At 71.3% G+C, this 56,011-nt stretch carries 53 protein-coding genes, 3 tRNA genes and 1 pseudogene; 36 read left to right on the forward strand and 21 right to left on the reverse strand.

What is annotated here, in order from left to right:
* The 4 genes from ACIA77_RS17000 to ACIA77_RS17015 all read left to right on the forward strand — a co-directional run.
* The coding region (locus tag ACIA77_RS17000) for a DUF1996 domain-containing protein (protein WP_395886816.1) at positions 1-778 on the forward strand (778 nt) is incomplete at its 5' end.
* A gap of 115 nt (positions 779-893) precedes the next feature.
* Positions 894-1,439 carry a sigma-70 family RNA polymerase sigma factor gene (locus ACIA77_RS17005; RefSeq protein ID WP_395886817.1) on the forward strand — a complete coding sequence of 182 codons (546 nt, stop codon included), beginning with the start codon at positions 894-896 and terminating at the stop codon, positions 1,437-1,439.
* Complete coding sequence (locus tag ACIA77_RS17010; protein WP_395886818.1) at positions 1,439-2,149, forward strand: anti-sigma factor family protein; 711 nt, start codon at positions 1,439-1,441, stop codon at positions 2,147-2,149. Before ACIA77_RS17005 ends, ACIA77_RS17010 begins: the two co-directional genes overlap by 1 nt.
* Before the next feature lie 279 nt (positions 2,150-2,428).
* Positions 2,429-3,832 (forward strand): hypothetical protein, encoded by a 1,404-nt coding sequence (locus ACIA77_RS17015; RefSeq protein WP_395886819.1) that lies wholly within the window; start codon positions 2,429-2,431, stop codon positions 3,830-3,832.
* A gap of 64 nt (positions 3,833-3,896) precedes the next feature.
* Here ACIA77_RS17015 and ACIA77_RS17020 read toward each other — a convergent pair whose 3' ends face one another.
* The 3 genes from ACIA77_RS17020 to ACIA77_RS17030 form a co-directional block, all read right to left on the reverse strand.
* The gene (locus ACIA77_RS17020; protein ID WP_395886820.1) at positions 3,897-5,246 is read right to left on the reverse strand and encodes a class I adenylate-forming enzyme family protein; all 1,350 of its coding nucleotides are present in this window, start codon (positions 5,244-5,246) and stop codon (positions 3,897-3,899) included.
* A gap of 703 nt (positions 5,247-5,949) precedes the next feature.
* On the reverse strand, positions 5,950-6,306 hold the full coding sequence (locus ACIA77_RS17025) for a transposase family protein (RefSeq protein WP_395886821.1): 357 nt from the start codon (positions 6,304-6,306) through the stop codon (positions 5,950-5,952).
* A 447-nt stretch (positions 6,307-6,753) separates the two neighbouring features.
* The gene (locus ACIA77_RS17030) at positions 6,754-7,338 is read right to left on the reverse strand and encodes a TIGR03086 family metal-binding protein (protein ID WP_395886822.1); all 585 of its coding nucleotides are present in this window, start codon (positions 7,336-7,338) and stop codon (positions 6,754-6,756) included.
* Positions 7,339-7,465: 127 nt separating this feature from the next.
* On the opposite strand from ACIA77_RS17030, the gene ACIA77_RS17035 reads away from it, so the two are divergent.
* On the forward strand, positions 7,466-8,551 hold the full coding sequence (locus ACIA77_RS17035; protein ID WP_395886823.1) for a glycoside hydrolase family 3 N-terminal domain-containing protein: 1,086 nt from the start codon (positions 7,466-7,468) through the stop codon (positions 8,549-8,551).
* On the opposite strand, the gene ACIA77_RS17040 is transcribed toward ACIA77_RS17035, so the two are convergent.
* The 3 genes and pseudogenes from ACIA77_RS17040 to ACIA77_RS17050 all read right to left on the reverse strand — a co-directional run bounded on the left by ACIA77_RS17040 (position 8,502) and on the right by ACIA77_RS17050 (position 10,250).
* Complete coding sequence (locus tag ACIA77_RS17040; protein ID WP_395886824.1) at positions 8,502-9,497, reverse strand: MFS transporter; 996 nt, start codon at positions 9,495-9,497, stop codon at positions 8,502-8,504. The genes ACIA77_RS17035 and ACIA77_RS17040 overlap by 50 nt on opposite strands.
* Before the next feature lie 70 nt (positions 9,498-9,567).
* A pseudogene (locus ACIA77_RS17045) lies at positions 9,568-9,759 on the reverse strand (MFS transporter); the annotation flags it as partial.
* Complete coding sequence (locus tag ACIA77_RS17050) at positions 9,756-10,250, reverse strand: MarR family winged helix-turn-helix transcriptional regulator (protein WP_395886825.1); 495 nt, start codon at positions 10,248-10,250, stop codon at positions 9,756-9,758. The gene ACIA77_RS17050 and the pseudogene ACIA77_RS17045, both read right to left, overlap by 4 nt.
* A 213-nt stretch (positions 10,251-10,463) precedes the next feature.
* Between ACIA77_RS17050 and ACIA77_RS17055 the strand changes: the two genes are divergently transcribed.
* Positions 10,464-11,402 carry a hypothetical protein gene (locus tag ACIA77_RS17055; protein WP_395886826.1) on the forward strand — a complete coding sequence of 313 codons (939 nt, stop codon included), beginning with the start codon at positions 10,464-10,466 and terminating at the stop codon, positions 11,400-11,402.
* A 98-nt stretch (positions 11,403-11,500) separates the two neighbouring features.
* Entirely contained in the window at positions 11,501-11,989 is a 489-nt protein-coding gene (locus ACIA77_RS17060; protein ID WP_395886827.1) for a hypothetical protein, read from the forward strand.
* A 147-nt stretch (positions 11,990-12,136) separates the two neighbouring features.
* Here the strand turns inward: ACIA77_RS17060 and ACIA77_RS17065 are convergent, their stop codons facing one another.
* Positions 12,137-13,612, reverse strand: a complete 1,476-nt coding sequence (locus ACIA77_RS17065) for an alpha/beta fold hydrolase (protein ID WP_395886828.1) — start codon at positions 13,610-13,612, stop codon at positions 12,137-12,139.
* Positions 13,613-13,777: 165 nt separating this feature from the next.
* Here ACIA77_RS17065 and ACIA77_RS17070 point away from each other — a divergent pair, with 165 nt between their 5' ends.
* The 6 genes from ACIA77_RS17070 to ACIA77_RS17095 all read left to right on the forward strand — a co-directional run bounded on the left by ACIA77_RS17070 (position 13,778) and on the right by ACIA77_RS17095 (position 20,174).
* Positions 13,778-14,932, forward strand: coding sequence for a CaiB/BaiF CoA transferase family protein (locus ACIA77_RS17070; protein ID WP_395886829.1), 1,155 nt, complete (start codon positions 13,778-13,780; stop codon positions 14,930-14,932).
* 45 nt (positions 14,933-14,977) lie between these two features.
* On the forward strand, positions 14,978-15,487 hold the full coding sequence (locus ACIA77_RS17075; RefSeq protein ID WP_395886830.1) for an isochorismatase family protein: 510 nt from the start codon (positions 14,978-14,980) through the stop codon (positions 15,485-15,487).
* A 170-nt stretch (positions 15,488-15,657) separates the two neighbouring features.
* Positions 15,658-17,172, forward strand: a complete 1,515-nt coding sequence (locus ACIA77_RS17080; protein ID WP_395886831.1) for an MFS transporter — start codon at positions 15,658-15,660, stop codon at positions 17,170-17,172.
* Positions 17,169-17,723, forward strand: coding sequence for a TetR/AcrR family transcriptional regulator (locus ACIA77_RS17085; RefSeq protein WP_395886832.1), 555 nt, complete (start codon positions 17,169-17,171; stop codon positions 17,721-17,723). The genes ACIA77_RS17080 and ACIA77_RS17085 overlap by 4 nt, the downstream gene beginning before the upstream one ends.
* Before the next feature lie 111 nt (positions 17,724-17,834).
* On the forward strand, positions 17,835-18,482 hold the full coding sequence (locus tag ACIA77_RS17090; protein ID WP_395886833.1) for a DUF4232 domain-containing protein: 648 nt from the start codon (positions 17,835-17,837) through the stop codon (positions 18,480-18,482).
* 273 nt (positions 18,483-18,755) lie between these two features.
* Positions 18,756-20,174 carry an FAD-binding oxidoreductase gene (locus ACIA77_RS17095; protein WP_395886834.1) on the forward strand — a complete coding sequence of 473 codons (1,419 nt, stop codon included), beginning with the start codon at positions 18,756-18,758 and terminating at the stop codon, positions 20,172-20,174.
* Positions 20,175-20,246: 72 nt separating this feature from the next.
* On the opposite strand, the gene ACIA77_RS17100 is transcribed toward ACIA77_RS17095, so the two are convergent.
* Positions 20,247-20,321 (reverse strand) — tRNA-Val (locus ACIA77_RS17100).
* Positions 20,322-20,347: 26 nt separating this feature from the next.
* Positions 20,348-20,419 (reverse strand) — tRNA-Val (locus ACIA77_RS17105).
* A gap of 197 nt (positions 20,420-20,616) precedes the next feature.
* On the opposite strand from ACIA77_RS17105, the gene ACIA77_RS17110 reads away from it, so the two are divergent.
* Both ACIA77_RS17110 and ACIA77_RS17115 read left to right on the forward strand, forming a co-directional pair.
* Positions 20,617-21,054, forward strand: coding sequence for a RidA family protein (locus tag ACIA77_RS17110; RefSeq protein WP_395886835.1), 438 nt, complete (start codon positions 20,617-20,619; stop codon positions 21,052-21,054).
* A gap of 4 nt (positions 21,055-21,058) precedes the next feature.
* Positions 21,059-22,303, forward strand: a complete 1,245-nt coding sequence (locus ACIA77_RS17115) for an MFS transporter (RefSeq protein ID WP_395886836.1) — start codon at positions 21,059-21,061, stop codon at positions 22,301-22,303.
* Between the two features lie 25 nt (positions 22,304-22,328).
* On the opposite strand, the gene ACIA77_RS17120 is transcribed toward ACIA77_RS17115, so the two are convergent.
* Positions 22,329-22,892, reverse strand: coding sequence for an NADPH-dependent FMN reductase (locus ACIA77_RS17120; RefSeq protein ID WP_395886837.1), 564 nt, complete (start codon positions 22,890-22,892; stop codon positions 22,329-22,331).
* 141 nt (positions 22,893-23,033) lie between these two features.
* Here ACIA77_RS17120 and ACIA77_RS17125 point away from each other — a divergent pair, with 141 nt between their 5' ends.
* Positions 23,034-23,498 (forward strand): MarR family winged helix-turn-helix transcriptional regulator, encoded by a 465-nt coding sequence (locus ACIA77_RS17125; protein ID WP_395886838.1) that lies wholly within the window; start codon positions 23,034-23,036, stop codon positions 23,496-23,498.
* Here ACIA77_RS17125 and ACIA77_RS17130 read toward each other — a convergent pair.
* Complete coding sequence (locus ACIA77_RS17130) at positions 23,490-24,245, reverse strand: helix-turn-helix domain-containing protein (protein WP_395886839.1); 756 nt, start codon at positions 24,243-24,245, stop codon at positions 23,490-23,492. The genes ACIA77_RS17125 and ACIA77_RS17130 overlap by 9 nt on opposite strands.
* A gap of 100 nt (positions 24,246-24,345) precedes the next feature.
* On the opposite strand from ACIA77_RS17130, the gene ACIA77_RS17135 reads away from it, so the two are divergent.
* From ACIA77_RS17135 to ACIA77_RS17145, 3 genes are read left to right on the forward strand one after another with little or no spacing between them, the layout of a single operon-like run.
* Positions 24,346-25,401 carry an LLM class flavin-dependent oxidoreductase gene (locus ACIA77_RS17135; protein WP_395886840.1) on the forward strand — a complete coding sequence of 352 codons (1,056 nt, stop codon included), beginning with the start codon at positions 24,346-24,348 and terminating at the stop codon, positions 25,399-25,401.
* Positions 25,394-26,431: an LLM class flavin-dependent oxidoreductase gene (locus ACIA77_RS17140; RefSeq protein ID WP_395886841.1), complete on the forward strand. Its 1,038-nt coding sequence runs from the start codon at positions 25,394-25,396 to the stop codon at positions 26,429-26,431. Before ACIA77_RS17135 ends, ACIA77_RS17140 begins: the two co-directional genes overlap by 8 nt.
* Positions 26,428-27,090: an NADPH-dependent F420 reductase gene (locus tag ACIA77_RS17145; protein WP_395886842.1), complete on the forward strand. Its 663-nt coding sequence runs from the start codon at positions 26,428-26,430 to the stop codon at positions 27,088-27,090. The genes ACIA77_RS17140 and ACIA77_RS17145 overlap by 4 nt, the downstream gene beginning before the upstream one ends.
* 3 nt (positions 27,091-27,093) lie before the next feature.
* On the opposite strand, the gene ACIA77_RS17150 is transcribed toward ACIA77_RS17145, so the two are convergent.
* Entirely contained in the window at positions 27,094-27,873 is a 780-nt protein-coding gene (locus ACIA77_RS17150; RefSeq protein ID WP_395886843.1) for a nuclear transport factor 2 family protein, read from the reverse strand.
* 64 nt (positions 27,874-27,937) lie between these two features.
* Here ACIA77_RS17150 and ACIA77_RS17155 point away from each other — a divergent pair, with 64 nt between their 5' ends.
* Both ACIA77_RS17155 and ACIA77_RS17160 read left to right on the forward strand, forming a co-directional pair.
* Complete coding sequence (locus ACIA77_RS17155) at positions 27,938-28,918, forward strand: helix-turn-helix transcriptional regulator (protein ID WP_395886844.1); 981 nt, start codon at positions 27,938-27,940, stop codon at positions 28,916-28,918.
* A 315-nt stretch (positions 28,919-29,233) separates the two neighbouring features.
* The gene (locus tag ACIA77_RS17160; RefSeq protein ID WP_395886845.1) at positions 29,234-29,830 is read left to right on the forward strand and encodes a TetR/AcrR family transcriptional regulator; all 597 of its coding nucleotides are present in this window, start codon (positions 29,234-29,236) and stop codon (positions 29,828-29,830) included.
* A gap of 317 nt (positions 29,831-30,147) precedes the next feature.
* Here ACIA77_RS17160 and ACIA77_RS17165 read toward each other — a convergent pair.
* A tRNA-Arg gene (locus ACIA77_RS17165) sits at positions 30,148-30,220 on the reverse strand.
* Positions 30,221-30,335: 115 nt separating this feature from the next.
* Between ACIA77_RS17165 and ACIA77_RS17170 the strand changes: the two genes are divergently transcribed.
* Together ACIA77_RS17170 and ACIA77_RS17175 are read left to right on the forward strand one after the other, a co-directional pair.
* Positions 30,336-31,457 carry an epoxide hydrolase family protein gene (locus ACIA77_RS17170; protein ID WP_395886846.1) on the forward strand — a complete coding sequence of 374 codons (1,122 nt, stop codon included), beginning with the start codon at positions 30,336-30,338 and terminating at the stop codon, positions 31,455-31,457.
* A gap of 159 nt (positions 31,458-31,616) precedes the next feature.
* On the forward strand, positions 31,617-32,537 hold the full coding sequence (locus ACIA77_RS17175) for a cation diffusion facilitator family transporter (RefSeq protein WP_395886847.1): 921 nt from the start codon (positions 31,617-31,619) through the stop codon (positions 32,535-32,537).
* Between the two features lies 1 nt (position 32,538).
* Here the strand turns inward: ACIA77_RS17175 and ACIA77_RS17180 are convergent, their stop codons facing one another.
* The gene (locus ACIA77_RS17180; protein WP_395886848.1) at positions 32,539-33,132 is read right to left on the reverse strand and encodes a GDSL-type esterase/lipase family protein; all 594 of its coding nucleotides are present in this window, start codon (positions 33,130-33,132) and stop codon (positions 32,539-32,541) included.
* Positions 33,129-34,337 (reverse strand): DUF6236 family protein, encoded by a 1,209-nt coding sequence (locus ACIA77_RS17185; protein ID WP_395886849.1) that lies wholly within the window; start codon positions 34,335-34,337, stop codon positions 33,129-33,131. Before ACIA77_RS17185 ends, ACIA77_RS17180 begins: the two co-directional genes overlap by 4 nt.
* Positions 34,338-34,393: 56 nt before the next feature.
* Between ACIA77_RS17185 and ACIA77_RS17190 the strand changes: the two genes are divergently transcribed.
* Positions 34,394-34,999: a flavin reductase family protein gene (locus ACIA77_RS17190; protein WP_395886850.1), complete on the forward strand. Its 606-nt coding sequence runs from the start codon at positions 34,394-34,396 to the stop codon at positions 34,997-34,999.
* A 45-nt stretch (positions 35,000-35,044) separates the two neighbouring features.
* Here ACIA77_RS17190 and ACIA77_RS17195 read toward each other — a convergent pair whose 3' ends face one another.
* Together ACIA77_RS17195 and ACIA77_RS17200 are read right to left on the reverse strand one after the other, a co-directional pair.
* A complete protein-coding gene (locus tag ACIA77_RS17195) occupies positions 35,045-35,764 on the reverse strand; it encodes a DUF305 domain-containing protein (RefSeq protein ID WP_395886851.1) in 720 nt (239 codons plus the stop codon).
* Between the two features lie 7 nt (positions 35,765-35,771).
* Positions 35,772-36,587, reverse strand: coding sequence for a DUF3105 domain-containing protein (locus ACIA77_RS17200; RefSeq protein ID WP_395887039.1), 816 nt, complete (start codon positions 36,585-36,587; stop codon positions 35,772-35,774).
* A 229-nt stretch (positions 36,588-36,816) separates the two neighbouring features.
* Between ACIA77_RS17200 and argS the strand changes: the two genes are divergently transcribed.
* The 8 genes from argS (at position 36,817) to prfA (ending at position 47,242) form a co-directional block, all read left to right on the forward strand.
* Entirely contained in the window at positions 36,817-38,478 is a 1,662-nt protein-coding gene (gene argS / locus ACIA77_RS17205) for an arginine--tRNA ligase (RefSeq protein ID WP_395886852.1), read from the forward strand.
* Between the two features lie 3 nt (positions 38,479-38,481).
* Positions 38,482-39,912, forward strand: coding sequence for a diaminopimelate decarboxylase (gene lysA, locus ACIA77_RS17210; protein ID WP_395886853.1), 1,431 nt, complete (start codon positions 38,482-38,484; stop codon positions 39,910-39,912).
* Between the two features lie 12 nt (positions 39,913-39,924).
* Positions 39,925-41,235 (forward strand): homoserine dehydrogenase, encoded by a 1,311-nt coding sequence (locus tag ACIA77_RS17215; protein ID WP_395887040.1) that lies wholly within the window; start codon positions 39,925-39,927, stop codon positions 41,233-41,235.
* A complete protein-coding gene (gene thrC, locus ACIA77_RS17220) occupies positions 41,232-42,287 on the forward strand; it encodes a threonine synthase (protein ID WP_395886854.1) in 1,056 nt (351 codons plus the stop codon). Before ACIA77_RS17215 ends, thrC begins: the two co-directional genes overlap by 4 nt.
* Positions 42,284-43,192 (forward strand): homoserine kinase, encoded by a 909-nt coding sequence (gene thrB / locus ACIA77_RS17225; RefSeq protein ID WP_395886855.1) that lies wholly within the window; start codon positions 42,284-42,286, stop codon positions 43,190-43,192. Before thrC ends, thrB begins: the two co-directional genes overlap by 4 nt.
* 412 nt (positions 43,193-43,604) lie before the next feature.
* Complete coding sequence (gene rho, locus ACIA77_RS17230; protein WP_395886856.1) at positions 43,605-45,584, forward strand: transcription termination factor Rho; 1,980 nt, start codon at positions 43,605-43,607, stop codon at positions 45,582-45,584.
* Positions 45,585-45,860: 276 nt separating this feature from the next.
* Positions 45,861-46,085, forward strand: a complete 225-nt coding sequence (gene rpmE, locus ACIA77_RS17235; protein ID WP_204093742.1) for a 50S ribosomal protein L31 — start codon at positions 45,861-45,863, stop codon at positions 46,083-46,085.
* An 86-nt stretch (positions 46,086-46,171) separates the two neighbouring features.
* Entirely contained in the window at positions 46,172-47,242 is a 1,071-nt protein-coding gene (gene prfA, locus ACIA77_RS17240; RefSeq protein WP_395886857.1) for a peptide chain release factor 1, read from the forward strand.
* Position 47,243: 1 nt separating this feature from the next.
* Here the strand turns inward: prfA and ACIA77_RS17245 are convergent, their stop codons facing one another.
* The 4 genes from ACIA77_RS17245 to ACIA77_RS17260 form a co-directional block, all read right to left on the reverse strand.
* Positions 47,244-48,689, reverse strand: coding sequence for a hypothetical protein (locus ACIA77_RS17245; protein WP_395886858.1), 1,446 nt, complete (start codon positions 48,687-48,689; stop codon positions 47,244-47,246).
* A gap of 91 nt (positions 48,690-48,780) precedes the next feature.
* On the reverse strand, positions 48,781-50,046 hold the full coding sequence (locus ACIA77_RS17250; protein WP_395886859.1) for a mannosyltransferase family protein: 1,266 nt from the start codon (positions 50,044-50,046) through the stop codon (positions 48,781-48,783).
* Positions 50,039-50,473: a GtrA family protein gene (locus tag ACIA77_RS17255; protein ID WP_395886860.1), complete on the reverse strand. Its 435-nt coding sequence runs from the start codon at positions 50,471-50,473 to the stop codon at positions 50,039-50,041. The genes ACIA77_RS17250 and ACIA77_RS17255 overlap by 8 nt, the downstream gene beginning before the upstream one ends.
* Positions 50,470-51,492 carry a glycosyltransferase family 2 protein gene (locus tag ACIA77_RS17260; protein ID WP_395886861.1) on the reverse strand — a complete coding sequence of 341 codons (1,023 nt, stop codon included), beginning with the start codon at positions 51,490-51,492 and terminating at the stop codon, positions 50,470-50,472. The genes ACIA77_RS17255 and ACIA77_RS17260 overlap by 4 nt, the downstream gene beginning before the upstream one ends.
* Positions 51,493-51,687: 195 nt before the next feature.
* Between ACIA77_RS17260 and prmC the strand changes: the two genes are divergently transcribed.
* The 4 genes from prmC (at position 51,688) to ACIA77_RS17280 (ending at position 56,003) form a co-directional block, all read left to right on the forward strand.
* Entirely contained in the window at positions 51,688-52,554 is an 867-nt protein-coding gene (gene prmC, locus ACIA77_RS17265; RefSeq protein WP_395886862.1) for a peptide chain release factor N(5)-glutamine methyltransferase, read from the forward strand.
* Positions 52,555-52,614: 60 nt separating this feature from the next.
* A complete protein-coding gene (locus tag ACIA77_RS17270; RefSeq protein WP_395886863.1) occupies positions 52,615-53,025 on the forward strand; it encodes a VOC family protein in 411 nt (136 codons plus the stop codon).
* 271 nt (positions 53,026-53,296) lie between these two features.
* Positions 53,297-55,288, forward strand: a complete 1,992-nt coding sequence (locus ACIA77_RS17275; protein ID WP_395886864.1) for a M6 family metalloprotease domain-containing protein — start codon at positions 53,297-53,299, stop codon at positions 55,286-55,288.
* A 64-nt stretch (positions 55,289-55,352) separates the two neighbouring features.
* The gene (locus ACIA77_RS17280; protein ID WP_395886865.1) at positions 55,353-56,003 is read left to right on the forward strand and encodes an L-threonylcarbamoyladenylate synthase; all 651 of its coding nucleotides are present in this window, start codon (positions 55,353-55,355) and stop codon (positions 56,001-56,003) included.
* The last annotated feature ends 8 nt before the right edge of the window (positions 56,004-56,011 follow it).

The raw sequence follows: 56,011 nt of genomic DNA on the forward strand, positions 1-56,011 counted from the left end.
GGCGCCCCCCGGGCGGGGGGGCCGGGGCGGGGGCCCGACGGCCGGGGCGCCCCCCCCCCCCCCCCGGGGGGGGCCCCCCCCCGGCGGGGGCCGGCCCCCCCCCCCCCCCCACGACTACGTCGGCAACGTCTCCACCACCGCGTTCTCCACCGACGACAGCCTCGCCGCGGCCGCCACGACGTGCCAGGCCGGCGACAAGTCGACCTACTACTGGCCCGTGCTGCGCCTCCCGCGCGGCGACGCGCACCAGACCGTGTTCGGCCGGATCCTCGTGCCGGACTCGGTCCTCATCGAGTACCAGGGCAGCCCGGTCACCAACGTCGTGCCGATGCCCCGCTTCCTGCGCGCCAACACGGGCAACCCGCACGGTTACACCCAGGGCGGCGTCGCCACCGACCACGTGCAGTGGACGTGCTCCGGCTCGCGCGACCACGTCGGGCGCCAGTACCCGCGCTGCCCCGCCGGCCAGCAGGTCGTGCGGCTGTTCGACTTCCCGAGCTGCTGGAACGGGCGCACCACCGACAGCGCCAACCACAAGTCGCACCTGCTCTTCCCGGCGCCGAACGGCGCGTGCCAGGCCGGCACGTTCGCCGTGCCGCGGCTGCACCTGGAGATCTCGTACACGGTCCCGGCGGGCGCGGAGTACGCGATCGACTCGTTCCCCGAAGAGCTCAACAACCCCGTGTCCGACCACGCCGACTTCATCGACGTCATGCCCGACTCGTTGATGGAGCAGGTCGTCGACTGCGTGAACGGCGGGAAGCGCTGCACCGCCTGACTGTGGCGTCGGTCACGGTTCGGTATCCGCTGAACTGACTCCCGCTCGCCATCCGTGTGCCCCTCGTGGAGGTGAGGAGTTCCCGCGCCCGCGGGACTCGGGAGGGTGGTAGCGGATGGCCGGGTTGAGGACCCGTCATCGCCAGCAGGTCGCCGACGAGGCGCTCGTGCGCTCGCTGTTCGAGGAGCACGGCAAGGCGATGCTGGCGTACGCCACGAGGCTGCTCGGTGATCGGGCAGCGGCGGAGGACGTCGTGCAGGAGGCGCTGGTGCGAGCGTGGCGGCACCCCGACAGCCTGGTCAACGGCAAGGGCTCGGTGCGCGGCTGGTTGCTGACCGTCGTGCGCAACCTCGTCACGGACAAGGTCCGGGCGCGGGCCGCGCGGCCGACGGAAGTGGCCGAGTCGCCGACGACGGTGCCGGTGTCGAGGGACCACTCGGACCAGGTCGTGGACTCGATGGTTGTGCTGGCCGCGCTCGACGACCTGTCCGCGGAGCACCGCGAGGTGCTGGAACACGTGTACCTGCACGGCAGAACGGTCGGGGAGACCGCGGAAAGACTGGGGATTCCCCCGGGCACGGTGAAGTCGCGCTCGTACTACGGGCTGCGGGCTTTGCGTGAACAGTTCCGGGCGCAGCGACTCGGAGTGGGGGCAGCTTGATGAGCACTTCGCACAGCCACCGGTTCGACCTCGAGGCCTACGTGGCCGGTGAGGCGGGCCCAGCCGACCAGCGGGACGTCGAGCAGCACCTGACGACCTGCGCGGAGTGCCGGGAGGAGGTGGAGTCATTGCGTGAGATGCAGGAGTTCCTCGGGGCGTTGCCGCCCGAAGCGCTGCTCGACGGGCCGCCGGACGACGCGGACCTGCTGCTGCAGCGCACCCTGCGGCAGGTCCGGACGGAATCGGCGGGGGCGCGCGGGCGGGGCCGGATCCTCGCCGCGTCGGCGGCCGTCGTGGTCGCCGCGGCGGCGCTGGGTGCGGGCGTGCTCGTCGGGAAGTCCGGCGGTGGTGAGTCCGGCCCGGCCGTCGCCGCGCCGCCGGTGTCCGCGCCGGCCACCGTGGCACCCGGGACCCGCTTCGTGACGGGGGAGTCCGCTTCGGGGGCGCGCCTCACCGTGGGCGTCACGCCCGCGGTCGGCTGGATCCGGCTGAACGCGTCGGTCACCGGCGTGCCGTCGGGCGAGAAGTGCCGGCTCGTGGTCGTCGGCAAGGACGGCAGCCGCGAGATCGCCGGCAACTGGCTGGTGTCGGACAAGGCCGCGGCCGACGGCGTGAACCTCGACGGTTCGGCGCTGGTCGATCCGGGCAACGTGGCGTCGGTGGTCGTGGAGAACACCGACGGGCACCAGTTCGTGTCGGCCTCGCTGTAGTTCCTTGTTCCTCGGGCGCTGCCCGTTCGTCCAGTGTGGACCGGACGAACGGGCAGCGCCTTTTTTGCGTGCGGCTCGCCGGCCGATCGTCCAAGGTGGACCGGCCGATCGGGCGCTGCTTCGGTGTGCTCAGCAAGCATTTCCTGGTTGTGACCGGCGTCACTGATCTTCGGTGAACCCTCACGGGGACCACACCCGTGTACCGGTCGTCAAAGGCTCGCCGCTCCGGCAGCCGGCTTTCACAGGGAGAAACCCGAAATGATGCGTACTCGAGTTGCGATGCTCGCTGCCCTCGTGGCAACGGGTGTGGCGGCCTTGACCGCGTGCGGAGGCGGCAGCACCGCCGGCACGCCGAGCGCCGCTCCGGCCGGAGGCGCCGACTCGGCTTCTTCGATCAACTTCCTGACCGGCACTGCCCAGCAGAACGGCGCGCCGCAGAACACCGGCGACTTCGCCGACCCGGCCGACACCGACGCCGCCGAGCAGTGGGTGGAGCTTGACGCCGGCTCGGCGGGTGACCTGAACCCGGTGGTGCTGAACGGAAAGGGCTTCCTGCTCTACCGCTTCGACAAGGACAGCCCGAAGCCGCCGACGTCCAACTGCAACGGTGACTGCGCCAAGAAGTGGCCGCCGGTCACGGTGAAGCCGGGCGGCAAGGTTTTCCTGAACGGCGTCGACCAGAAGGACGTCGGTTTCCTCAAGCGCCAGGACGGTTCGCTGCAGGTGACCATCGGCAACTGGGCCGTCTACCGCTTCAGCGGCGACGCCCAGCCGGGCGACACCAAGGGTCAGGGCGTGCAGGGCACCTGGTTCGGCGTGACGCCGGAGGGTGGCAAGGCGCAGGCGTCCACGGAGGGCACGGACCCGACGACCGGCGTCCAGTACAAGACCGGTACCGCCAAGGAGAACGGCGCCGACCTGACCCAGGGCGACGACTACAAGGGCCCGCGCACCGACGACGCCGCGATGAAGTGGATCCAGCTCACCCGCGGTTCGGCCGGCGGCCTCAACCCGATCGTCCACGACGGGGCCGGCATGACGATCTACCGCTTCGACAACGACAAGCCGAAGCCGCCGACGTCCAACTGCAACGGTGACTGCGCGGTGAAGTGGCCGCCGCTGCTCGTGAAGCCGGGCACGCGCATCTTCGTCAACGGTGTGCCCGCCGCCAAGATCGGCATCGTCACCCGCGCCGACGGCTCCCGCCAGGTGACCCTGAACGGCTGGCCGCTCTACCGCTTCAGCGGCGACAAGAACCCGGGCGACATCAACGGTGAAGGCGTCGGCGGCACCTGGTTCGCCGTCTCCCCGACCGGTGGCAAGGTCCTGCCGAAGGGTGGCACGCCCGCTCCGTCGAGCACCCCGCCGGCTTCCTCGACCACCACCCCGCCGTCGTCGACCACCCCGCCCGGCGGCGTGACCCTGGGCAACGGCAGCGCGATCCTCGACAGCGGCGTCAACTTCGCCGAGCCGAAGGGCTCGTTCGGGGTGGCCGGTCCCGGCTGCGTCGCGAACCCGCAGCCTTCGCTGGTCTCTTCCATCCAGCTCAGCGGCGGCCCGGTGAAGCTCTGGAAGGGCCCGAACTGCACCGGCCAGTCGATGGTCATCACCGCGAGCGTGCCGGACCTGAGCAAGATCGGTTTCGACAAGCAGGTCACCTCCATCCGCTTCGGCGACAAGTGAGGTAACCACCAGGCGAAGAGCCGGCGTGTGCACCGACGGGGGGTGCACACACCGGCTCTTCTTTTTATGCGATGCGGTTCGCGGCGAGGGCTCGTTTGTCCACTTTGCCCACCGGGGTGAGGGGGAGGCGGCCGGTGAAGTCCACTGAGGACGGCACGAAGTGCTCACCGCCCAGTTCGCCGCGGACGTGGTCCTTGAGGTCTTCCGCCGTCGTGGGTGCGGCCGTGGTGACCACCGCGTGCACCAGCTCGCCCTCGCCGCCCGGGCCGGGCACGGCGAACACGGCGGCCGCGGTGACTTCGGGGTGGGTGAGCAGCGCGTGCTCGACCGTGGTGGACGCGACCTTGGTGCCGTGTTCGCCGGTGATGATCACGTCGTCTTTGCGGTCGTGCAGGTAGAGGTAGCCGTCTTCGTCGAAGTGCCCGAGGTCGCCGGTGCGCAGCCAGCCGTCGCGGATCGGTGCTTCGCCGAGGTAACCGTCCATCATGGACAGACCGCGCACCAGGACCTCGTCGTCCTCGATCTTGGCCTCCATGCCGGGAACGATCCGGCCCACGGACCCGAGCCGCTCGGGCCGTCCTTCGAGCTCCCGCGCGGAAATGCTGGCGATCATCGGCGCTTCCGTGAGCCCGTACCCCTGCCCGACGACGGGCCCGAACACCTCCAACGCCTGCGCCAACCTCCGCGGCGGCAGCGGCGCGGCTCCGAGGGAGAGGCTCCGGACGCTGGACACGTCGGTGGTGTCGAGCCGCGAGCTGTCCAGCACCGCCGCGAGCCGCGGCGGCGTCAGGGAGAGCGCCGTGACCCGGTGGGTCTGGATGTCGTCGAGCAGCCCCTCGGCGTCGAACTGCCTGCGCAGCACCACGGTGTTCCCGCACAGCAGCGCCCCGAGCACCGCCGCGTTCCCCGTCATGTGCGTGAGCGGCGCGGTGACGAGCACGGTCTGCGTGCCGTCGAGCCGGAAGATGTGCGCCATGCCGTCGTAAATGCCGCTGTGGCGGATCAGCTTGGGCTCCCCGGTGGTCCCGCCGGTGGGGAAGATCGCGGTGACCCCTTCGGGTCGTTCGTCTACTGTGGACGGTGGCTGCCGCGCCAGCTCGTCGAGTTTCCCGTCCGTGATCAGCTTCGCCCCGGTCCTCGCCAGTGCCGCCTCCCGCGCCGGCCTGCTGGCGGACGCCGCCACCAGCAACACCGGGAGGTTCCTGGCCTGCGCGGCCAGCTGGGCGAGCACCACCTCGGGCCGGTTGGGCGCGTCGATCGCGATGGTCCCCGTGCCGCCGCCGAGCCCGGTGTGGATGCGCTTGAGCGTCTCGGCCGCCTCGGCGTAGGTGGTGGTGCGCCCGTCGTGGTGGAAGAGGACGGTGTCGCCGCCGTTGTCGAGCGCGGCCAGGATGCGGTCGAGGAAGAAGCTCACTTGCGCACGGTAGCTCGCGGGAGTCCGCGGTGCTTTGCGCCGGCCTCGCCTTCGGTCGGTGCGTCCCTCTGGCCGGGACCGTCTCACCGCTCCACCCCACCGCGGCGGTTCGGCCTGAGCCTCTCGTGGTGCCCGTCCTGTGAGGTGCCACCAGTTGTCGGCCCTCGCGTTCGCCTGGCTGGCGGGGAGCCCGCCCTGCGAATAACTCCGCTCCGCCTGCCTCGCTCAAAATGCCTTGTCGCTCGCCGGGAGCAGAGCCCCGCGCTCCATCCGGGGAAAGTTCCCCGGCCCTCGACCGGGAGACAGGCCCCCGCCCTCCCTTGGCAGGGTTCCGGGTTCTCCTTCACGGTGAACACGTAGTAGGCGCCGCGAGTGTGCAGGGAGCGGGCGTGTGCGGCGCTGGTGTGGAGCGGTGGTGTGCAGGGCGTCGGCGGTGACCACCCGCCCGGCCAGATCGATCGTGTCCAGACGCCGAGGAAACCCGCTGGTCTCGCTGCTGCCGGCCGGAACCTGGCGTTGCCCGGCCACGATGGCGTCGTCGTGGGTGAGCGCGGCGGGTACATGCGCTCCGGCGCCGCCGGTGCGGGCGAACGTGCCCCGCAGGGACTTCCTGTCCACCGCGATCGCTTGCGGCACAGTGCCAGGGCCGCGTTCGGCGGGATCCTGCCCAGCCGGCCAGCGACTGATCGCGTCGTCGAGAGCGTCACCGTTGATCCGCCCGCCCACCCGGCGCACGGTCGCCTCGCCCGGTGCCGCACACCGGCCCCGCCGCGGATCGAACCGGGTTCCCCGGCAGCGCCAGCACCTGCGGCAAGGCATCCGCGGCCCACTCCCCGATCGCGGCGAAGGACCGTGCTCCGGCCGCCACCGCCACCGCGGCCAACGCCAGGATCGGCCCGACCCGGTGTCGCACACCACGCCGATGCCGCGGATCAGGGACCCGATCCAGAAACTCACGCAGGCCAGCAACCCCGCCCGAATCCCCCTCAACACCGATGAGCGGGGCCAGACGATCAAACACGGCAGGGATCACGCAACGATGAGACAGCGGGCACGGCACTCACACGATCATGGGACTTCGACAATCACATGATCAACACAGACCACGCCCGCCCTGCAACCAGCCCCACCAGACATGCCCCCGCCCTCCCGAGGGGGCGTCCCCAAGTCCATCCTACCGGCGCCCACCGACAAAACCTTGGTGAAGCCAATTTCGACGCCGAGTTGTCCACAACTTGGGCTCGCTGTGGACAACGTCTGCTGAGGTGGCCGGAACGGACAACGGCCACAGCTTGGCGACGGAATCTTGGCGCAGAACAACGCCTCTCGCAGCCGATCTCACCAGTTCGGTCTCGCCTCATCCGGTGTAACAGCTGGCCTTGCGGGCTAGACAGTGAGATCCGCCGCAGTGCGGCGTAGAAGCGGTGCATCGTCTCCGCGGAGACGGGGGATTTCCGGCAGCCCGGTTGATTGGAGCCGAGGCTGTCGCCAACCCCGCGAGCTCAGCTCACCCGCTCGCTTCCCGTCCCATCCGGTGCAACAACCGACCCTGCGCCCCCGACAGCGACATCCCCCGCGGTTCCGCGAAAAAGCGATGCGTCGTTTCCACAGAACCCGGCGTTTCCGGCAACCCAGCGTAAATGGCGTCAAGATTGTCGCCAATCCAACCCACCAGCTCGGCGTCCAGCACCTCATCCCCGCCCACCGCCCGAGCCAGATCCCACGTGTGGATCACGACGTCCGCAGTCCGCACCGCCAGAGCCTGCGCCCCGCGGATGCGCCCCAACGGATAGTCGACAACGCGATCCAAAGCGCCCGGCGACTCGAAAGCCGCCATTGCGGAGCGGACCGAAGCAGCGAAAGCGGAAACCGCATCGCAGCCGAGCGCATCGGCATCCCGCAGCCGGACGAAGTCCGCCGCCGAGCCGCCGTGCAGGAGGGCGGCGTAGTTGAAATTGCCGCGCACCACGTGGTTCACCAAGGCGCGAACGGTCCACTCGCTGCACGGCGTGGGCGCGGTCCACTGGTCCGGACGAACCGCCCGCAACCGGCGGTCGAAATCGGCGCAAGAGCGGTGGAAGTAGGCGAGCACAGGAACGGAGTCAACCCCACAACAGGGGCTACCACTGGCGGATTCCGGACAACCACCCTCGCGTCGGCCGGAAAGTGCCCGCCCGTGGGTCGAGGCGTTACCGTGGAGGCCACTGGAGGGAGCCCCGATGAAACGTGTGAGGCGGACCGCCCTGGTGCTGGCCACGGTGGTCGCGGCAGCCACCGCCACGGCGGCGGTGCCCGGCACGGCCGGCGCGAAACAGCTCACGCCCAGGCAGCTGGCCGGTCAGCGGGTGATCTACTCGTATCCCGGCCTGACGCCACCCGACGCGTTGCTGCAGCGCATCCGCGCGGGCGAGGCCGGGGGCGTGATCTTCTTCGGGGAGAACATCTCGTCGAGCAGTCAGATCGCGGGCGTCGTGAACCAGCTGCGAGCCGCGGCGGACCAGAGTCCCGTGCGTGAGCCGCTGCTGCTGATGACGGACCAGGAAGGCGGCAAGGTCCGCCGGCTGCCGGGTGAGCCGACGCTGTCGGAAAAGCAGGTCGGGCTCGCGGCGGATCCGGAGGCCGCGGCGAAGGCGGCCGGCACGGGCGCGGGGAACAACCTCGCGGGGGTTGGCATGAACGTCAACCTCGCGCCGGTGCTCGACGTCTACCGCGAGGCCGGCAACTTCATCGACGAGTACGGCCGCTCGTACTCCGATGACCCCGCGAAGGTGGCCACGCTGGGCCGCGACGCCATCGCCGCGCAGCAGGCCACGGGCGTCGCGGCGACGGCGAAGCACTTTCCCGGTCTCGGGGCGGTGCCGGCGGGGAGCAACACGGACCTCGCACCCGTCACGCTGAACCTTTCGCGCGACGAACTCCGCGCCACGGACGAAGCGCCGTACGCGAAGACGGCCGCCAAGCTCGTGATGCTGTCCTGGGCCACGTACCCGGCGCTCGACCCGAAGAACCCCGCCGGCCTCTCGCCCGCGGTCGTGCAGCAGGAGCTGCGGGGACGCGACGGCTTCCGCGGTGTCACGATCACCGACGCGCTCGAGGCCGGCGCCCTGCAGAACTTCGGCGACACCGGCAACCGCGCGGTGCTCGCGGCGAAAGCGGGTGTCGACCTGATCCTCGCGTCGGGCCGGGACGTCAGCCAGGGTGACGCGGCCGCCGACGCCCTCACCGCCGCGCTCGGCAAGGGGCAGCTGCCGGACTTCACGGCGTCGGTTCAGCGGATTTCGGTTCTGCGGAAGGGGTTGAGCTGAACCGGCGCAGGCTCGGCGTCGTCACCGCGACGGCGGCCACCGCGGCCACGCACAGCAGGCCGCCGCTGACCAGTGACACCAGCGCGGACGTCGGCGCCGCCACCAGGCCCGCGCGCAGGTTGCCGAGGTCGGGCCCGGCCTGACCGACGATCTGCTCCGCAGCGGACACCCGCCCGAGCATCGCGTTCGGCGTGTGCAGCTGGATCACCGTGCTGCGCGAGACCACCGACAGGGTGTCGGCCGCGCCCGCCACCACCAGAAAACCCAGGCCCAGCCACGGGTTCGGCATCAGCCCGAACAGCGCCAGCGCGACGCCCCACGTGGCCGAGCCCACCAGCATCACCACCCCGGGCCGCGGCAGGCGCGTGAACGCGCCGGAGAACACGGACGCGGCGACCCCACCCACGGCGATCGCGGTGAGGAACAACCCGAGCGTGCGCGGGCTGCCGTCGAAGCGTTCGGCGTTGACGAGCGGGAAGAGGCTGATCGGCATGGACAGGACCATCGCGGCGAGGTCGGTCAGCAGCGCGCCGCGCACGGCGGCGTTGCGGACGAGGAACCCGAGCCCGTCGGCGATCCCGCGCAGGCCAGGGCGCGCGCCCTCGCCGTCGGGCAGCATCGCCGGCAGGCCGAACGCGCCGTAGAACGCGCAGGCGAACGTCACCGCGTCGATCGCGTAGCAGCCGGTGACGCCGAGCCAGCCGATCACGAGTCCGCCGAGCGCGGGACCGGCCAGCATGCAGGCCTGGAACGAGATCCGGTTCAGCGCGAGCCCGGCCGCGAGCTGTTCGCGCGGCAGCAGGCGCGGGATGAACGTCCGCGACGCCGGTGCGCTGCCCGCCACGAAACACGACTGCACGGCGAGGATCGCCAGCACCGCGCCCACGGGGAACCCCGCCACCGCGCTCTGCACCACCAACAGCCCCGAGCACCCGGCCTGCCCCACGACCGTGATGAAGGTAGAACCGCCGCCGGTCCGTCCGGTCGACCAGCGAACCCGCGAACAGGCCGAACACCACGATCGGCAGCGCCTGCGCCAGCCCGACGGCGCCGGTCCAGATCGTGCTGCCCGTGCGCTCCCACACCTGGTAGAGCACCGCGACGAGCGTCAGCTGCCCACCGAGGCCGGAAAAGCTGCGCCCGATCCAGAACCGCCGGAACTGCGGCGACTCGCGCAGCGGCGAGACGTCGAGCAGGTGCGCCCTCATCGCCACGAGGGGTCGTCGGCGAGCTTCTCCGCGATCCGGTCGTGGAAGCTCTTGCGCGCCAAGGCTTCCTCGATGTCGACGACCGCCTGGCTCAGCGCGTACGGGATCTCCGCTTCCAGGTCCGCCAGCGCCGCTTCGGTCGCGCGCCACTCGGCCGCGAGCTGCTCGACGATCTCCTCGGCCTTGGGCGTGAGCACCACCTTCTTGCTGCGCGCGTCGTCGCCGGTGGTGGTCGTGACGAGCCCGGCCTTCCGCATCGCGGCCACCTTCTGGCTCAACGCCGAGTGCGTGCGCTCGACCGACTGGGCCAGTTCGGTGATCGTCATGGGCCCGCGCGCGTGCAGGCGCAGGAGCTCCATGACGAAGGTCGGCTTGAGGCCCTCGATGCCGCGTTCGGTGTAGAGGCGGCCGATGTCGTCGTCCATCGCGTTCTGCAGGAGGCGCAGCGGCCGCCACCGGCTCTGCTCGGTCGGGTCGGTGAACTCAGGCATGCGAGCAAGTGTAACAGGACTTATATAAGTACTGTCACGATTGGGCTGTTCGCGTGAAAGTGTTCCGGTGAACGGTGATCGTCGCCGGGCCGCGACGAAATCGTTGCGAGCCAACGGGAAATTCGGTTCGTGAACCAGGTTCGGATTTTGCTCATGCGGGTACTTTCCCCGCGCTGGTAACGATTTCTCGTCGCCGACGGCCGAGGAGGCTGCATGCCCCACGAGCTCGGGTTCACTCGCCGGGCGGTGTTCGCGGCGGCGTTCGCGGGACTGGTCGCCACCGCGTGCGGGGCCCAGCCGCGGCGGGTACCCGTCGCTGCCCCGCCCCCGCCGCCGCCCCCGGTGACCCCGACGCCGACGTCCCCACCGCCTCCGCCGCCGAACGCGCTGGCCACGAGCTTGCTCGTCGGCTTCTGCGGGGCGCCGCACGCGAAAGCGCTCGGTGCGATGACCGGGGATCTCGCGGCGGCGGGGCGTGAGCTCGTGCGACAGGCCGCGACGTTCCCGAAGGACCGGCCGGTGACGCCCGTCGTCGAGCTGATCGCGACGGCCGCCCACCGCACACCCGGTCCCGACGGTCTGTACCGCACGCGAGCCACCGACGCGACGATCGAGCAGTACCTCGCCGAGGCGCGGGCGCTGAAAGGCGTGCTGCTGCTCAACATCCAGCCCGGTCGCGCCGACTTCCTGCCCGAGGTCCAGGCGTACGAGCGGTGGCTGGGGGAGCCCGACGTCGGCGTCGCGCTCGACCCGGAGTGGGCCGTCGAACCCGGCGTGGTGCCGGGGGAGAAGTTCGGCCGCACCACCGGCGGCGAACTCGACGGCGTCGCCGCGTACCTCGCCGGGCTCGCGAACGAGCAGCGGCTGCCGGACAAGATCATGGTGTACCACCAGGTCGCGGCGTCGATCGTCCGCGACGAGGCCGACCTGCGCGCGCACCCGGGCGTGTCGGTGGTGAAGGTCGTCGACGGCATCGGCAGCGCGGGTGCGAAGAAGGCGACCTGGCGCACGCTCGTGGCCGGCAAACCGGCGCACGTCCTGGCGGGCTTCAAGCTGTTCTTCGACGAAGACACCCGCCACGGCGCCACGCTGATGACCCCGGACGAGGTCCTGACGCTGACGCCGAAACCCGCTTACGTCGTGTACGAGTGAGCTCGCCCGATCCGGGTGACACCCACGAGTGTGGTGATCCGGTCGGGGCCGGGCGAACCGGGCACTCTTGCCTGCGACCCTCCACGACGGGAGCTCGCATGCACGCCTGGTGGCCCCTCGCCACGGGCGCCGCGGTGTTCGCGGTGCTCGCTCTGCTGCACCTGCGCCGCTCGGCGCTTTCCCAGGCCGTCGCCGAGCGCGAGGAGCCCGGCACCGTCGCACCGGTGAAGCGCCGCGCCCGCCACCGCGCCGACGAAGCCGATCCGCTCGCGCGTTACCCCGTCGCGCGGCAGCGACCGGTGCCGAACGCGCTGATCACCGCTGCCGGCGACGAGACGCCCACGCAACCGTTTGCCCTGCCCCAGCCCCGCCCGCGCGAGCCGGTGCGCGAGGCGTGGCCCACCGCCGCGCCACCACGGCCGACCCCGGCGCGCCGCGGGCGCAAGCGCACCGGCAAGATCATCACCGACCCGGTCTGGCCGGGTCCTCCGGCTTCCCGCTCCCGTCCGGCGGTTCCCGATCCGTCCGGACGGGGCCGGAAGCGCCGAAGGCAAGACTCCGGTAATGAAGAACACTCCGACGATTGACGACGGCCGCGCCCGGGTAAGTAACCGGGTGAGCCCGTCGTTGTGGTCCCCTCCCCCCACCTCTACGGCGGCGGGCACGGGCCGGGCCCCGCGGGCGACCGCGCGGCCCGGCCCTGCTTCACCCGGAAACGTCCGATTCGGTCCGATTCAGTCCGTTGTGGACGGAACGGCCGGTTCGCCGGGGCAGCTGCCCGTGGCGGTCCGGCCGGTGCTGAAGAACTCCACCGCCTTCGCGCCGCAGGCCACGAGGTCGAGCGAGCCGTGCGCGCCGTTGTCGACGGTCAGGAGGTCCCCGCCGATGCGGCGGTGCATCTCCTGGGCCCAGAACAGCGGTGTGGTCAGTTCGGTGCGGTGGCCCACCAGTTGCAACGCGCTCGTGCCGCGGGTGAGGTGCCACGGCTGCTTCGGCAGCGGCCAGCCCGCGCACCAGTGGGCGTAGCCGGCCTGACCGTTGAACAGGGGCGACGCCGCCTTGCGCTCCTGATCCGCACGCCACATCCGCGCCTCGCCCGGGTCGGCGCCCTGGTCGTTGCACAGCACGGAGACCTGCATCAGCAAACCGGCGTACGGGGTGCCGCGCAGGCCGAAGGAGCTGTACTCCGGCTCGTCGCCGAGCAGCGGCGGCGGGTTGCCGTCACGGGCCGCGGTGAGCGTGTCGGCCATCGCGGGCCAGTGGGCCTGCTGGTAGGTCAGCACGGTGCGCAAGTTGGCGCCCGCAAAGGTCGCGGGCTTGCCGTCGGGCGTCGTGATCTGCAGCGGGTGCGCGTCCAGGCGGGCGGCCAGCGCGGTAGCCGCCGCGCGGACCTGCGCGGCGGAGGTGCCGAGGTGGTACTGGCCGTCGCGGGCGGCCAGCCAGCCCGCGAACCGGTCGAAGTTCGCTTCCGCGGCCCGGATCGGGCCGTCGTTCATCGTGCGGAGGCTGAAGTCCGGCGGCATCACGGAGTCGAGCAGCATCCGGTCGACGTGCGAGTCGTAGCGGCTGCGGTAGACGGCGCCGAGCGCGGTGCCCCACGAAACGCCGTAGTAGCTGATCTTCGGCTCGCCCAGCGCGATGCGGATCTGGTCGAGGTCCCGCGCGACGACGTCGGTGGAGAGGTTCGCGACGAACTCGGGGTCGTAGGAGGTGCAGCGCGCGTTCTGCTTCGCCGTCTGCTCGTAGCCCTGCCGGTACTGCTCCGCGGGCGACGCGTGCGGGTCCGGATCCGGCCCGTCCTCCGGCGCGCGATCGCACTCCACGCCACCGCTGAAACCGACGCCGCGCGGGTCGAAGCCCACGACGTCGTGGTCGGCGTTCATCCCCGCCACGGTGGTCTGGCTCAGCGTCAGTGGCAGGGACAGCCCGGAGTTGCCCGGACCGCCGGGGTTCACCACGATCGTGCCTTGACGCTTCTCGGGCGAGGTCGCCTTGATCCGGCTGACCATGAGGTCGAGGTGCCGGCCGTCGGGGTGGGCGTAGTCGACCGGGACGGACACCCGGGTGCACTCGCTGCGCGTGTCGTGCTGGTCCCACTCCTGGGAAAGCGTGCGGCAGGGGAACCAGGACAGCGCGGCGGGCGCGGGAGTGGCCGCGACGAGCGCGGGCAACGCGACGGCGACCGCGAGCAGCGGGGCGAGCTTCTTCATGGCGCTCATCGTTTCGGCTGCCGCGCCCCGCTCGCCTCGGACGATCGGGTCGTCGGGTCGGCCGATCGGCTGATCTTCGTGCCGGGGGCGCTCCGGCGGCCGGGGTAGCCTGGGCTCCGGTTCGCGCGGAACCGAGCGGGAACCGTTGCCGGCGAAAGGGAATCGATGCTGCCGCTGTCCGGAATCACCGTGGTGTCCCTCGAACAGGCGGTGGCGGCGCCGTTCGCGACGCGGCAGCTCGCCGACCTCGGCGCACGGGTGATCAAGGTCGAGCGGCCGGGTTCCGGGGACTTCGCGCGGTCGTACGACACCACCGTGCGCGGGCTGTCGAGCCACTTCGTGTGGCTCAACCGCAACAAGGAGTCGTTCGCGCTGGACCTGAAGCAGCCGGCGCAGCGGCGGGTGCTGGGGGAGCTGCTGGCGCGCGCGGACGTGTTCGTGCAGAACCTGGCACCGGGCGCCGCGGAACGGCTCGGGCTCGGGCCGGACGAGCTGCTCGCGCAGCACCCGCGGCTGATCGTGTGCGGGATCTCCGGCTACGGCACCGACGGGCCGTACCGCGACAAGAAGGCCTACGACCTGTTGGTGCAGTGCGAAACCGGCGTGCCCGCGCTCACCGGCACGCCCGACGAGCCGGCCAAGACGGGCATCCCCGTCGCCGACCTCGCCGGCGGGATGTACGCCTACAGCGGGGTGCTCTCGGCCCTGTTCGAGCGCGAACGCACCGGCCGGGGCCAGGCGTTCGAGGTGTCGCTGTTCGACGCGCTCACCGAATGGGTCGGCTTTCCGCTGTACTACACCGTCTACGGCGGCACGCAACCCGCGCGAACGGGACTTTCGCACGCCGCCATCGCGCCCTACGGGCCGTACGCGTGCGGCGACGGCGAGACGATCTTCCTCGCGGTGCAGAACGACCGCGAATGGCGGCGGTTGTGCGCGGACGTCCTCGGCCGTCCGGAGGTGGCGACGCACGAGTCGTTCGCCACCAACGACGCGCGTTCGGCCAACCGGGACGAACTGCGCGTGGTGATCGAGGAGGCCTTCGCGCCGTTGGATTCCGCGACGGTGCTGGCGCGGCTGGACGCCGCTTCGATCGCCAACGCCCGGCTGCGCGGCATCGCCCAGCTGGCCGAGCACCCGCAGCTGGCCGAACGCGGGCGGTGGGGCGAGGTCGGCTCGCCGGCGGGCCCGTTGCGGGCGCTGGTCCCGCCCGTCACGGTCGCCGGGCGCACCCCGCGGTTCGACCCGATTCCCGACGTGGGCGAGCACAACACGGCGCTGCTCGCCGAACTCGGGTACGAAGAACTGCCCACGGACTGAGTTCGCCGGCCCGTTTCTGTCGGTGGCGGCTGCGATGCTGCCGGCATGTCTCCGGTACTGCTGCTGATCGACGTCCAGCACAACATGCTCCGCCCGCCCGAACCCGTGCCCGCGGCCGAACCCGTGTCGGCCGCGATCGCCGCCGTCCTGGCCCGGGCGCGCGACGCCGGTGCCCAGGTCGTGCACGTCCGCAACAACGGTTCCGCCGACGATCCGGACGCCCCGGGCACCCCGGGCTGGGCGTTGATCCACGAGGTGCTGCCGGGTGAGCAGGTGGTGGACAAGACCGCGCCGGACTCCTTCGCCGGCACGCCCTTGGCGACCGTGCTGCCCGCCGGCGCACCGCTCGTGGTGGCGGGTCTGCAGAGCGATTTCTGCGTCCGGGCGACGACGCTGGCGGCACTGAAGCGCGGGCACCCGGTGACGTTGGTGACCGACGCGCACGCCACCTACGACGGCGAGGTCCCGGCCGCCGAGGAATCGGCGCGGGTTTCGGCGGAACTCGCCGAAGCGGGCGCGAGCCTGGAGCCGAGCGAGGTGGTGCGCTTCGCGTGACGGAAAACGGGTGATCGACGTCGGCGGCTGGTCGGGTAAAACGGGCCCGGCGCACCCTCCGCTGCTTGCCGCCGGAACCGGCTGAGGGCGAGCCGGCCACCCGATCCACCTCACACCGCCACCCGCCGCGGCGGCGCGTAGCATAAGTCATCAGACGATGACATCGACTGATGACCGGGGTGTGCCTGATGTCCGTGCTGTCCGGAACCCGAACCAGGCCGAGCCGGGTTCGCGGGCTCGTGCCGACGCTCGTGTTCCTGGGCTTGGTCGTCGCGGTGGTCAGCAGCCTCGGCGCGCCGCTGATCCCGGCCGTGGCCGAGGTGCACCACGTGGCGCTGGTGGACGCGCAGTGGTCGTTGACCGTCACGCTCGTGGTCGGGGCCATGGTCACGCCCGTGATGGGACGGCTGGGTGACGGCTCGGCGCGGCGCACCGTGATCCTGGCCGGGCTGGCGCTCGTCGTCCTCGGATGCGTGCTGGCAGCCCTGCCGCTCGGCTTCGCGGCGCTGCTCGCGGGGCGTGCGGTGCAAGGGGCCGGCTTGGGGCTGACGCCGCTGACGATCGCGACAGCGCGCGACGCGCTGGAACCCGCGAAGGCGCGCCCGACGATGGCGATGCTCTCGATCACGACCGTGGCGGGCGTGGGGCTGGGCTACCCGGTCACGGGGCTGGTGGCGGAGTTCGGCGGGCTGCCCGCGGCGTATTGGTTCGGGGCCGCCGTGGCCGCGGTGGCGCTCGTCGCGGCGATCCGGGTGGTGCCACACGCTCGGCACCTGAAGCGGGCGCGGCTCGACGTGCCGGGCGCCGTGCTCCTCGGCGCGGGGCTGGGCGCGTTGCTGCTGGTCATCAGCAAGGGTGAGGAGTGGGGCTGGTTCTCGGGCGCCGCGCTCGCCACGGTCGTGATCGCCGTTGCGGCGCTCGTGACCTGGGTGTGGCACGAGCGGCGCAGCAGTCACCCGCTCGTCGACTTGCGGCTGCTGCGGTTCCCGGGTGTGCTGGCGGCCGACGTCGCGGCGCTGCTGTCGGGCACGGGGATGTACCTGCTGGTCTCGCTGATCGTCCAGTTCGTGCAGACGCCGCCGGCGGCGGGCGGGCTCGGTGGGTCCGTGGTCGTCGCGGGGCTGGTGCTGCTGCCGTTCTCGATCGGCAGCCTGCTGGCCGGCCGCATCGCGCCGCTGTTCATCCGGCGCGGCCGGACGGGTGTCCTGATCCCCGGGGCGGCCGTCCTCGCGCTGGTGAGCGTCGGCGTGTTCGGGTTCGTGCGGCACGACTACGCGGTGCTCGCGGTGGTGATGACGGTGACGGGTCTGTCCGTCGGCACGGTCTTCGCCGTGATGCCCGGCATGATCACCCGCGCGACACCGCCGCACGAGACCGGCAGCGCGATGAGCTTCAACCAGGTCCTGCGCTACGTCGGCTACGCCACCGGCAGCGCGTTGAGCGCCGCGATCCTGGCCGCGCACACGCCCGCCGGGCAGCGCTACCCCGAAACTTCCGGGTACGCGATCGCGGCGTTCGCCGGAGTGGCGGTGTGGCTTCTCACCGGCGTTTTCGGCATCCTGCTCCCCGGCCGGACAACGCCGCCGCAGCAGGCCGAGCCGACGGGCGCGGCGGAGCAGGTGCTCGTGGACGAAAGCGTCGCGGACGGGCTCCCCGGCGACGAAGACGAAGGAGCGCGTGGATGACGGACACACCGCGCCGCCGCGACGCCGGGCGCACCCGGGCCGCCCTGCTGAAGGCCGCGGCCGAACTGTTCGCCGAACGCGGCTTCGCGCAGGCCACGATCCGCGACATCGGCGAACGCGCGGGCGTCGATTCCGCGATGATCGCGCGCTACTTCGGCGGCAAAGCGCAGCTGTACGTCGCGGTGCTGCACGAGGAGCAGGGTCCCGACGACCCACCCGACCTGCTCGACACCGACCGGCTGCGCGACCTCGTGGGACGCGCCGTCCGCCAGGGCCCCGGCCCGCTGTACCACTCGGCGCTGCACGCGCACGACGATCCGCAGGCCGACGAGTACTCCCGCACCGAACTGCACCGCCGCATCGTCACGCCGCTGGCCGGGCGCCTGACGGCCGAAGGCGTCGACCGGCCGCAGGCGCGCGCCGAACTGCTCACCGCCGCGGTCGTCGGTGTCCTCATCGGCCGGTCGTCGGGGGCGCTCCCGGCGCTGACGGCCCTCGACGCCGACACGCTGACCACGCTGCTCACGCAGGTCCTGTCCTCTATGGAGTGATCAGGGAACCCGAAGTGCCCGTGCGCACCCGAACCCGTTTCGGGGGTGAGCCGTCCTGGGTAGTGAGGAGGCGGCGAAGAGGTCGCCCACGAGTCGGGGAGTGGATCTTTCATGCGGGGAAGCACGATCGGGCAAGGCGTGGCGGGCATCGCGGCGGTGTTCGCGCTGACGGCTTGCTCGGGCGGGGGCACGGCGGGGGCGCAGCAACCGTCGAGTGATCTGGTCGCGAACAGCTCGACGTCGGCGGCGCCCACCGCGACCTCGTCGCCGAGCAGCCAGCCGAGCGCGGAGCCGGGCAAGCAGCAGCACACCGGGACCACGCCGGCTTCCGTTTCCGCGTCCGGGTTCCACGCGGAGCTGACGATCCAGCAGGCGGGTCTGGGCCTGCTGGCGCTCGAGAACACCGGCAAGAGCCCGGTGACGATCAAGGGCTGGCCGCAGCTGCAGTTCCTCGCGGCGGACGACTCGCAGCTCAAGGTGCCGACGCAGAACGTCGAAATCCCCGGCCCGGGCCCGTCCATCACGCTGCGCCCCGGCACCAACGCCTTCGCCGGCGTGAAGTGGGAAACCGGCGACAAGGGCAACCCGAGCACGTTCGTCGCCACCACGCTCAAGCTCGTCCCCCCGCACGGCAGCGGGTCCACTGTGGTCGACGTGATCGGCACGGACGGGAAGAAGGTCGGCTACCCGGAGTTCGACGTGACCTCGGTCAAGGTCGGCACGCTGCAGCCGTCCACCCAGGGGGTCACGGTGTTCTGAGCGGACGCGACCGGCGCGGCTCCCTCGGGGCCGCGCCGGTTGTCTGTCCTCAATGGATGATGAATAGCCGGCTGGGTGTTCGCGCCGGCCGGTGAGAAATGCCCACGTCAGCCGGGCACCGGGTGAATTCCTTGCGCCGTGCGGGATGTCGTGCCCACCGTCGTGCCTCATCGTCCCTTCGCGACGGTGACCTGCGTCGCACCTGTGAGCCCGCCCGACCGGATCGGGAAGGCTGGGTGCCGAGAGCGATGACGCGGGAAAGGCGAACAGCGGATGACCCCCTTCGAAACGGCGGCGTCGGAGTCCCTCAGCCCGGCGGAGGTGGCCGGGCTCGCGCGGCGCGTCGCCGGTCCGGTGGTGCTGCCCGGCGACGCGGGTTTCGAAGCCGAGTGCGCGACCTTCAACTTGCTGACGGCAGTGCGCCCGGCCGTCGCGGTCGGCGCGACGAGCGTCGCGGACGTGCGGGAAGTCGTGCGGTTCGCGGCCGACCGGGACCTGCCGATCGCGGTGCTCGCCACCGGGCACCAGGTCGTGAACCCGGCCCGCGGCGCGGTGCTGCTGACGCTGTCCCGGATGGACGCCGTGGAGGTCGACCCGGTCGCCGGGGTCGCCCGCGTCGAGGGCGGCGCGCGGTGGGACCGCGTGCTGGAAGAGGCCGGCCGGTTCGGCCTCGCGGGGGCCAGTGGCGCGTCGACCACCGTCGGCGTCGTCGGCTACCACCTGGGCGGCGGGCAGAGCCCCGTCCTCGGCCGGAAGTACGGCTACGCGGCCGACCACGTGCGCTCCTTCGGCCTTGTCACCGCCGACGGCGCCCTGCGCGAGGTCAGGGAGTCTTCGGAACCCGACCTCTTCTGGGCCCTGCGCGGGGGCAAGGGCAACTTCGGTGTGGTCACGTCGATGGAGTTCGCGCTGTTCCCCGTGAAGACCTTCTACGGCGGCGGTCTCTTCTTCGCGGGCACCCACGCGGCAACGGTGCTGCACACGTGGCGCGAATGGGTCACTTCGCTGCCGGTGGAGATGACGTCGTCGATCGCGTTCCTGCGGCGTCCGCCCCTGCCTTCCGTGCCGGAGCCGCTGCGCGGCACTTTCGTGGTCCACCTGCGGTTCTCGTCTCTCGGCACCGCGGTTGACGCGGAAGCCGTGCTCGCGCCGCTGCGTGCGCTGGCGCCGACCGTGCTCGACACGATCGACGAAACTCCGTACCGCGAGGCCGAACACCTCCACCTGGACCCGCCGGTGCCCGTCCCGTGGGTCGAGCGCAGCACCGCGCTGCGCTCGTTCCCCGCCGAAGCCGCCGACGTGCTGCTCGCGGCCCTCGGCCCGGACTCGGGCACGGCGCTGGGCTTCACGGAGCTGCGGGCGCTCGGCGGCGCGCTGGCCGAGGAGCCGGCCGTGCCCAGCGCCGTTGCCGGTCGAAGCGCGCGGTGGGCCGTCGTGGGCTCGGGCGCGGGCAGTCCCGACCGCGTGCCGGAGTTCCGGGCGCAGCTGGCTTCGCTCGTCGAAGCGCTGGCCCCGTGGGCCCAGGACGAGCTGAACGCCAACCTGCTGACCGCCGCCCAGGGCACCACACCCGCCGAGGTTCGCGCGGCGTACGGCGCCGAACGCTACGACCGCCTCGCCGAGCTCAAGCGGCGCTACGACCCGCACAACCTGTTCCGCGTCAACCACAACATCGCGCCGGCACCGCGCTGACGGCTCTCGCGGCAAGCCGTGCGCACCACAGAACGAAGGCCCCGGATCGAGTGATCCGGGGCCTTCGTTCTGTGGTGGGCGATACTGGGATCGAACCAGTGACCTCTTCGGTGTGAACGAAGCGCTCTCCCCCTGAGCTAATCGCCCGCCGGGTGAGTCCACATCGGACTCCGTGCGCGATACTGGGATTGAACCAGTGACCTCTTCCGTGTCAGGGAAGCGCTCTCCCGCTGAGCTAATCGCGCGGTGCGAGAAGCCAGCTTAGCGAACCCCGTCCACCCCGTGCCGCGGGGTCCGGGTTTGCGCCCGCACCCGGCATGAGCTGCGCGAACCAGGTCGGCAAGGCCTCGGCCAGGTGATAACTATCAGTGATAGTCACTGAAGATGACAAAATCTGCTAACGTTTGCAGTCGACCACCCGGCAGCCACACGGAAGGGTTCGGTGAACGCGGTGCTGGACGTCATCCACCACGAGGGCCACGACCCGGCGATGCGGAGCCCCTACGTGCCCGCGATCCGGCCCGGGCGCGGCGGGTTCGTGTTCCTGTCCGGGCTGACCGCGGCGCCGCCGTACCACGACCACCCGCACGTGCCGGAGGTGTTCGAGGCCATCCCGCCCGGCGCGGGGGAGCAGATGGAGCTGCTGCTGGCGAACCTCGACCGCACGCTCGCCTCAGCCGGGTGCGGGCGCGCCGACCTCGTGAACCTGATCCGGTTCTTCACCGACGTCGAGCGCGACCAGGACGTGGTCAACGGCCTGCAGGCCGAGTGGTTCGGCGGCCACGTGCCCACGAGCACGTCGGTCGAGGTCGCCCGGCTCGCGACGGACCCGCAGCTGCGGATCGAGATCCAGGCCGTCGCGTTCCGCGGCGAGGGGTGAGGCCGTGCCGGAAGATCCGAAGGTCGTCGCGACCACGACGTGCGCGGCGGTCTCAACGCAAGACCCGCCGGTGGACGGCGCTCGGCCGGGCGGCGGGCGCGGCTGGGTGTCCGTCGCCGCCGTCGCGCTCGGGGCGTTCGTCATCATCACCACGGAGACGCTGCCGGTGGGCCTGCTGCCGGACATCGCCGCCGGTCTCGGTGTTTCGCTCGGGCTCGCCGGGTTGCTGGTGCTCGTGCCGGGCCTCAGCGCCGCCGCGGCGGCGCCGCTGTTCTTCCTCGGGGCCGGGCGGTTCGACCGGCGCACGGTGATCCTCGCGCTGGGGCTGCTGGTGCTGGCGTCCAACGCGATCGTCGCCGTGGCCCCGAACTTCGCGGTGGTCCTGCTCGCGCGGGTGCTGCTCGGCGCGGCGGTTGGCGCGTTCTGGACCGTCGTGACACCAGTCGGGCCGAAGCTCGTCGGGCCGGCCGGGGGCACGCGCGCCATCTCGATCATCGCGGCGGGCGTGTCCGGCGGCACGGTGGTCGGGCTGCCGGCTGGACAGTTCTTCGGGACGCTGCTGGGCTGGCGCGTCACGTTCGCTGCCGCGGGCGGCGCGGCGCTGTTGATCGTGCTCGCGCAGGCGCTGCTGCTGCCGCGGATCGCGCCGGACGGCCGCTCGCACCTTCGTGACCTCACCGGCGCCGTGAAGCGGCCCATGGCGCGCTTCGGGCTCGTGGCGAGCGCGGTGGCGTTCATCGGGCAGTTCGCCGCGTCGACCTACATCACGCCGTTCCTGCTCGACCACGCCCACCTCTCCGGTGGCGCGGTCACGGTGCTGTTCCTCGTCTACGGCTGTGGCGGCATCGCCGGTTCGCTCTTCGGCGGTTCCCTGCTCACCCGCGGGGTCATCACGACGTTCGCCGGCGCCGCGACGGCCGTGGCCGCGCTGCTCGTCGGGCTCGCCTGCGCGGGCACGCTGTCCTGGCTGGTCGGCGCGCTCGTGGTCGGGTGGGGCCTGGTCTGGGGGATCGTGCCGCTCGCCGCCCAGGTCTGGCTGCTCGACGCGGTGCCCGAGACGCCCGAGGCCGCGTCGGCGGCGAACGTGACGAACCTGCAGCTCTCGCTCGCCGCCGGGTCGGCGCTCGGCGGTGTGCTCGTCGACTCGACGACGCTGCCGGTCGTTTTCCTCACCGCCGGCGCGACGGTGTTCGCCGCCGCGGTGATCGCCGTCGTGGCCGGCCGGACGGGGCAGCTCGGTCGGCGCTGACCGGCCGCGCCGTCGGCGGCCGGGGTCAGGCGCGCACGGTCTTCAGCGCCCGTGTCCAGGTTTCCAGCTGGTCGAACAGCGTGGTCGCAGCGTCGTCGTGCTGCGCGGCGGGGGTGAACTGGGAGAAGTTCTCGAAGTCGGTGAACAGGGAGAACGACAGCTGCTGGCGCACGTGCGCCATCTGGAGCTCGCTGCAGATGGCGCGCAGGTGCTCGATGGCGCGGGCGCCGCCGAGGGAGCCATAGGACACGAAGGCCGCGGCTTTGTTGTTCCACTCGCCGTAGAGGTAGTCGATGGCGTTCTTCAGCACCGCCGAGGTCGAGTGGTTGTACTCGGGGGTCACGAAGATGAAGCCGTCGTAGGAGGCGATCTTCGCGGCCCACGCTTTGGTGTGCTCGCCGGCGTACTGGCCCAGGCTCGGCGGCATCGCCTCGTCCAGGTGCGGCAGCGGGAACTCGGCGAGGTCGACGAGTTCGTAGTCGGCGTCCGCGCGGCCCTTGGCCTTCTCGAAGACCCAGTCGGCCACCTGCTTGCCGTTGCGGCCGGGCCGGGTGCTGCCGAGGATGACGGCGATCTTCAGGTCACTCACGGGGCTGGTTCCTTTCAGGGACCGGAAAGTCGATCACTTGAACGTTCATCTCGAACGTAACCGCGATGACTTGAACATTCAAGTCATGTGACGAAGTCGGCCGGAACTTGAAACTTCAAGTGATCCGCTAGACTCGTCCGCATGACCCAGGCCCCGCGCTGGCTCGACGAGGACGAGCTGCGAACGTGGCGCACGTTCATGCTGATGGCGCTCGAGCTGCCGACCGCGCTGGAGCGGCAGCTGCACGACGACGCCCAGCTCAGCTTCGTGGAGTACTACGTGCTGGCCGGGCTGTCGGAGGCACCGAAGCGCCGCATGCGGCTGAGCGAGCTGGCCGTGCTCACGAACTCCGAGCTCTCCCGCATGTCGCACCTGATCAACCGCCTCGAAAAGCGCGGTTTCGTCCACCGCGAGCCCGACCCCGAGGACGGCCGCTACACTCACGCCGTCCTCACCGAAGCCGGCTACGCCCACGTGCTCGAGTCCGCGCCCGGTCACGTCGAGCGCGTGCGGGAACTCGTCTTCGACGTCCTCACGCCGGCCGAGTTGCGCTCCCTGCGCCGGATCTCCGAGAAGATCACCAAGGGCATCGGGAACCTAGAGTGAAGCCAGCAGTGCCAGCCGTTCCTGCGCCGGTGAGCCCGGTTCGGCGCTGAAGAGCAGCACTTGCTGCCCGTGCTCGTCGGGGAGGTCGAACGCCTCCTCGGCCAGGTTCAGCCGGCCCACGAGCGGGTGGTCGAATTCGCGCGGCCCGTGCCGCGGGCCCGGAGCCGGACGCTCCGCCCAGATCCGCGCGAAGTCGCGGCTGGCGATGCTCAGCTCACCCACCAGCCCGGCGAGCAGGGGGTCGGCGCAGGCGCCGTCGCGCAGCCGAGCCGAGACCCGGCGCGCCTGGGCTTCCCAATCGACGACGAGGTCGCGCGCGGCCGCGTCGAGGAACAGCTGCCGGACGAGGTTCACCGGACGGCCGCGTTCGAACCCGAACAGCGCGTGGGCGAGGTCGTTCGCCGCCAGCAGGTCGCCGCGCCGGCCGACGACGAGCACCGCCTGGTCCGTGGTGCGCGCCACCAGCCGTCGCACGGGCTCGCGCACGTGCTCGGGTTCCGGCTCCGCTCGTTCGGCGGCTTCGGGCCGCGCCAGCCGGAGCAGGAGGTGCTGGTCGGCGTCGTCGAGTTGCAGCGCGCGGGCGATCGCGTCGAGCATCGAAGCGGACGGGTGTTCGTTCTCGCCGCGCTCGATCCGCGTGTAGGCGGTCACGCTCATCCCGGCCAGCAGGGCGACGTCCTCGCGCCGGAGGCCGTGGGTCCGGGACCGCAGGAATTCGCCCAGTGCGGTGTTGCGCTGCTCGGTCATACCGTGATTTTCGGGGTGTCCCAGGCGATCCGCCGTCCCACGCCGTGGGTACCCACCGCGTGGAGTGGTACGCCCTTTCGCCGCGAAGCACTCTGGCGGCATGACGAATCAAGCGACCGGTTTCGAGTTCGGGCTGAACTCGTTCGGTGAGACGGCGAGTGACGGTTCGCGTGATCTCAGTGATGCCGAGACGATCCGGCTCCTGGTCGACGAAGCGCGCCTCGCCGAGGCGGCCGGGTTCGACGTCTTCAGCGTCGGCGAGCACTACCGGGCCGGCCACAACGACAGCGCCACGCCTGTGCTGCTGGCGGCCATCGCCACCGCGACGGAGCGGCTCAAGCTCGGCACGTCCGTGACGGTCCTGAGCACGAACGACCCCGTGCGCCTCTACCAGGAGTTCTCCACTGTGGACGCGGTGTCGGCCGGTCGCGCTCAGCTAGTGCTGGGCCGCGCTTCGGCGACGGAGTCGTTCCCGTTGTTCGGCTACGACCTGGCCGACTACGAGGAGCTGTTCGCGGAGAAACTCGAGCTGTTCATGCGGCTGCAGCGCGAGGAATCCGTCACGTGGTCGGGGTCGACGCGGGCGCCGCTGGTGGAGCAGACGCTGCACCCGCGCATGCGCCCGGGCGGGATTCCCACGTGGATCGGCGTCGGGGGCAGCCCGGAGTCGGTCGTGCGCGCGGCGAAGTACGGGCTGCCGCTCATGCTCGCGATCATCGGCGGGCGGCCGCAGCGCTTCGCCGGGCACGTGGAGCTCTACCACCGCGCGCTGGAGCAGTTCGGGGTGCCGGTGCAGCCCGTCGGGCAGCACTCGCTGGGCCTGATCGCGGACACCGACGAGGAAGCCGTTGAAACCTGGTGGCGGTACTGGGAGCCGGTCGTGAGGCAGATCTCGGCCGAACGCGGCTTCTACGCACCCGACCGCCGGCGTTACCTCATGGAGGTCGACACGGGTGCGCTGTTCGTCGGGTCCCCGGAGACGGTCGCGCGCAAGATCGCGACCGGGGCACGGGATCTGCGGCTGAACCGGTTCGACTTGAAGTACGACATCATGCACCTGCCGCGCGAGGCGCGGGCTCGCACGATCGAGCTGTTCGGCCGCGAGGTCGCGCCGCGGGTGCGCGAACTGCTGACGGAGGCGCCTTCCCATGTCTGACCTGGTTTTCGGCCTCGACACCTTCGGCGACGTGCCGGAGGACGACGCGGGCGAACCGCTGTCCCACGCGGGCGCGATCCGGCAGGTGCTCGACGAAGCCGTGCTCGCCGACGAGATCGGCGTGGACGTCATCGCGCTCGGCGAGCACCACCGGCCCGAGTACTCGATCTCCAGCCCGGAAACGGTGCTGGCCGGCATCGCGACGCGCACGTCGCGGATCCACCTTTCGTCCGGCGTCACGGTGCTGAGCTCGGACGACCCGGTCCGCGTGTTCCAGCGCTTCGCGACGGTGGACGCCCTGTCGAACGGCCGCGCGGAAGTCATCCTGGGCCGCGGCTCGTTCACGGAGTCGTTCCCGCTGTTCGGCTACGACCTGGCCGACTACGACCGGCTGTTCGAGGAGAAGATCGACCTCTTCGCGCGGCTGCTGGACGAGAAACCCGTGACGTGGCAAGGCTCTCTGCGCCCGGCGCTGGACGCGGCCGACGTCTTCCCGAAGACGGACTCGGGGCACCTGACGACGTGGGTCGGCGTCGGCGGCTCACCGCAGTCGGTGATCCGCACGGCGCGCTACGGGCTCCCGTTGATGCTGGCGATCATCGGCGGCCCGGCGAAGCGGTTCGCGCCGTACGTGGACCTCTACCGCCGCGCCGCCGAGCAGTTCGGTACGACGGCGCACCCCGTCGGCATGCACTCACCGGGCTTCATCGCCGACACCGACGAAGAGGCGCGCGAACTGTACTGGCCGCGCTACCGCGTGATCCGCGACCGCATCGGCCGCCTGCGCGGCTGGCCGCCGATCCAGCGCGCCGAGTACGACGCCGAAGTCGAGCACGGGTCGATGTACGTCGGCGCGCCGGAAACAGTGGCGCGCAAGATCGCCGGCGCCGTTCAGGACCTGGATGTCGGTCGCTTCGACCTGATCTACTCGAGCGGTTCCCAGCCGGTGAGCGCGCGGCTGCGCGCCGTCGAGCTCTACGGCACGAAGGTCATCCCGATGGTCCGCGACCTGCTGGCGGAGCGGAAATGACCGAGACGATCGGCATCCTCGGCGCCGGCAAGGTCGGCACGGTCCTCGCCCGCCTCGCGCTGGCCGCCGGCTACCGCGTCCTCATCGCCGGCTCGGGTGACCCGGACAAGATCGCGCTGACCGTCGACGTGCTCGTGCCCGGTGCACTGGCGACGACGCCCGCCGACGCCGCGGCTTCGGCCGACGTCGTGGTCCTCGCCCTGCCGCTGGGCAAGTACCGCACCGTCCCGGCCGCCGAGCTGGCGGGCAAACTCGTCGTCGACGCCATGAACTACTGGTGGGAGGTCGACGGCCACCGCGCCGACCTGCTCGTCTCCACCAGCGAAACGGTGCAGGCGTTCCTGCCCGGCGCCCACGTCGTGAAGGCCTTCAACCACATGGGCTACCACGACCTCGAAGACGAATCGCGCCCGTCCGGCACCCCGGGCCGCAAGGCCATCGCCCTCGCCGGTGACGACCCCGCGGACCTCGCGGCCGTCTCCGCGATCGTCGACGCGTTCGGTTTCGACCCGGTTCTCGCCGGCCCGCTCTCGGCCGGCGTGCGCCTCGAACCGGGCGCGGAAACGTTCGGGGCCAACGTTTCCGCCGAAGAGCTGCGGGCGATGCTGGACCGGTTCCCCGGCTCCGAACGAGGACGGCTGCTCGCGCGGGACGGCTGAACATCAGCCGGCCAAGGCCTGCGCGACGGTGAGACTGTCCTCGTAGACGTGGTACCGGGTGATCGCGCCGCCCTCGACGGTGAGGTGCAGCGCGCACCGGGCCGTGTACTCGGTGCCGGTGGCTCGCACCGTCTGGCGGATTTCGCCGAGCACCACGGCGTCCCGGCCGTCGACGAGCACTCGCGACGCCGTGCCGCCGCGCTTCTCGGGGACGTGGCCGGTGTTCAGCTCCCGGAAGTGGGCGGCGACGTCGGCGCGCGTCGACCGGTCGCGGATCCAGGGCGCGGCGGGGTGCCCCGTCTCGGGCCAGTCGAGCTGCCAGTCGACGGTGTCCGCGAACAGCTCGGCGATCCGGTCCGGGTCGCCTTCGGTCAGGCGGGTGAGGAACTCGGTCACCGCCGCCCGGGTGCCCGCCTCCTCGCCGGTGAACTGGTAGTCGTGCCGGATGCGGCCGTCCTCGCCCAGCAGGAGGAAGATGACGCCGCTCCAGACCGGGACGCCGCCGGCCGCGGGGACCAGGTGGGTGGTGAACGTGATCGCGTTGTGGTGGGTCACGACGTCGTCCGCCGCGACGAAGCGGAATTCGCCCGGGGCCACGAACTTCTCGTAGGCGCCCGTGACCCGGGCGTCGAGGGCTTCGTGTCCCCGGTGTTCGGCGGTGTTGGTGCACTCGACGGCGTCTTCGGCCCACAGCTCGGTGATGGTCTTGCGACGCAGGGTCTCGTCCGGTTCGTTCCACACCGAGGCGTAGCGGCGGATCAGGTCTTGCGTGGTGAAGGTCATGACGCGGACGCTAACCCCGGTTCCCTGACATCTTCTGTCAGTGGACTCGGGCAGACTTCGAGCCATGCGCGCGACCCGGCTGGTGTCCCTGCTGCTGCTCCTGCAGTCCCGGGACCGGATGACCGCACAGGAGCTCGCGGACGCCTTGGAGGTGTCCGTGCGCACGATCTACCGGGACGTCGAATCGCTGGGCGCCGCGGGCGTGCCGGTGTACGGCGAGCCCGGGCACGACGGCGGCTACCGGCTCCTCGACGGCTACCGGACCCGCCTGACGGGCCTCACCACGGCCGAAGCCGAGGCCCTGTTCCTGACCGGGCTGCCGACCGCCGCAGCCCAGCTGGGGCTCACCGGCGCGACCACCGCCGCTCAGCTCAAGCTCATGGCCGCGTTGCCCGCCGAGTTGCGCGAACGCGCCGGCCGTGTCGCCGACCGGTTCCACCTCGACCCTCCACAGTGGTACGACGACCCCGAGCACATCCCGCACCTGACGGCGATCGCGGACGCCACCTGGAACCAGCACGTGGTGCGGATCCGCTACCTGCGGTGGGCGCGGCCGCACGAGGTCACGCGCACCGTGCAGCCCCACGGCCTCGTCCTCAAGGCGGGCAACTGGTACCTCGTGGCCCTGGACCGCGGACGGTTCCGGACCTACCGCGTTTCGCGCGTCCTCGACGTCGCCGTGTTGCCACGCGCGTTCGACCGCGCCGAAGGGTTCGACCTGGCCGCCCACTGGCGCGACTACCTCGACCACTTCAACCGGCGTCGCCGCCAGGCCACCGCGACCCTGCGCCTGTCCCGCAGCGGATTCGAGCGCCTGCCCCACTTGCTGGAGCCCGCGGCGGTCGCCGCGGCCCGGCGCTCCGCGCTCGCCCCGGACCCGGCGGGCTGGACCGAAGTCGAGATCCCGGTCGAATCCGCCGAGGCGGCTGCCCCAGAACTGCTCAAGTTCGGCGCCGACGTCGAGATCGTCGCACCAGAGGAGCTTCGGACCGAGGTCGTCCGGATCCTGAAGGAGCTGAACCACGTCTACGGCGTGACTGGCTAGGAGGGGTTCGGCCTGCGCGTTCGGCCGAGTTCTGTTCGTCCGGAGGCAATTCTTCCGCTCGCCCTCCATCGAGAATCCGGCGTCAGCGGGACCTGGTTTCCCGCGCACCCGCCGAAGGTTCCCGTTCTCGAAGGAGCGAATTGTGCCCCGCGGCACCCAGGACCGACCGCCGGCGACTTCTCGAAGCTGCTCGGGATGGTCACCGGTCACTTCGACTCGCTCACCCCGGGTCGACGGCCAAGCTGACCCACCTGCAGGCTCCCTACGCGGTGATCGAAGCCGAGGCGGCGTGAGCCGGCGGGTAGCGTGCCCGGTGTGGAACCAGCCGGGATCTCCTGGGGGCAGCCGCGCGAGGAGCGGGCCGACGCGGCGCGCAACCGTGCGCACCTGATCGAAGTCGCGCGCGCGATGGTCGCCGAACTGGGCGTCGAGAAGGTGACGATGGACGCGCTCGCCGAACGGGCGGGCTTGGGCAAGGGGACCGTGTTCCGGCGGTTCCGCACCCGCGCGGGCATTTTCCTGGCGCTCCTGGACGAGGAGGAGGCCGCCTTCCAGCAGCGGGTGCTCGCCGGCCCGCCACCGCTGGGGCCCGGCGCGCCCGCCGTCGAGCGCCTGGTCGCGTTCGGCCACGCGCGCATGGAGTTCCTCCTGGAACGCACCTGCCTCGCCCGCGCCGCCCTGGATCCGGGACAGCCCGTCCCGATCGGACGGAGCCCGTCGCTGTTCCACGTCAAGATGCTGCTCCGCGAAACCCGCCCGGACCTCACCGAGCTCGACGCCCTCGCCCTGCAACTGACGGCCGCCCTCGAAGGCCCGATCCTGCTCTACCTCCAGGCCCCGGCCGACGCCCCCGCCCCCACCGGCCTCGCCACCGCCTGGCAAACCCTCATCGAACGCGTCTGCTCCCCCTGACGACCGCGCGCTCCTCAACACCGCAGCTTCGCCCCCGGCGGAGACTTGGGGGCTCGGCCCCAGACACAACGGGTGATCCGATACGCGCTCCCCGCGATAGAAATCACCCCATCGCCGACCACCCTTGACGGACCTGCCCGCATCACCACCGCGGCCTTCCCCGACCACCTCGGATCTGCCACTCACCAACGTTTCTCAACCACCGCTGGGGGTCCGGGGGCTCGCCCCCGGCGGGGGCCTGGGGGCTCGGCCCCCAGAAAACACAACGGGCGATCCCAACTCGCGCTTTCCGCGAGCAGAGACCGCCCAATCGACCGTGCCCTCGGCAGGATTCGAACCTGCGACACCTGCCTCCGGAGGGCAGTGCTCTATCCCCTGAGCTACGAGGGCCCATCGCTCACGCGACTGGACGAGCTTAGCGCATGGTCGTTTCCCCGCTGCGCTGGAGGGTCACCTTGGGGCGCGGGGGCTGCTAGCGTCGATCTTGTCGACGGAGGGAGCAGTGGTGGCGGCGGAACCGTTCAAGGTCGAGGTGGCTGAGGCTGACGTCCGGGACCTGCGGGAACGGCTGGCCCGCACGCGCTGGCCCGAGGCCGAGACGGTGGACGACTGGGCGCAGGGGCTGCCGCTCGCGTATGCGCGGGAGCTGTGCCGCAGCTGGGCCGAGGAGTACGACTTCGGGTTCGCGGACCGGGTGAACGCGTTCCCGCAGTTCCGGGAGACCGTGGACGGCCTGGGGATCCACTTCCTGCACGTCCGCTCGCCCGAGCCGGGGGCGTTCCCGTTGGTCGTGACGCACGGGTGGCCGGGGTCGGTGCTGGAGTTCCTGGACGTGCTGGGGCCGCTGACGGACCCGCGGGCGCACGGTGGCGACCCGGCAGACGCGTTCCACGTCGTCGCGCCGTCGTTGCCCGGGTACGGGTGGAGTGACAAGCCGGCGCGGGCCGGGTGGGGCGTGGAGCGCACGGCGCGGGCGTGGGACCGGCTGATGGTGTCGCTGGGGTACGACCGGTACGGCGCGCAGGGCGGTGACTGGGGTTCGGCCGTGTCCGGCGCGCTGGGCGAGGTGGCGCCGGAGCGCGTCGCGGGCGTGCACGTGAACATGGCGGCCGCGCCACTGGGGCAGTTCGACGACCCGACGCCCGGGGAGGTCGCGGCGCTCGAGGCGGCCAAGGAGTTCGGCCGCACGGGCCGCGGGTACTCGGGGCAGCAGGCCACGCGCCCGCAGACGCTCGGTTACGGCCTCACCGATTCGCCCGCCGGGCAGGCCGCCTGGATCGCGGAGAAGTTCTGGGCGTGGACGGACAACAACGGCCACCCCGAAGACGCCCTGACCCGCCGCCAGATCCTCGACGCGATCTCCGTGTACTGGTTCACGGCGTCGGCGACGTCGTCGGCGCGGCTGTACTGGGAGAGCTACGGCAGCTTCCGCGACAAGGTGACGGCGCCGTCCGGGATTTCGTTGTACCCCAAGGAGATCACGCGGCCCTCGCGGCGCGAGGCCGAGCTGCGGTTCACCGATCTGCGCTGGTTCGAGGAGCTCCCGCGTGGCGGGCACTTCGCGGCGATGGAGCAGCCGGCGTCGCTCGTCGAGCAGGTGCGCGGGTTCTTCCGCCTCGTGCGCTGACCACAACCCCTGTCCCAGCCTTCGGGAGCACTCATCCGGGGGTGGGTTTGCCTCGGCCTGGGCGATTACAGTGAACTTAGGCTTACCTGTATTGCACATATGCGCATGCGACTATATATTGCGGGGAGAAGCCGTTGACCTGCGGAGGGAGGCGAAAGCATGGGGCACGGACACGGTCACGGGCACACCGCCGCCCCGGCGAGCGCGTCCGGGCGCTACCTCCGTGCCCTGGTGGTCGCCCTCGTCATCGGCGCGGGGTTCATGGTGCTGGAGGGCGTGGTCGGGTTCACGACCGGCTCGCTCGCCCTGATCTCCGACGCGGCCCACATGTTCACCGACGTCCTCGGCGTGGGCATGGCGCTCACCGCGATCGTCCTGGCCCGCCGCAGCGGTCCGACGGCCAGCCGCACCTTCGGCATGTACCGCGCCGAAGTGCTCGCGGCTCTGGGCAACGCCGTGTTGCTGTTCGGCGTGGCCGCGTACGTGCTGTTCGAGGCCATCGGCCGCATCACCGACCCGCCCGAGGTGCCGGGCCTGCCCGTGCTGCTGGCCGCCGGTGCCGGACTGATCGCGAACGTGGTGTCTTTCTTCGTGCTGCGCGGCGGAGCGCGCGAGAGCCTCAACGTCCGCGGTGCGTACCTCGAGGTGCTCGCCGACCTGATCGGCTCGGTGGGCGTCCTGCTCAGCGGCGCCATCATCCTCACCACCGGCTGGCGTTACGCCGACCCGATCATCGGTGTCGCCATCGGCCTGTTCGTGCTGCCGCGCACGTGGACCCTGGCCCGCCGCGCGCTGCGCATCCTCTTCCAGCACGCCCCGACGGGCGTCGACGTCGGCGAGATCAGCACGGAACTCGCCGCCCTCCCCGGTGTCTCCGACGTCCACGACCTGCACGTCTGGACGCTCACCTCCGGCATGGAGGTCGCCTCCGCGCACCTCACGATGAGTGAGGAGGCCGAGCAGTCGGCCGTGCTGACCGAGGCGCAGGACCTGCTGGCGTCGCGGTATTCGATCAGCCACGCGACGCTGCAGGTGGAGCGGCAGCAGTGCGCGGCGCGGTGCCAGGAACTGTCCTGGTAGCTCAGCCGCCGAGCCACCCGGGCCACGCGCCCGCCAGCACCAATTCCGCCAGCCGCTGGTAACCGCCCGCGCCGGGGTGCGCGCCGTCGCCCGCGAGGGCTTCGGAGGTCCACACGGGGTCGGCGGCCAGCGCCTCCGTCGTGGCGACGAAGGGCACGTTCCGCGCGGCGCACAACTCCGCCATGACCGCGGCGAGGCGCGCGGTCCGGCGCAGGTGCGCTTCACCCGCGTCGGCGACCGGCGGCGGGCCGACCACGAGCACGGGGATGCCCCGGTGCGCGGACCCGTCGAGCAGCGAAGCCAAGTTCGCCGCGCACCGCTCCGCGGCCACCCGCACGGCGCCGTTCTCCGCCACCATGTCGTTGCTGCCGAAGGAAACCACGATCCGGTTGTCCTCGTCCGGCACCACGCGCGCGTCGACCTCCGGCCAGCAGCGGCGGAGGACGTCGTCGGAGGTGTTGCGGCGGACGCCGAGGTTGAACCCGGTGACGTCGCCGCCGGCGGCCTGCAGCACGCGGCCCGCCCACCCGCGGTGTTCCGGGTCGCCGACGCCCTGGACGAACGAGTCGCCGAGGAAGACCACGCGGCGCCTCACGCCGGCCACGTCCGTCGCACGCGGTCGATCAGCTTGGCCGGGCTGAGTTCGCGGTCCAAGCGGAACAGGTACCCCACCGGCGATTCGCGGATGGCGGCGCGGCGCTCGCGCCGCCACCGGACCGGAGCGGCCAGCACGCACGCGGCCGCCGTGGCGGACCCCGCGATCGCCGGCGACAGCCCCACCGCGTCGGCCGCCATCGTGACCAGCGCGGGCGGCGCGACGGACTTCACGGTGCCGACCGCCTTCACCGACTCCAGACCGACGCTGCGCAGCTGCTCGCGCAGGTGCTTGAGCTGGTCCGCCACGACGTGGTCGACCTCGGCGCGCAGGTACTCGCGGAACACGTCCAGGTCTCGCACGTCCCGCAGTTGCGCGAGCTGCTGCGACTGCTCGGTCACGTACCGGCGGAAGGCGTCGAGTTCGGTGCCGAACTTCGTGCGGACTTCGGTGATCTTCTCCACCGGCACCCGCTCGAGCCCGGTGGGGACCACGGTCTCGAAGGCCAGGAACACGAACGCGTCCTCCGCGTCCGGGCGCCCCGGGGTGCCGGGCCCCGAGCCGAGGAGCACGTCGGCGAGCCGATCGAGCGTCCAGCCCGACGCGGCCGTGTGGTGCAGCGCCTGGTCGGTGACCGGGTGCAGGTGGTCCTCGGCGGCGATGCGTTCGACCAGCGCGCACGTGTAGACGGCCACGAGTTCCGGGTGCATCCCGACCCAGAGACCGCCGTGGCCTTCGACGAACGCGGCGAGGTGGGTGTCCGCGACCGCCTCGACCAGGCGGGCGGACATCTCGTCGGTGTGGACGTAGTCGTGCCACGACGAGACCAGCAGGTCGACCTCCTGGTGGGGCCGGGGCACCACCGAGCGGCGGGGCCGCACCGAGCGGCGCGGTCGCTCGGTCAGACCGGGCACCGGAAGCCGGTTCCGGCCGGGCCTGAGCCCGAACCGTTGCCGCAGCTCCTTTCCCCGGGTGGCGATGAGTTCCAGGAACGGGCGCCCGACCTCTTCGACGGCCCACTGCGGGGGCGCGAGATCCACCAGCCAGCCGGCCTGCGAGCCGAGCGCGTGCGACACCCCGGAATCGAGGGCCGGATACCCTTCGGGGCGCAGCCGGGCCATTTTGGGCCAGTACAGCGCCGCGTACTTCAGCCACCGGTCGTCACGGACGTGGATGTACGGGTAGTACAGGGCGATCTGATCCACCGCGAACCCCCTTGATCGGCGTCGGCAGCTTAGCGGCGGCCTGGTAGACCAGAGCCATGCGCAAGGACTTCGATCCCGCCGGCCTCGCCCCGTTCGCGTTCTACCGGCTGCTCACGGCGACCGTGGTGCCGCGGCCGATCGCGTGGGTGTCGAGCACGTCGGGCAGCGGTGTGGACAACCTCGCCCCGCACTCGTTCTTCACCGTGGCTTCGGCCGCGCCGCCGGTGCTGCAGTTCACGTCGGTGGGGCGCAAGGACACGCTGCGCAACGTCGAGGAGACCGGCCAGTTCGTGGTGAACCTGGCGCCGGAGGAGCTGTTCGAGAAGATCAACGACACCGGTACCGACTTCCCGCCCGAGCACAGCGAATTCGACGCCGCCGGGCTCACGCGCGAGCCGAGCCTGCGGGTGAAGCCGCCGCGGGTGGCGGAGTCGCCGGTGGCGTTCGAGTGCGAGCTGCACAGCACGGTCGGGTTCGGGACCTCGACGGTGGTGTTCGGCCGGGTCGTGCACCTCGCGGTGGCCGAGCACGTGCTCGACGGCGACCACCCGCTCATCGAACGGCTGCGCCCGCTCGCCCGGCTGGGCCGCGACGAGTGGAGCACCCTCGGCGACGTCCGCGAGATCGCCCGGATCCGGTTCGCCGACTGGGAACAGCGCTGAAAAAGGGCCGCCCCCGAGCGGGAGCGGCCCTTCGAAACCCGAGACTCAGGACGCCGGCAGCGGCTGCGCCCCGCGCGCCTGGAGCATCAGCTTCATCTGGTCCATCTCCGCGCCCTGCGACGTGAGGATGCTCTGGCACAGCGCCTTCACCGCGGGCAGGCTCGAGTGCTCCTGCGCGTACTGCGCCATCGCCGTGCCGCCCTCGTGGTGGCGCAGCATGAGCTGCAGGAAGTACACGTCCATCGCGCGGCCGGACAGCGAGCGCAGCTTCGTCAGCTCCGCGTCGGTGGCCATGCCGGGCATCGGTGCGCCGTTGGCCGGCGAGCTGGTGGGCATCGTCATGCCGTGGCCCATCGGCTCGGTCATCCACGTCATGTACGCGCCGGTCGCCTGCTCCGGCTGGTCCCACAGCATGAGCCAGCCCTTCATGCGGCCGACCTGCTCGGTCTGGGTGCTCTCGATGTCGAACGCGAGCTGCTTCACCTCGGGGTCCGTGGTGTGGTCGCGGGCCCAGTTGGCCATGGTCACGGCCTGCAGGTGGTGCGTCGACATGTCCTGCGCGAAGCCGACCTCGACCGAGCCGGCGCCGGGTGTCGCCGCCGCGGCGTCGTCGCCGTCGGTGAGCCGCGTGGCGAACACGCCGATCGCGGCGCCGATCAGCAGCACGGCGAGCATCGCGCCGCCGATGATCACCCACCGCGACCAGGCCGGTCGCTCGCCGCCGGGCTCTTCGACGTCGGTTTCGAGGTCGGCTTCGGTGCTCACAGCCGGATCACTGCCCCGCCGGCGCCGACGGCGCGGTCGGCAGTCCCGGGGTGCCCGGCATGCCACCCTGCTCACCCTGGGCACCGGTGGTGCCCTTGTAGTCCATGGGCTTCGCGTCCGGGCCCGGCTTGCTCGGGTCGAACGGCGGCGGGTTGCTCGGGTCGAACTGGCCCGGGCCGAGCGCGTCGCACGAGGCGCCGATCTCGGGGTACACGCCGTTCGGGTTGGTCCGCAGGGCGGCGATGAACTCGTCGATGCGCGGATCGCTCGCGCTGTCGAGCTTCAGCTGGTGGCCCCACGACTGCAGGGAGATCGGCTTGTCGAGGCCGGGGTAGGGCGACATCATCGTGTACGTCTTGCCCTTGACCCGCGCGGCCAGCAGGTCCACCTGGTCACCCTTGACGAGGTCCGGGTTGTAGGCGATCCACACGGTGCCGTGCTCGAGCGCGTGCACCATGTTCTCCGTGCGCACGGCGGTGGGGTAGACGACGCCGTTGCAGGCGGCCCAGTAGCCGTCGTGCGGGCCGCCGAAGGGCGGGCTGTGGTCGTAGGCCACCCGTTCGGTGGGCAGCACGTGCACCGATCCGGTGTACGTCGCGGTGATCACGCCCGGGATGCGCTTGGACGGATCGGGGTCGGTCGCGGTCGGGGCGAACGACGCGGCTGCCTCCTCGCGGGACTTCTGGTCGCGCTGCGGCGCCGACTTCACCAGGTAGTACGTGACGACGCTGGCCAGCAGGGCCACCACCACGACGACCCCGATGATGGTTCCCCACGGGGTGCCCTTCTTGGTGACGACGGACTTGGCCCGGGCGGCCTTCACCGCGTTGCCGGACGTCCCCTTCTTGCTGGTTGTCCCTTTCGCCATGGTTTGCCGCGATCTCCTCGTGAGATGATGGAGGGATCCGGTCGGACCCTGCCCGTCGGCCAGTGTAGAGACCGGGCGTCTGATCACCGTGAACGCCTCTCGCGATCACCGCGGGTGTGATCCCGGCCAACCCTCGGTCGGACCGGCGTAAGCGTCCGACCTGGGCACACCTAGAATTCGGCGAGTGACTCCCGCCGCTCTCGCCGACCTGGTCCGCGCCTCCGCCGTGCAGGTGCTCGACGCCCGAGGCGTCGACGCCGCCGTGCTGCCGGAGCAGGTGACCATCGAACGTCCCCGCAACCCCGAACACGGCGACTACGCGACCAACCTCGCCTTGCAGGTGGCCAAGAAGGCCGGCTTCCAGCCGCGGGAGTTCGCGGAAGCGCTCGCGCAGGTCGTCGCGGCGGCCGACGGGGTGGCCGCGGCCGAGGTCGCCGGGCCGGGTTTCCTCAACTTCCGCCTCGCCGCCGACGCGCAGGGTGAGGTCGTGCGCCAGGTGCTGGCCGCCGGCGAGCAGTACGGCCGCGGCGATGCGCTGGCGGGGCGCAAGATCAACCTCGAGTTCGTGTCGGCCAACCCGACCGGCCCGATCCACCTCGGCGGCACGCGGTGGGCGGCGGTCGGCGACGCGCTGGGCCGCGTGCTGTCCGCGCAGGGCGGCGACGTCACCCGCGAGTACTACTTCAACGACGCCGGCGCGCAGATCGACCGCTTCGTGCGCTCGCTGGTGGCCGCCGCGAAGGGCGAGCCCGCGCCGGAGGACGGGTACGCGGGTGGCTACATCAACGACATCGCCGCCGAGGTCCTCAGGCAGGAGCCGAGCGCGCTGTCGCTGCCGGAGGCCGAGCGGCACGAGACGTTCCGGCGCATCGGCATCGAGCTGATGTTCACCGAGATCAAGCAGAGCCTGCACGAGTTCGGCACCGACTTCGACGTCTACTTCCACGAGAACTCGCTGCACGAGTCCGGCGCGGTCGACGCCGCCGTGCAGCAGCTCAAGGACTCGGGCAACCTCTACTTCGCCGACGGCGCGTGGTGGCTCAAGTCGAGCGAGTACGGCGACGACAAGGACCGCGTCGTCATCAAGAAGGACGGCAACCCGGCCTACATCGCCGGCGACCTGGCCTACTTCAAGGACAAGCGCAACCGCGGTTTCGACCTGTGCATCTACATGCTCGGCGCCGACCACCACGGCTACATCGCCCGGCTCAAGGCCGCCGCGGCGGCGTTCGGCGACGACCCGGACACCGTCGAGGTGCTCATCGGCCAGATGGTGAACCTCGTGAGCGAGGGCAAGCCGGTGCGCATGTCCAAGCGCGCGGGCACCGTGATCACGATGGAGGACCTGGTGGAGGCCGTGGGCGTCGACCCGGCCCGCTACGAGCTCATCCGCTACTCCGTCGACTCCACTTTGGACGTCGACCTCGACCTGCTGCGCAAGCACTCCAACGACAACCCGGTCTACTACGTGCAGTACGCGCACGCCCGCCTGTGCACGATGCTGCGCGGCGCCGCCGACCTGGGGCTCAAGTCCACTCCGGACGCCGACCTCGGCACGCTCACGCTGGCGGTGGAGGGCGACCTCATCCGCACGATCGGGGAGTTCCCCGCCCTCGTGCGCCGCGCCGCCGAGATGCGCGAACCGCACCGCGTCGCCCGCTACCTCGAAGAGCTGGCCGGCGCGCTGCACAAGTTCTACGCGGTCCGCGAGGCCCGCGTGCTCCCCAAGGGAGACGAGGAAGCCACCGCGGCCAACGTCGCCCGCGTCACCCTCTGCGAGGCGGCGCGCCAGGTGCTCGCCAACGGCCTCGCGCTGCTCGGTGTCACCGCTCCGGAACGGATGTAAGAAATGGCGCACCCCGCGGGCCCACGCCACGCCGACGTATACCCCCACGCCGATGCCTCCGGGTTCCCGCCCGCGGGTGCCGACGAACTGGACAAGCTGCCCGCGAAAGTGTGGCCGCGCAACACTTACCGCGCTTCCGACGGTGTCGTGCGCATCGCGGGTGTGGACGTGCGCGAACTCGCCGAGCAGTACGGCACGCCGCTGTTCGTGGTCGACGAAGCGGACTTCAAGTCCCGCTGCGGCGACTACGCGCAGGCGTTCGACGACCCGGCGCTGGTGCACTACGCGTCGAAGGCCTTCCTGTCGATCGAGATCGCCCGCTGGGTGGCCGAGCAGGGGCTGAGCCTCGACGTGTGCAGCGGCGGCGAACTCGCCGTGGCCCAGCGCGCGGACTTCCCGGCCGAGCGGATCACCTTCCACGGCAACAACAAGTCGGTGGCCGAGCTCGAGCTGGCGGTCGAGGCCGGCGTCGGCACGGTCGTGGTGGACTCGTACTTCGAGATCGCCCGGCTCGCCGAGGTGGCCGCGCGCCGCGAGGTCGTGCAGCCGGTGCTGGTGCGCGTGACGGTCGGCGTCGAGGCCCACACGCACGAGTTCATCGCCACGGCGCACGAGGACCAGAAGTTCGGCTTCTCGCTCGCCTCGGGCGACGCGGCCGAGGCCGTGCGCCGCGTGCTCAACGCGCCCTCGCTCAAGCTCGTGGGCCTGCACAGCCACATCGGCTCGCAGATCTTCGACGCCGACGGCTTCGAGGTCGCGGCCCGCCGCGTGGTCGGCCTGCTCGGCGACCTCGCCAAGGAGCACGGCCGCGAGCTGCTCGACCAGCTGAACCTCGTCGACCTCGGCGGCGGCTTCGGCATCGCCTACACCGAGAAGGACAACCCGCCGCCGCCCGCGCAGATGATCACGCAGATCCGCGAGATCGTGCGCAAGGAGTGCTCCTACGCCGACCTGCCGGTGCCGCGGATCGCGGGGGAGCCGGGCCGCGCGATCGCCGGGCCGGGCACCGTCACGCTGTACGAGGTCGGCACCATCAAGGACGTCGCGCTCGGTGACAACACCACCCGCCGCTACGTGAGCGTCGACGGCGGGATGAGCGACAACATCCGCACGGCGCTGTACGACGCGGTGTACGACTGCCGGGTGGTTTCGCGCTCCGCGAGCGACACCGACGAGCCCGTGAGCGCCACGCTGTCCCGAGTCGTGGGAAAACACTGTGAATCCGGCGACATCGTCGTCCGAGACTGCTGGCTGCCCGACACGCTGGCTCCCGGCGACCTGCTGGCCGTCGCGGCGACCGGTGCCTACTGCTACTCGATGGCGAGCGGGTACAACCGGCAGCCGCGCCCGGCGGTGGTGGCCGTGCGCAACGGCAGCGCCCGCGTGCTGCTGCGGCGGGAGACGACGGACGACATGCTGCGCCTGGAGGTTTGACGAGTGTCCACTGTGTCTCGATCGGACGGTCGGGCGATCAGGGTCGCCCTGCTCGGCTGCGGCACGGTCGGCAGCGAGGTCTGCCGCCTGCTCACCGAGCAGGCCGACGAACTCGCTGCGCGCGCCGGTGCCCCCGTCGAGCTGGCGGGCATCGCCGTGCGCCGGCCCGACAAGCACCCCGAGCTCCCGCAAGAGCTGCTGACCGACGACGCGGCCGCGCTCGTGCGCCGCGACGACGTGGACGTGGTGGTGGAGCTCGTCGGCGGTCTCGAACCGGTGCGCAGCTGGCTGCTCGCGGCCCTGAACTCGGGGAAGTCCGTGGTCACGGCCAACAAGGCGCTGCTGGCCGAGCACTCCGCCGACCTGTTCGAAGCCGCCGACGCCGCGGGCGCCGACCTGTACTTCGAGGCGGCGGTCGCGGGGGCCATCCCGCTGCTGCGCCCGCTGCGCGAATCGCTCGCCGGCGACCGCATCACGCGCGTGATGGGCATCGTCAACGGCACCACGAACTACATCCTCTCGGCCATGGACACCACGGGCGCCGGCTACTCGGAGACGCTCGACGAGGCCGGCCGTCTCGGCTACGCGGAAGCCGACCCGACGGCCGACGTCGACGGCTACGACGCCGCGTCCAAGGCCGCGATCCTCGCCTCGCTGGCGTTCCACACGCGCGTGACGCTCAAGGACGTGCACCGCGAGGGCATCGCCGACGTCACGGCGTCGGACCTGCACGCGGCCCGCGCGCTGGGCCGCACGGTCAAGCTCCTGGCCATCTGCGAGCGCGTGACGGCCGACGACGGCGCCGAATCGGTTTCGGCGCGCGTGCACCCGGTGATGATCCCGCGCAGCCACCAGCTCGCGGGGGTCGGCGGCGCGTTCAACGCCGTGTACGTCGAGGCCGACGCGGCGGGCGAGCTGATGTTCTACGGCCAGGGCGCCGGTGGCTCGCCGACGGCGAGCGCGGTGCTCGGCGACCTGGTCGCCGTGGCCCGCAACCGCGTGGCCGGCGGCCGCGGCCCGCGCGAGTCCGCGCACGCCGCGCTGCCCGTGCGCCCGATGGGCCAGACGCCCACGCGCTACCACGTGAGCCTCGACGTCGCCGACCGCGCGGGTGTCCTGGCCCAGGTGGCGCAGGCGTTCGCCGCCCACGGCGTGAGCATCGCCGCCGTGCGCCAGCGCGACGCCAACGACACGGCGAGTCTCGTGGTGGTCACCCACCTGGCGCCCGACGCGGCGCTGCGGTCCACTGTGGACGAGATCGCGAAGCTCGACGTGGTGCACGAAGTCGTGAGCGTGATGCGCGTGGAAGGCGAAGACCAATGAGTGCGTGGCCAGGGATCATCGAGGCGTACCGCGACCGCGTCCCGGTGCCGGACGGCGCACGGGTGGTGACGCTCGGCGAGGGCAACACGCCGCTGCTGCCGGCCGCGCACCTGTCCGAGCTCACCGGCTGCACGGTGTACCTCAAGGTGGAGGGCGCGAACCCCACCGGTTCGTTCAAGGACCGCGGCATGACCGTGGCCATCACCCACGCGCTCGCGAGCGGGCTCAAGGCCGTGATCTGCGCCTCCACGGGCAACACGTCCGCCTCCGCGGCCGCGTACGCCGCGCGCGCCGGGCTCACCTGCGCGGTGCTGGTGCCGCAGGGCAAGATCGCGATGGGCAAGCTCGCCCAGGCGGTGCTGCACGGTGCGCGCATCCTGCAGGTCGACGGCAATTTCGACGACTGCCTGGAACTCGCCCGCAAGACCGCGGCCGACTACCCCGTGACGCTCGTGAACTCCGTCAACCCGGTGCGCATCGCGGGCCAGAAGACGGCGGCGTTCGAGGTGTGCGACGTGCTCGGTGCCGCGCCCGACATCCACTGCCTGCCGGTGGGCAACGCGGGCAACATCACTGCCTACTGGGCCGGGTATTCGGAGTACGCCGAGGACGGTGTGGTGAAGAACACCCCGCGCATGTTCGGCTTCCAGGCCGCGGGTGCCGCGCCGCTCGTGCTCGGCGAACCGGTGTCCGATCCCGACACGATCGCCACCGCGATCCGCATCGGCAGCCCCGCTTCGTGGGCCGGTGCGGTGAAGGCGAAGGACGCGTCCAGCGGGCTGTTCGAGGCGATCACGGACGAGAAGATCCTCGAGGCCTACCGGCTGCTCGCCGTGCGTGAGGGCGTGTTCGTGGAGCCCGCGTCGGCCACCAGCGTCGCCGGCCTGCTGGCGACCGCCGCCGACGGCCGCCTGCCCAAGGGCGCCACGGTCGTCTGCACGGTGACCGGGCACGGCCTCAAGGACCCCGCGACCGCGCTCGAGGGCAACGTCGAGGTCGAGCCGCTGGCCGTGGACCCGTCGGCGGTCGCCGCGGCGCTGGAACTGCGGTGACGAGCCCCTCGGGCCCGCCGGTCGGTGCGTCGTTCCGGGCCACCGTGCCGGGTTCGACGGCCAACCTCGGCCCGGGTTTCGACGCGCTGGGCCTGGCGCTGGCGCTGCACGACGTCGTCGAACTGCAGGTGACCGAAGACGGTCTCAAGATCGAGGTCGTCGACGCCGGCGCGGGCGGCGTCGCCGACGTGCCGACCGACGAAACGCACCTCGTCGTGCGTGCGATCCGCCGCGCGTGCGCGCACCTCGACGTGCGCCCGCCGGGGCTGCACTTGCGCTGCTTCAACAAGATCCCGCACGCACGTGGCCTCGGTTCCTCGGCCGCGGCCGTGGTTTCGGGCGTCGCGCTCGGGTACGCCCTCGCGGGTGTTCCGCTCGACGACGAGGCGTTGCAGCTCGCGGCCGAGTTCGAGGGCCACGCGGACAACGCCGCGGCCAGCCTGCTCGGCGGGCTCGTGGTGGCGTGGAGCGAAAACGGCCGCTTCCACGCCGAACGCGTCGAGCCGAGCGCCTCGATCCGCCCGGTGGTGGCGGTCCCGGCGCTGAAGTCGTCCACCGACGCCACGCGCGGCCTGCTCCCGCAGCACGTCCCGCACGCCGACGCGGCGCACAGCGCGGGCCGCACGGCGCTCACGGTGCTCGCGATGACGCAGAAGCCCGGGCTCCTGCTCGCCGCCACGGAGGACCGGCTGCACCAGGACTACCGGGCGAGCGCGTACCCCGCCAGCTCCGAGCTGGTGCGCACGCTCCGTGCCCGTGGTGTGGCCGCGACGATCTCCGGCGCAGGTCCGACGGTCCTCGCGCTCACGGAGACGGGAATACTGCCGTCGGATGTGGACGTTGACACTTTCGACGTCCGCGAGCTGGGCGTCGATCTCGCCGGTGTGCAGGTTGCGGCTCAGTAAAGCCCCGGTCACGTGGCGGCCGGAACGTGCGCCACGCGGGGGGTGGTTGTTGCACCCGCCCACCGGGCGGTCTACCCTCGGGGGCGTTCGATCACCGTGCGTTTCCGCACCCGATGCCGGTCCTGTTCGCTCCTCGCGAGTCTCCGGTCCGCATCCTTCGTCGATCCGCCGATCCGCACCGCCTGGCAAACGGGAGCGGAGGGACGCAGGCGGGTTTCCGGTTTCGGCGGTGCCGAATTTCGTTTCCTCCGTTTGGGGGAGGCAAACACCCCTGTGCTGGCGACGCTCTCGCTGTGTCTCGCACGGCTAGGCGCGGGTCGTCCGCATCGGAAGCAAATGCCGTTTCGCAGCACGCGATCGGCGGCAGTCCGCTGATCCACCTGGAGGCGTGGATCGGTCAGGAAGGACATGTGTGAGCAACACCGATCTGTTGAGCGGCGACGTGGAGACCCCCGCCGCGGCCGCTGAGACGAATGGGGCTGCGGCTGCTCCGAAGCGCCGCACCGGGGGCCTGTCCGGGATGGTCATCGCCGAGCTGCGCCAGCTGGCGGGCGAACTGGGTGTGGGCGAGACCACGGGGATGCGCAAGGGCGACTTGATCGCCGCGATCCGCGAGCGGCAGGGCAAGACGAAGAAGCGCACCGCCCCGGCGGAGACGCTCCCGCTCGAGGGTGTCGGCGACGCTCCGGCGCCGAAGACGGCCAAGGCGCCGAAGTCCGACGAGCCGGCCCGCGCCGAGAAGAAGCGCGAAGCGGCTCCGAGCGCCGAAGCCGCGCCCGCCCCGAAGGCGGAGACCAACGGTTCCGCGCCCGAGGCGTCCGCTCCGGCCGAGGCGCCGGCGGAGAAGCCCGCGCAGCAGGAGCGGCCGGACAACGGCCAGCAGAACGACGGCCAGTCCGAGGAAGGCGGCCGCAGCCGGCGTCGCCGGGGCGCCAACCGCGCCGCGGGCGCGCCGGACGGCCAGCGCGAACAGCGTGACGGTGGCCAGCGCGGTGACCGCAACGACCGGAACGACCGCGGTGAGCGCGGCGGCCGGGACAACCGCGGTGGCCAGGACAACCGCCAGCGCAACAACCAGCAGGACGGCGGCAACAACCGCGGTCAGCAGGACAACCGCGACAACCGCGCGCAAGGCGACGACGACGAGGAAGGCGGCCGCCGCGGCCGGCGCTTCCGCGACCGCCGCCGGCGGGGCAGCGGGGGCGGCCGGGGCGAAGGCGGTTCGCCCGACACCGAGATCCGCGAGGACGACGTCCTGCTGCCGGTCGCCGGTATCCTGGACGTGCTGGACAACTACGCGTTCGTCCGCACCTCCGGTTACCTGGCCGGTCCGAACGACGTGTACGTCTCGCTGTCGCTGGTCCGCAAGTTCGGCCTGCGCCGCGGTGACGCCATCACCGGTGTCGTCCGCCAGCCGCGCGAGGGCGAGCAGCAGCGGCAGAAGTTCAACCCGCTGGTGCGCGTCGACTCGATCAACGGCCTGGAGCCGGACGAGGCCAAGCGCCGTCCCGACTTCACGAAGCTGACGCCGCTCTACCCCAACGAGCGCCTGCGCCTCGAGACCGAGCCGCACAAGCTCACCACCCGCGTGATCGACCTGATCATGCCGGTCGGCAAGGGGCAGCGCGCCCTGATCGTGTCGCCGCCGAAGGCCGGTAAGACCACGATCATGCAGGACATCGCCAACGCGATCACCACGAACAACCCCGAGTGCCACCTCATGGTCGTGCTGGTCGACGAGCGGCCGGAAGAGGTCACGGACATGCAGCGGTCCGTGAAGGGCGAGGTCATCGCCTCGACCTTCGACCGCCCGCCGGCCGACCACACCTCGGTCGCGGAGCTCTCGATCGAGCGCGCCAAGCGCCTCGTCGAGATGGGCCACGACGTGGTCGTCCTGCTCGACTCGATCACCCGCCTCGGCCGCGCCTACAACCTGGCCGCGCCGGCGTCGGGCCGCATCCTGTCCGGTGGTGTCGACTCGACCGCGCTGTACCCGCCGAAGCGTTTCCTGGGTGCCGCGCGCAACATCGAGAACGGTGGTTCGCTCACCATCTTCGCCACCGCGATGGTGGAGACGGGCTCCACGATGGACACGGTGATCTTCGAAGAGTTCAAGGGCACCGGCAACGCGGAGCTCAAGCTCGACCGCAAGATCTCCGAGCGCCGCGTGTTCCCGGCGGTCGACGTCAACCCGTCCGGCACCCGCAAGGAAGAGCTGCTGCTCCCGCCGGACGAGCTCGCCGTCACGCACAAGCTGCACCGCGTGCTCCACGCGCTCGACTCGCAGCAGGCCATCGACCTGCTCCTGTCGCGCCTGCGCAAGACGAAGAACAACATCGAGTTCCTGATGCAGGTCTCGAAGACGGCCCTCGGCGGGAACGACGAGGACTGAGTTCGCTGCTCCGAAGGGCCCCTCGAGCGGTTCGAGGGGCCCTTCGGCGGTTCACTCCCGTGAACCGTTCACGAACAACCAGCCGGCCTCGCCGGAAGGTGCAGAAGGCGTACAACCGGTGGGCGGTTGACTCCGGCGGGGTGGCTGTGGGTCGAGGAATACCAGGCCAGGAGGGTCTGTTGAGGAAGGTGTCAGCTCGTCTGGCACAATGACCCGCTGAAGTCCGGCACCGGTTCACCCCGATCTGGGGACCCGGGGCCAACGAGAGAGGACACCATGAAGAGCGGTATTCACCCTGACTACGTGGTCACCCAGGTCACGTGCAACTGCGGGAACAGCTTCACCACCCGCAGCACCAAGGAGTCGGGCCAGATCCACGTCGAGATCTGCTCGAACTGCCACCCCTTCTACACCGGTAAGCAGAAGATCATGGACACCGGTGGCCGGGTCGCGCGGTTCGAGAAGCGCTACGGCAAGCGTCAGAAGAACGACGCCAAGTAGCTTCGCCGACGGCGCCCACCTGCACAGCGGGTGGGCGCCGTTTGCTGTCTCCAGTAATCGTTTCGAGGCCGGGAAGAAGGCGCGCAGTGGATTCGACGTCGCTCAAGGGGCTGCTCGAGGAGCACGCCCAGCTGGAGACGCAGCTGGCGGATCCCGCCGTGCACGCCGACCAGGCGAAGGCCCGCAAGCTCGGCCGCCGCTACGCCGAGCTCAGCCCGGTCGTGAAGGCCGTGCGCGAGCTCGACCAGACCCGCGACGACCTCTCGGCGGCCAAGGAGCTGGCCGCGGAGGACGCGGCGTTCGCGGCGGAGGCCGAAGAGCTGGCCGCGAAGGTCCCCGAGCTGGAGTCGCGGCTCACCGAACTGCTGCTGCCGCGCGACCCGTACGACGGGTCGGACGTGGTCATGGAGATCAAGTCGGGTGAGGGCGGCGAGGAGTCGGCGCTGTTCGCCGGCGACCTGCTGCGCATGTACCTGCGCTACGCCGAGCGCCACGGCTGGAAGGCCGAGGTGCTCGACTCGACCGACTCCGACCTCGGCGGCTTCAAGGACGTCACGCTGTCGATCAAGAGCAAGGCCGCCGACGTCGACGGCGTCTGGTCGCGGCTGAAGTTCGAGGGCGGCGTGCACCGCGTGCAGCGCGTGCCGGCGACCGAGTCGCAGGGCCGTATCCACACGTCCGCCGCGGGTGTGCTGATCTACCCCGAGCCCGAAGAGGTCGAGGTCGAGATCGACCCCAACGACCTGCGGATCGACGTCTTCCGCTCGTCGGGCCCCGGTGGCCAGAGCGTGAACACGACGGACTCGGCCGTGCGCATCACGCACCTGCCGACCGGCATCGTCGTGTCGTGCCAGAACGAGAAGTCGCAGATCCAGAACCGCGCCCGCGCGCTGCAGGTCCTGCAGGCGCGTCTGCAGGCGATCGCCGAGGAGGAGGCCGCCGCGAAGGCGTCGGACGCCCGGCGTTCGCAGGTCCGCACCGTCGACCGCTCCGAGCGCGTGCGCACGTACAACTTCCCCGAGAACCGCATCTCGGACCACCGGGTGAACTACAAGGCCTACAACCTCGACCAGGTGCTCGACGGCGACCTCGACGGCGTCCTCGACGCACTGGCGACCGCCGACCGCGAGGAGCGGCTGGCGGCGCAGGCCGGCTGAGTCACACCCTCGCCGGGATCTCCTCGGTCAGCGGTTCGTCGTCCTCGCCGAAGACCGGCTCCTCGGGCGCTTCGTCCTCGGCGCGGGGAAGCAGGCTGAGGACGCCGAAGACGATCGCCAGCGCGGTCGGGAACAGCGTGAGCAGCTGGTGCTTCACGCCTTCCACGCCCTCGCCCAGGGCGGACAGCCCGAGCTGGCCGACGGCGAAGAACGTCAGCAGGAACACGACGAGCCCGAATTCGCGCCGCCGCCGGCGGAACGCGCGCACGCCGGCCCAGGCCAGCAGCACCCAGATCGGGATCAGCACGAACAACCCGGCCGGCGCGGCGAGTGCGGCGAGGCCGGAGAACACCGGCACGCGGTACTCCTTCGACAGCCGCGGCTGACCGGAGAGCTCACCGAAGCTGCCCAGGTTGTCCGGCCGCGCGGTGAGCGTGTTCACGCCGCCCTGCTGCAGGATCTCCGTGACGCGCTCGGGGTGCGTCGAGTAGTACTGCACCACGTTGCGGCGGCTGATCTTGTCGCGGTACCGCGGGTAGAGCGGGTCGGTCTTCGCCGCACCTGGGGTCCACCAGCCGGTGCCGATGTACTTCGCGAACGATTGCGGCAGCCCGAGTGCGGCCAGGTCGGCGTTCGTGTCGTGTTTGCCGTCCACAATGGAGTCGAAGATCGCGTTGTACACGTTGGCCTCGCGGTACTCCGCGTTGGCCGGGTCGCCGTCGGACTGCACCGCGAGCGTCCCCGCGCCGACGATCGCGAGCACGACCACGGGCAGCGCCCAGCGGGCTTTGCCGCGCGCGCCGTTTGGCTTCACGAGGAGAACCGCGAGCACGAAAAGGGGGATGAGCAACAGGGTCTGCGACTTCGCGGTGATGCCGATCAGTCCACCGAGGACGGTGATGGCGGCGCCCGCGTAGCGCCGGGCGCCGTCGCGGTGCATCAGCAGCAAGCCGCCGGCGATCAGCAGCAGGCCGAGGAAGGCCGCGCCTTCGCTGAGCGTGGAGGAGAAGTAGCCGAAGAACGCCGAGTCGCCCATGACGAGCAGCAGCAGGGCCGTCGCGACGACCTTGCCGCGGCGTTCCAGGTCAAGGCCGGTGACGGCGGCGGTGATCGCCACCGCGATGAGCACGCAGGTACCGACGCCGAGGACCAGCAGGTTCAGGATGGCGCTCGAACCGAAGAGATGGCCGGCCTTGCTCGCGAGCCAGTCGAGCCAGCTCTGGCTCGAGACGTAGTCGCTCGTGCAGGGGACCCCGGCGCCGTAGCTGAACCGGACGAAGCCCTCCGACGGGCGGTCGAGCTGCTTGCTGCCGAGCTTGCAGAGCAGCCGCCAGCCGTCGCCGTTGTCGGCCATGCCGATGGGTCTGGGGACGAGGAAGCGGACCAGGAGGAGGGCCAGGGAAGCGACGAAGATCGCGAGACCGAAGCGCAGCTCTTTGGTTCGCACCCGGCCGAGTGTAGGCAGGGCGGTGCCGGGCCGCCGTCTGCGGGCACCCCGGTCACCGGCACCACGCCGGTACCAGGGCGCCCGCCCGCGCTCAGCCGGCCCAGTAGCCGGTGATGAACCGGATGAAGATCAGCGCACCGATCGTCGCGTTGGCGTAGAGCACCGCGTAGACCACACCCCGCAGCTTCGGGCGGCGCTGCGCGAACAGCACCAGCGCCACGTACATCACGAGGCACGGCAACAGGTAGCGGTGCACGGACACCACGTTGTTGTTGATCGTGAGCATCACGATCGAGGCGATGCCGAACAGCGCGAGCGGGATCCCGTCGGCCCGCAACGCGACGAAGACGTACACCGAGGAAATCAGCAGCAGGACCAGGCCGATGGTCGGCAGCACGTGACTCATCAGCGTCCACCCCGTCATGGGGACGTCGCCGAGCAGTGCGTGGGCCGTCAGCTTCGCCTCGCTCCACGCGGTGGCGAAGATGTCCGGGTTGAACTTGTGGTACGACCAGGCCGGGACACCCTCGAGCGCGGTGAAGCTCGCCGTCGCGCTGCCGGTCTGCAGCTTCATGTAGACCATGTGCGCGCCCAGGCCGAGGAACGCGGCCGGGAACCACAGCAGGCGCCAGTTCAGCAGCGCTCGGGGTTTCCAGCCGCCCGCGCGCCAGAACTCCAGGAAACACAGGCCGACGAACACCGCCGCCGTGATCCGCGCCGCGGTCAGCGGGATGAGGCACACGCCCATCCACAGCCACTGGCGGCGCAGCGCGAACAGGTAGGCCCAGAAGCCCAGCGCGCAGAACACGGCTTCGCTGTAGAACGAGTGCAGGAAGAACGCCGCCGGCGCGGTCAGGAACGCCGCCACCACGAGCCACGGCGCGCGGTCGCCGGTGAAGAAGTGCCGGGCGATCTTCAGCAGCGCCACCGTCGCCAGCCACGTCGCGACGACGTTGACCACGAACCCCGCGACGAGCAGGCCGAGCAGGTGGAAGGTGATCGTCTGCAGGAACCACACGCAGATCGGGAACACGGGGTAGAAGGCGCGCAGCGGCACGTAACTGCCGGTGTACGCGTGCTGGGCGATCTCGCCGTAGTTGCCGGCGTCCCAGCGGTAGGTGTGCGCCAGCACGCTCCACGTCGACCCGATCCCGGTCTTGGGGATGCCCTCGCTCGTCGGGCTCGACGGGCCGAACAGCCACGCGACGGCGATCAGCACGACGTTCCACACGAGCACGGCCGCGAGCACCTTCGCGAAGTCGCCGGTGAGCCACGCGGGCACGCGGGCCGCGCGCGGCGTTTCCGGCGCCGGGCCCGCGTCGTCGAGCGAAGCGGGCGGAACGGCGGTGCTAGTCATGAGCGGCCTCCTGGGCCGGAGTCGGGACCACCTCGCGGCGGGTCCGGAAGACCACCTTGTGGTAGAGCACGTAGTTCCACACCAGCCCGACCACGATCCCGCCGAACTTCGGGACCAGCGGCGTGACCCCGGGCAATGCGGTGGTGACCGCGTAGATCACCAGCGCCTGCACGACCCACAGGCCGAACGCGGTGACGGCGAAGAACAGCAGCGCCTGGCGGCGGACGTCGCCGTCCTTGGCGCGGAAGGTGAAGGATCGGTTGAGCGTGAAGCTCAGCAGCATGCCCGCGGTGGTGGAGCAGAAGTTCGCGACGAACAGCGGCAGCCCGGCGACGGAGTACAGCAGCAGGTAACCGAGGGCGTCGACCAGCGTGTTGGCGACCCCGACGAGGCCGAACCGCAGCTGCGTCGCGGTGATCAGCTTCACCGGGCGCCGGTCCCGGCGTCCACACCGGACCCGACGGCCTGCACCAGCTGGGACAGCCCGGTGCGCACGGAGGCGACCCCGTACAGCGGCCGGTTCTGCACCTGGGAGTAGGTGCGCCCGATGTAGCTGCCGAGCACGCCCAGCATGATGATCTGGATGCCGCCGAGGAAGAACATCGCGATGGTGATGAACGCCCAGCCCGGCACGGCCGTCTGCGGCGCGAAGAGCTTCACCCCGATCACGTAGAGCACGCCGAGGAAGCTCAGCGCCGAGATCAGGTACCCGAGCCGGCTGATCAGGCGCAGCGGGGTGACGGAGAAGCCGAGGATGCCGTCGGCGGCGAAGCGGAGCATCTTCCGCAGCGGGTAGCCGGTGACCCCGGCGTGGCGCTTGTCGCGGTCGAACAGCACGGCCGTCTGCTTGAAGCCGATGTAGCTGACCAGGCCCCGCAGGAAGCGGTCGCGCTCGCGGTAGCGGCGCAGCTCGTCGACGACCTTGCGGTCGATCAGCCGGAAGTCGCCGGTGTTCTTGGGGATGTCGACGGCGGCCATCTTGCGCAGGAACCAGTAGAAACCGCCTGCCGTGAGCTTCTTGAAAGCGCTGTCCTGGCGCGAGCGGCGCTGCGCGTAGACGACGTCGAAGCCCTCTTCCCACTTCTCGATCAGCTCGAGCGCGACGCGCGGCGGGTCCTGCAGGTCGCTGTCCATGATGATCGTCGCGTCGGCGTCGACGAGGTCCAGACCGGCGGTGACGGCCAGCTGGTGGCCGAAGTTGCGGGCCAGCTCGACGACGGTCACGCGGCTGTCGCGTTCGGCCAGTGCGGTGAGCAGCACGAGCGAGCTGTCGCGGCTGCCGTCGTCGACGTAGAGGAAGCTGACTTCGTACCGGTCGGCCAGCGGCCTGGTGACCTCGTCCACGGTCCGGTGGAGCAGGTCGATGTTGCCTTCCTCGTTGAAGATGGGGAAGACGAACGCGATCCGGCGTCTGTCGCTCGAGGGCTCCGAAGACACGCCACTCATGACGGGACTCCCGTTTGACTCAATGAATCGGGCGAACGCGCTGATCCGCGGCCCGGAGGACCTCAGGATCTTAAGAGATCACGCTCACGGTGCTTCTCCGGGCCCGCATCCGGGCCCGCCTGCGGCCAGGCGGCTCCGGAAGCGGGCCGGAAGTCGATACGCTGGGGCGGAGGATTTCGACGTGAGGGAAAACTTGTGAATCGGCAGCCGCTGCGCCTGGCCATCATGGAGGCGACCCGGATTCTCACCGAGGCGGGCGTGGAGTCGCCGCGGGCGGACGCGGATCTGATCGCCTCGCACGTGCTCGGGGTGGAGCGGGGCCGGTTGCCGATGGTGCCGCTGGTGGATCCGCCGGTGATCGAGGCGATCGGGCAGCTGGTCCAGCAGCGGGCCAAGCGCATCCCGCTGCAGTACCTCACCGGGTGGGCCGCGCTGGGCAACGTCACCGTGAACGTGGGGCCCGGGGTGTTCGTGCCGCGGCCGGAGACCGAGCTGCTGCTCGAGTGGGGCGTGAAGAGCCTGCACGGGCGCGAGTACCCCGTGGTGGTCGACCTGTGCACGGGTTCGGGGGCGCTGGCCCTGGCCGTGGCGCACGAGCGGCGCGACGCGGTCGTGTACGCGGTCGACGTGGACCCGCAGGCGCTCGCGTGGGCGCGCCACAACGCCGACGTCCACGCCGACGCCGGTGACACCCCCATCCGCCTGTACTCGGGCGACATCGCCGACCCGACGATCTTCGCCGAGCTCGACGGCCTCGTCGACCTGGTGCTGTGCAACCCGCCGTACGTCCCGGAGGGCACCCCGGTGCCGCCGGAGGTCGCGGAGCACGATCCGGCGCGCGCCGTCTTCGCCGAGGAGAGCGGCCTGGCGGTGATCCGCCACGCCATCGCGGCCGGCGCCCGTCTGCTGCGCCCGGGCGGCGCCCTCGCCATCGAGCACGACGACACCCACGGCTCGGCCGTCCCGGCGCTCGTGCGGGCCCGCCGGGTCCTGACCGCCGTCGAGGACCACCCCGACTACACCGGCCGGCCCCGGTTCGTCACCGCTCGCCGGCTCGGCTGACGCCAGGCCCATGGGAAAACCGCTGTCCGGGCGGGTTCTGCGCGCGTAGGGTGCGCGCGCATGGCCTGCCGGATCACCGAACTCGTCATCGACTGCGCCGACCCCCAACGCCTGGGCGAGTTCTGGTGCGAAGTCCTCGGCTACGTCGAACTCGGCTGGGACGGCGACGACCTGGAGATCGGCCCGCCCGGCGCCGGCTTCGGCGGGCCGCTGCCCACGCTGGTGCTCAGCCGCAGCACGGACCCGAAGCGCGGCAAGCTGCCGCTGCACCTCGACGTGAGCCCCACGGACCGCGACCAGGACGCGGAACTCGAGCGGCTCTTCGCCGCGGGCGCGCGCACCGCCGACGTCGGCCAGACCGGCGACGAATCGTGGCACGTCCTGGCCGACCCGGAGGGCAACGAGTTCTGCCTGCTGCGCCGCCGGGTCGAGCCGGTGGCGACCGACGGCTCGACGACCGCGGCCGGCTGATCTTCCCGGCGTCTCACGCTGTCCGGGGTCGCTGATCCGGCCGCCCGTTGCACGATCCCCGAGTTCCGACGCCAGTGCGCTGAAGCGCGCCCGGCTCGTCCCGCTGTGGCCGCCGAACCGCCGCTTCACCCGTTACCGCCCCGCTGTCCGACTTTCGTCGTGAGGCAATGGGGTCCGATTTCGTTCGCAACCCTAACTAATCGCGGTCGACTGCATACCGTCGATCACCGGGCCGTCCGCTCCGGGACGGCCCGAGCGTGAAGGAGTGTGGATGAGACCCTCCTGGAAACCCGCGCGGCGCACCGCGAAAGCCGCCGCTCTCGTCGCCGCCGTCGTCCTGGTGCCCGCGCTGACGGCGGGCACGGCGAGCGCCGACACGTTCAGCCGCGGCTGGCCCGCGCCGATCGACTCCGCGCACTGGGCCGACCAGGCCGCGATGACGTGGAACGACTACCGGAAGGTCCCGGGCACGAACTGGGCCGACCCGTCCCTCAAGCCCACGCAGCGCACCTTCAAGGGCGCCGTCGTGCTGGCGGACTACCCCGACGAGGACTTCGTCGTCACGAAAGCGCCCCACTCGACCGTGTTCGGGAACCCCGGGCCGGCCGCGAGCGGCCTCCCGCGCGAGGGCGTCGCGCAGTACTACCAGGACTTCCTCAACAAACCGGAGTCACTCAACCACGGCCACACCATCAACGAGTACTGGATGGAGGACTCCGGCGGCCGCTTCGGCGTCGACCTGACGGCGTTCGGGCCGTACCGGCTGCCGGGCAAGTCCTACGAGTACGGCATGGAGTTCCAGGAAGGCGCCTGCCCCGCCGGCGACACCTGCGACCGCGACCTGCGCACCGACGCGCGCGCCGCGTGGAAGGCCGACGTCGGCGCGCTGGCCGACCAGTTCGACTTCGTCTTCTTCCTCTCCGCGGGGCAGGACGAGAGCTCGACCTGGCAGGAATTCGGCGAGATGAAGTTCGGCAGCCAGGACGCGGTGTCCGACGAATTCGGCCCGCCCGACCCCGCCCTGCCCAACTACGCCGACACGCGCTACGTCCCGTGGACCTCGTGGGCCTCGGCGTCGACCATCTGGCCCAACGCCCAGAACGGCTCCTCGACGCAGGCCGAAAGCTCCGGCCAGGGCACCTACGCCCACGAGTTCAGCCACATCCTCGGCATCGGCGACAACTACAACAACCCGTTCGGCAACCCGCCGCAGCGCGCGTACACCGGGCCGTGGGAAATGCTGTCGCGCGGCAGCTTCAACGGTCCCGGCGGCCCGCACACGCGCTGGCAGATCCCGGCGACGGAGGGCGGTTCGATGGGCGCGCACCACATGCTGCGCAACAAGCTCAAGCTCGGCATCGTCGACCCCGCCGACGTGCTGCAGCTCGACCGCGACCAGCTCGCGAAGACCGGACCCGTGACCGCTCGCGTCACGGCGCGTGAGGTCGCGCCCGAACCGGGCTCGTACACGGGCATCACCATCGCCCTGCCGGGTGGTGACAAGTCGCCGAAGTGCGACCGGAACACCGACCCGCTGTGCGACGGCGGCGGCTACGACAACTACACCCTCGAGGTCGTCGACCGCATGGGCTCCGACTCGTTCGCGCCCGACTCCGGCGTGCTGCTGGCGAAGACGAAGAACCGCGACGCCGCCCCGTTCGAGTGGATCGTCGACGCCAACCCGCAGGACATCGGTCTCACCGACTACGTGAAGCCGGACGGCACACCCGTCAAGATCACCATCGGCGACTACCGGCAGCTCAACGACGCGACGTTCAAGGCCGGCACCGGCTCGTCGGGCGAGTACGAGTACACCGACGAGGCCAACCGGCTGCGCTTCCTGGTCACCGACCTCGCGCGCGACCGCCGCGGCGTCCTGTCGTACACGGTCACCGTCGCGTCGCTCGACGGGTCCGGCTCGCAGACGCGCGGTGCCCGCCTGTGGCCGGCGCTGCCCGCGTTCACCCAGGGTGGCCTCGCGAAGTGCGACTTCCGGCTGCTCAACACCGGGTCCGCACGGGGTGCGAAGGCGCCGTACGACACCGACACCTACCGGCTGAGCGTCGCCACGGACACCCCGGGCTGGGAGGTCCGGTTGCCCAACGAGCTGGCCACGGCGAAGTTCGGGCAAAGCACCCAGGTCGTGGCGTACGCGAAACGGGCACCGAGCGCGTCGCGCACAGCCCACGTGACGCTCACGGCCACCTCCGTGAGCGACCCGGGCAAGACGAGCACCGCGAGCTGCCCGGCCATCGGGTTGTGACCCGGCGTCCCCGGCACCTGACCACCGGATTCGGGTGCCGGGGACGAGGGCTAGGCTTCGCGGCATGAGTGCGGTGTACGACTGCAGCAAGCGCGAATCCCGAACCGAAGGGCTGGCCGCCGCGGCCGCCGCCGTGCGGTCCAGCCGGCTGGTGGTCCTGCCCACCGACACCGTCTACGGCATCGGTGCCGACGCCTTCGACGCGGGCGCCGTGCAGGCGTTGCTGCGCGCGAAGAACCGCGGCCCGGACATGCCCGTGGGCGTGCTCGTCGGTTCGTGGTCCACTGTGGACGGACTGGTGCTGGGGGTGCCGCCGCAGGCGCGGGCGCTCGTGGAGGCGTTCTGGCCCGGCGACCTGTCGATCGTGCTGCCGCACGCGCCGAGCCTGCAGTGGGACCTCGGCCAGTCGCGCGGCACGGTGATGCTGCGGATGCCGCTGCACCCCGTGGCGCTGGAGCTGCTGCGCGACGTCGGCCCGATGGCCGTGTCGAGCGCGAACGTCTCGGGCCGCCCGCCCGCGTCCACCGCGGCCGAGGCGCAGGACCAGCTCGGTGACTCCGTGGCGGTGTACCTCGACGGCGGTTCGAGCGGCGAACCCGTCGCTTCGTCGATCGTGGACCTCACCGGTGAAAAGCCGCTGGTGCTGCGCGAAGGCGCGGTCACGCGCGCCGCGATCGCCGAGGTCATGGGCATTCCGGTCGAATCGCTCGCCTGAGCGGTCCA

The sequence above is a fragment of the Amycolatopsis sp. NPDC051903 genome (assembly GCF_044452505.1).
In the GTDB taxonomy this organism is placed as follows: domain Bacteria; phylum Actinomycetota; class Actinomycetes; order Mycobacteriales; family Pseudonocardiaceae; genus Amycolatopsis.

Excerpts from the sequence above, each read along its gene's own strand:
- ACIA77_RS17280 (WP_395886865.1), top strand. The coding sequence starts at position 55,353 with ATGAGTGCGGTGTACGACTGCAGCAAGCGCGAATCCCGAACCGAAGGG.
- ACIA77_RS17095 (WP_395886834.1), top strand. The coding sequence starts at position 18,756 with ATGACCCCCTTCGAAACGGCGGCGTCGGAGTCCCTCAGCCCGGCGGAG.
- ACIA77_RS17260 (WP_395886861.1), bottom strand. The coding sequence starts at position 51,492 with ATGAGTGGCGTGTCTTCGGAGCCCTCGAGCGACAGACGCCGGATCGCG.
- ACIA77_RS17155 (WP_395886844.1), top strand. The coding sequence starts at position 27,938 with ATGCGCGCGACCCGGCTGGTGTCCCTGCTGCTGCTCCTGCAGTCCCGG.
- lysA (WP_395886853.1), top strand. The coding sequence starts at position 38,482 with ATGGCGCACCCCGCGGGCCCACGCCACGCCGACGTATACCCCCACGCC.
- ACIA77_RS17175 (WP_395886847.1), top strand. The coding sequence starts at position 31,617 with ATGGGGCACGGACACGGTCACGGGCACACCGCCGCCCCGGCGAGCGCG.
- ACIA77_RS17275 (WP_395886864.1), top strand. The coding sequence starts at position 53,297 with ATGAGACCCTCCTGGAAACCCGCGCGGCGCACCGCGAAAGCCGCCGCT.
- ACIA77_RS17055 (WP_395886826.1), top strand. The coding sequence starts at position 10,464 with ATGCCCCACGAGCTCGGGTTCACTCGCCGGGCGGTGTTCGCGGCGGCG.
- ACIA77_RS17070 (WP_395886829.1), top strand. The coding sequence starts at position 13,778 with ATGCTGCCGCTGTCCGGAATCACCGTGGTGTCCCTCGAACAGGCGGTG.
- ACIA77_RS17035 (WP_395886823.1), top strand. The coding sequence starts at position 7,466 with ATGAAACGTGTGAGGCGGACCGCCCTGGTGCTGGCCACGGTGGTCGCG.
- ACIA77_RS17005 (WP_395886817.1), top strand. The coding sequence starts at position 894 with ATGGCCGGGTTGAGGACCCGTCATCGCCAGCAGGTCGCCGACGAGGCG.
- ACIA77_RS17060 (WP_395886827.1), top strand. The coding sequence starts at position 11,501 with ATGCACGCCTGGTGGCCCCTCGCCACGGGCGCCGCGGTGTTCGCGGTG.
- ACIA77_RS17015 (WP_395886819.1), top strand. The coding sequence starts at position 2,429 with ATGCTCGCTGCCCTCGTGGCAACGGGTGTGGCGGCCTTGACCGCGTGC.
- ACIA77_RS17140 (WP_395886841.1), top strand. The coding sequence starts at position 25,394 with ATGTCTGACCTGGTTTTCGGCCTCGACACCTTCGGCGACGTGCCGGAG.
- ACIA77_RS17270 (WP_395886863.1), top strand. The coding sequence starts at position 52,615 with ATGGCCTGCCGGATCACCGAACTCGTCATCGACTGCGCCGACCCCCAA.
- ACIA77_RS17150 (WP_395886843.1), bottom strand. The coding sequence starts at position 27,873 with ATGACCTTCACCACGCAAGACCTGATCCGCCGCTACGCCTCGGTGTGG.
- ACIA77_RS17130 (WP_395886839.1), bottom strand. The coding sequence starts at position 24,245 with ATGACCGAGCAGCGCAACACCGCACTGGGCGAATTCCTGCGGTCCCGG.
- ACIA77_RS17085 (WP_395886832.1), top strand. The coding sequence starts at position 17,169 with ATGACGGACACACCGCGCCGCCGCGACGCCGGGCGCACCCGGGCCGCC.
- ACIA77_RS17190 (WP_395886850.1), top strand. The coding sequence starts at position 34,394 with ATGCGCAAGGACTTCGATCCCGCCGGCCTCGCCCCGTTCGCGTTCTAC.
- ACIA77_RS17050 (WP_395886825.1), bottom strand. The coding sequence starts at position 10,250 with ATGCCTGAGTTCACCGACCCGACCGAGCAGAGCCGGTGGCGGCCGCTG.
- ACIA77_RS17065 (WP_395886828.1), bottom strand. The coding sequence starts at position 13,612 with ATGAAGAAGCTCGCCCCGCTGCTCGCGGTCGCCGTCGCGTTGCCCGCG.
- ACIA77_RS17135 (WP_395886840.1), top strand. The coding sequence starts at position 24,346 with ATGACGAATCAAGCGACCGGTTTCGAGTTCGGGCTGAACTCGTTCGGT.
- ACIA77_RS17010 (WP_395886818.1), top strand. The coding sequence starts at position 1,439 with ATGAGCACTTCGCACAGCCACCGGTTCGACCTCGAGGCCTACGTGGCC.
- thrC (WP_395886854.1), top strand. The coding sequence starts at position 41,232 with ATGAGTGCGTGGCCAGGGATCATCGAGGCGTACCGCGACCGCGTCCCG.
- ACIA77_RS17090 (WP_395886833.1), top strand. The coding sequence starts at position 17,835 with ATGCGGGGAAGCACGATCGGGCAAGGCGTGGCGGGCATCGCGGCGGTG.
- ACIA77_RS17250 (WP_395886859.1), bottom strand. The coding sequence starts at position 50,046 with ATGACTAGCACCGCCGTTCCGCCCGCTTCGCTCGACGACGCGGGCCCG.
- rpmE (WP_204093742.1), top strand. The coding sequence starts at position 45,861 with ATGAAGAGCGGTATTCACCCTGACTACGTGGTCACCCAGGTCACGTGC.
- ACIA77_RS17145 (WP_395886842.1), top strand. The coding sequence starts at position 26,428 with ATGACCGAGACGATCGGCATCCTCGGCGCCGGCAAGGTCGGCACGGTC.
- ACIA77_RS17075 (WP_395886830.1), top strand. The coding sequence starts at position 14,978 with ATGTCTCCGGTACTGCTGCTGATCGACGTCCAGCACAACATGCTCCGC.
- ACIA77_RS17125 (WP_395886838.1), top strand. The coding sequence starts at position 23,034 with ATGACCCAGGCCCCGCGCTGGCTCGACGAGGACGAGCTGCGAACGTGG.
- ACIA77_RS17080 (WP_395886831.1), top strand. The coding sequence starts at position 15,658 with ATGACCGGGGTGTGCCTGATGTCCGTGCTGTCCGGAACCCGAACCAGG.